Below are 57,671 nucleotides of genomic sequence, written 5' to 3'. Positions count from 1 at the left end.
TCCTAGAAACGCCGAAGGGAAGGCCATAATCATCATAATGGCCAATAATCTCCAATTCATATCGACCTTTTTGAGGTATTGATGAGCTGCAAAAGCAGTTCCACTGAAAGAAGGTACTTTTAACGACCCTATTACTGTCGCAACCGGAAGATTTGGCAATAAAATTAATCCCATAGGAGTTTGAATCAATCCGCCACCGCCAACAATCGCATCGATAAATCCGGCAGCAAAAGCGGCAATACAAAGCAAAATAATTATGTAAGACTCCATTTAAAATTTTTATAAAAACTAATAGTTCGTAAAAATACAGTTCGCTTTTATTTTTTACAATTAAAATGACACCGATTTATAAACTAAAAGTATATTTTTGCCTTTATAAATTTCAACAAAAATATGGATTCAATTAAAATTATAGAATTATTAAGTTACACTTTGCCGGCAATTATTACAGGTCTTGTGGCTTATTATTTTTTTGATCTTCATACTAAAAACGAGGAAGGAAGACGTAGGTATTTATTAAATAAAGAAGCGCAGAAAAATGCTTTACCGTTGCGTTTGCAAGCATACGAGCGATTGACTTTATACATGGAACGAATTAATCCTACTAAATTATTAATTCGAATTGCTCCTCTTTCACAAGATAAAAATGATTACGAAAACCTTGTAATTGCACAAATAGAACAGGAATTTGAACACAATTTGACCCAACAAATATACATGTCTGATGAATGCTGGACTATTATAGTTACCGCAAAAAATGCAACAATCCAGATGCTTCGAAAAGCAAACATGAGTGATCGTGTGGATAGCGCTGACAAACTTCGTGAAGTCATTTTGAGTGATTTATTGGAAAAACAATCTCCAAGTAATGCGGCGTTAGCCTACATTAAAAATGAAGTTGGACAATTATGGTAAGCATTATATGCTTGCTATTCTTTTAATAATCGGTTGAGTTGAAATTGCTCTTTTTCGTCCAAATCCATTAAAATTCTTTCGAAAGATACTCTCATCTCCTTATTTTTTAATAAGTTTCTGATATTATCTCGTCCAAATTTAGAAAATTGCCACATGTGATGTGTGGTTGCATTAACTAAATTTTTCAAAACAATGTCATTGATTAACTGATAAGCGATGAGATTTTCTAAAGCATTTTGGCGTGTAGTTGCTTCATATTTGGAAGATGAATATCCGATTAATTCTTTAATTAAAACCTCTTTATTTTTCGAATAATCGGGAGTTGTTAAAGCCAGTGATAACCATAATGTCCTTAAGTTATAATCATTGAAACCAATCCAATCTTTAGATTTATCCAAATTTTTATAACGTTGTTCCGGGAAATTATTCCATAAATTATACAATGCTATTTCCTGAGTTTGATACGATTTGTCATTCAATAAACTTTCATATTGCGCTCTGAAATCCTCTGGAATTTCATTAAAATTATTGGCAACTTCTTGACGAACTTGTAAATTATTTGTTTCCAAAGCAAGAATTAATAACTGTTTTTTATCTTCGAATTTTTCTTTTTTTAATTGATTTACAATCGCTTTTTTAATAGTAAAATAAACATTGGATTGTAAGACTTTTACAAAAAAATATTTTTTCTCCGATAATGGTTTACTTCTAAATTTTTCAACTTCAAACAGCGTTTGCATAGATTTATTTTTTAACAATAAAGCATTAGCTTGTTGCGTATTAAACGCACTTGATTCAAGCCATACTTTACTAAAATTATTTAAATCATAATGAGATACTTTTTTAATTTCATCAAAGAAATTTTGAGTATTTACGGTTTGATAAGCATACTTTTTAAGATAGGACTTTACTGCTTTTTTAAAGGCTTTGTCCCCAATTTCTTCGTGTAAAACATGCAATGCCCAAGCTCCTTTTTGGTAAAAAGTCAACGAACTTGCTTTGGCATTCAAAACTGGAATCGAATCCGTTCGGGAAGCGTATTTTAATTGCTGCGCAGATTCATATAATTTGGAATAAAAATAATCTTCACCATAGATTTCCTTTTCAGCCAGCAGCGCATAATAAGTCGCAAAACCTTCTTGTAACCAATGATGTTTGCTGTTTTCGGCGGTGACTAAATTTCCAAACCATTGATGCGCCAATTCATGTGCGTTCACATTAGTGTAGCTTCGATCTTCAAAACCTGTCGAATCAACCATATAGCGACTCGAGAACAAGGTCGACGAGGTATTTTCCATTCCTGCATATAAAAAATCACGAACTGGCGTTTGTTTGTATATTTCCCAAGGATAGTTCACTCCTATTTCTGTTTCCAGAAAATCAAACATTACCTGTGAATAGCGATAGGTTGGTTCAAATCTAGCGGCATCTTTAGCTTCATAATACATTTCCAACGGCACTCCAGAATGCGAGATTTCTATTTTCTTTTCGAATTTTCCAATGGCAAGCATTAGTAAATAAGAACTCATTGGTTTTTCCATGCGGAATTGCCAATATACTTTATTTTTATTCTCGCTATTTACGATTTTACTACTCAAAGATCCATTAGAAATCACCTGATAATCCGCATCAAAAGCAATTCCTAAATTGAAAGTTACTTTTTCATTTACATCATCAAAACTAGGAAACCAATGACTGGTATTTTTCCCCTGCCCTTGTGTCCAAATTTGATCTTCTACAAAATACATCGTTTGTTTTGGCTTTGCCACATAGTCAAAAACCAATTCATTTTTTCCTTTTTTGAACGGAAAAATGATCTGTAATTGCCTGCCAGTATTGAGATATTCAATACTTTTATCATTCATTTTCATGTTAGAAAAACTCATGCTTTGCGCATCTATTTTAATAGTATCTGTTGGATTTAAAATGGTAAACCAATAAATTACGTTTCCCGAAACAGTTTTTTCTTTGGCATCGATTGCGATCTGAGCAAAAACTGATTTGAAATCAACATATTTAGTTTGCTGTGCAAAAATGAAAGTAGAAAATAAAATTAATAGGTATTTCATGTATGAATATTTTAAACGAAAAATTCAAAGTTACAATCATTTGCGCAACTAATCGGCGGAAATTTGTAAGTTTACTTTGAAATAAAATCCAATAAATTCCCATTGAAAACGAAAGCCCTATTTAATTGGAGCAGCGGAAAAGATTCTGCTCTAGCGTTATACAAAATATTACAAAATCCCGAATTTGAAATTACCTGTTTGCTTACGAGTGTGAACCAACAATTCCAGCGCATTTCCATGCACGGAGTTCGGGTAGAATTGTTAGAACAACAAGCCAACAGTATTGGATTGCCACTTGAAATCATGCAAATTCCCGAAATGCCCACGATGGAAGTCTATGAAAAGGTCATGACAGCAACATTGGCAAAACTAAAAAACCAAGGTGTTACACATTCTATTTTTGGAGATATATTTCTGGAAGATTTACGTAAATACCGGGAGGAAAAATTAGGCGAGATAGGTTTCGAAGGTGTTTTCCCGCTTTGGAAAATCCCAACGTTGGATTTGATTCAAGAATTTATAAGTTTAGGATTTAAAACGATTGTGGTTTGTGTAAACGAGCGGTTTCTCGACAAAAGCTTTGTGGGTCGCGTCATCGATCAGGATTTCATTAACGATTTACCAGAAAATGTGGATGTTTGTGGCGAAAATGGAGAGTTCCACACCTTCACTTTTGATGGGCCAATTTTCTCTAAACCGATTGATTTTGAAATAGGAGAAATCGTTTATAGAAAATACGAAAAACCTAAAGAAAAAGAATCCTCAAATACCGCTTGCGACACAAGTGCTTCCGGTGCTTTTGATTTTGGATTCTGGTACTGTGATTTAGTTGCTAAATAATTTTAAATAAAAAACTCCGAAATCAGAAAAGACAACGGAGTTTTATTTTTTATTGAATCTGAAAGAATAAGCTAATCTAAACTTGGTAAAGTAAAACCATCAAAAACACTTTTTTCTTTCATAAGTGCTTCAATTTCATTTGATTTTCTAGGTGCTTCCCCAGATAAATTTACTGGACCATTAGAAGTAATCAAAATATCATCTTCGATTCGCACGGCAATTCCCCACCATTTTTTATCACAATCACTTCCTTTAGGGATGTAAATTCCAGGTTCTACGGTGAGCACCATATTTTCTTCAAAATTATTATATAATCCTGGATCATGAACGTCTAACCCGATATGATGTGAAGTCCCATGCGGAAAATATTTTCGTGATTCATCTGCTGTTTTAATAATTCCTAATTTCATTAAACCATCACTGATTACCTTTCGGGCAGCCGCATCTGGAGCACTAAAGCTATTTCTTATTTTTGCTGTAGCAATTCCCGCTTCTTGAGCATCATAAACCATATCATAAATTAGTTTTTGCTCTGTTGAAAATTTCCCGTTGGCAGGAATAGTTCGAGTTACATCAGCAGTATAACCATGATATTCAGCACCTAAATCCATTAGAACCAAGTCATTTTCAACTTTCATTTTGCTGTTCTCAATATAATGCAATGCGCAGCCATTATTACCGGCTCCTACGATTGACGGATAGCCTTCAAACTCACTTCCGTACTTTTTATACACAAACTCATGTACACCTTGAATTTCAGTTTCAGACATTCCGGGATGCATCGCTTTCATAATTTCGCGTTGCCCCATTGCCGAAATTCGAACCGCTTTGGTAAGCAAAACCATTTCTTCTTTGGATTTTTTCTCACGCAAACTCGCCATGTATGTTGTAATCGATTTGGTATCTGTAATCGCTTTTTTTGGAGTGATACTTTTTTTAAGATTAATTTCATTTTGCAAATTAGAATCTACTTGTTTTCCTGTTTTAACATCATAACCTATTTGAGTTTTAAAAGCTTCAATTAATTTGTATAGATCCGCTTTTTCTCGTTTTGAATTTCTGTTATCCCCTTCAAATTCTTTAAAGAGCACATTGTTAAAACTCCTAAAGTCAATTCCAGAATTCAGAAATGCTGCACCATTTAAAGCATTGTCAAACCCTAACTCTTTTTTAGCGCCTTCAGTTCCCAAACGCACTCCTGTCCATTGCTCCGCTTTTGGATTTTTTTCCTGAACATACAGCATTTCATTATAAGTTTTTCCGTCTTTCGTTTGATTATTCGAAAAAACAACTAATACACAATTGGGTTCTTTATACCCCGTTAAATAATAAAAATCAGGATCTTGGTGATAGATAAAATCCACATCATTGGCGCGGTTTCGAATGGGGTTTCCAAAAAATACCGCAACACTATTCTGAGGCATTTTAGCACGCAAAGCTTCTCTTCGCTCTTTATGGAATTGAGCTGACAAGTAATCATTTGGGTTTCCGTTTTGCGCTATAGCGGCACAAACAAAAAGCACAGTAAGGATAAAAGAATATTTGAAATTCATTTATATATTGGTTAGGTTAAAGACTAAAGACAAAGACACTCATTAAGAATTAAGAGTAAATATAAATAATTTTGTATTTAATGTCAAACTTTTTCGTTGGAGCATTGTTTGTGTTTTGGAATCGCTAAATAAATATATTGTAAATACTTCGAATCTACTTTTTGTATTCTAAACCGGGACCATCGCAATTTTTCCAAGTACTTGACAAGGTATTGGTCGCAGTTGAATAAAGTTCCTCTTTAAGATTTCCGTAACAGCTTCCTATAATTTCGCTATCATTGGGATATGTTAATTCAAAATAAATTCCGTCCGAATGATTAGTAGTGGTGTAAATTCCAGAAATGGTTGTTTTAACCCCATTTATTGCTCTGGATTTAGTAAATGTTCCGTTAGTATTCAACAAATAAAATTCTTGCCATTCCATTGCTGTGCCTGTTGTTTCTGAATTAGGTTTAGAACCAGACATTTTAACCAAAGTCCACTTTCCAAAATAACCACTGTTATCTATTACTACAATCTCTTTTGAACAGGAACTAAAAACAGTCAGGAAAGCAATGAGAGCTATTAGGTTTTTCATGTGTCAGATTTTACAGATATTATTTAGATACTACTTGCTGCAAAAGGTTACGTAAAATGCTATTTTTTTAATATAAATATAAAAAAATAAGATCCTGAAAACTCTTTTTTTTTGCTAAAAAAAGCGATAATTCGCCAATTTTAAATGAATTACAACAATTATAATTAGCGAATTTGCGGTTGAAACATACTGAAAACATCTATCTCACTACCTTTCTTCGTACATTTTCAGCAACTGCGTTACTGTATTCCAATTGCGGATTGTTGCGGTTACATTTAGTTTTTTCTCGATGTATTTTTGATCAAATCGGGTTTTTCCAGCTCCAACAGCATATTTAATAAAAATTCTGCTGCCGTCAATACTCGCTTCATCCGGTTTGAATTGACTAATTCTTAAATCATTCATACTGGTACTTTGCAACGTGGTCGAAATAAACGCTACATAAAACTTCTTAGTATCGATATCTTTTTCCTTCAAAAAAGGATTGTTCTTGAAGCAGGCTTCTAAATCCGCAGAACTAATAACCACAACAGGCACTTCATGACCAAAAGCCTTGAAAATTTCCTGCTTGATTTTGAAACCAACAGCCGCAGCATTTTCTTCTTCGGTATCCACAAAAACATTCCCGGATTGAATATACGTTTGCACATTTTGAAAACCAATGGCTTCTAAGGTCGTTTTTAGCGCTTCCATTTTTATCATACTATGACCGGAAACGTTGATGCCACGAAGTAATGCGAGATGAGTTGTCATTTTTAAGGTATTTTATTTTGCGAAGGTATTGTGTTTGACGGAGATATAGATTAACTGCCTAATCAATTTACAAAATCATATAAAATTATATTTTATACATCAAGTTCTGTCGGTATATAGTTTTCCTTGCAATATTTTTCAACATCACTATCATTTTCAAAATAGTCATCACAAAAATCATCTAATTCTTTTTCTGTGGATTTATAATATCTCTCTTCTGCTGTCATTAATTTTTCAGTCTGTTCTATGTACTTTTCAAATTCTTTATTGATTTTACAAAGTTTATCGATTGTCTTAAAATCTAAATCCCGATATTTTGCAGTATATAATATTTTGCTTTGATATGGATTTGCATTAAGTTCGATAATACCAATACCAAATGATTGATTAAGTCTTGACATTTCTTCAGTTAAACTATCACTAAACTCGAATGCAACTAAATATCCATAATTAGCCCAACTTGAATTTGAAACTGCTTGAAAAAATGCTTTTTTTAATTCACTATCGTTATTTATCTCTTTTTTAATTTCATAAGAACTTAATTTAAAAGTATCAATTCGATTTATTGATTTCAAAAAATTTTGACTTACTTTGGTTTGCAAATTAAGAAACTTTATTCCAACCATATCAGGATGTGTCCAAATTTGGTTACTATCTTTCCCATTAGATTGTTCATGAAAAATAGTTTTTGAATATATGTCCGTATTTTTTAAATAACTGCTTAAGAGTTTATGTAAATTTCTTTCTTCGTATGAATTAGATTTGACAATTCCTTTCATCTTCTTCTTTTCGGTGTCAATGTTTTCAATTAGAAGGTCGAGGCCAATATTTTCTTCATTTTTAGTTAAATAGTAAAAATACGAACCGGAGTCCTTTATTCTTTTTACTCTTGTGTCACCCAGTCGTATAAAATCTCCTAATAAAGCTGAAACAGTTGCAGTTGATGTTTTTGCTATTTTAAAGTCATATAATTTTTTTGATATGATATGATTAGTAACTTCATTGTAGTTTGTTAATTTACCGATTTCATCTAAACTTTTTAAAATTGCTTCTTTTATAGTCATTTTTTATTTTTTTTGGAATAATACGAATTCCCTTGGATTTAATATTTTACCTGATTAAAAAAATATTATTTAATTTTAAATAAACTTAAATATTTAATTATTCAAATATACATATTTTCCTACTCCATTTCCAAGCCTTCCCATTTCCAAATTTCCAAACAAAAAACTATCTTCGCTCCATCAAATTAAAAATCCGTTTCAATCTGCGTTTTTGCTTTGTCAAATCCGTTTTATCCGTGTCTAAAAAATTTAAATGCAAAACCTCCTACTCACTCCAATAGAATACTTAAAAGGCGTTGGTCCCAATCGGGGCGAATTGCTACGTAAGGAATTGGGAATTTATAAGTACGTGGATTTGGTTAATTTTTTCCCGAACAGATACATTGACAGGACGCGGTATTACAAGATTAACGAACTGCAAAACAACATTGCCGAAGTTCAGATTATCGGTAAAATTATCACCATCAAAACCGTTGAATTTGGTAGAAATCAAAAACGATTGGTAGCGACTTTTGTGGATGATACGGGACAAATGGAACTCGTTTGGTTTCAAGGTCACAAATGGATTCGGGAGAGTTTAAAGCTGAATGAAATGTGTGTGATTTTCGGAAAATGCACATCTTTTGGAAATGCCTTCAATATGGCGCATCCCGAAATTGAGTTAATGAGCGAGCACGAACAAAGTTTGCGTTCTGCGATGCAACCCGTTTATCCTTCGACTGAAACTTTGACGAATCGCGGGATTTCGAATCGATTGATTAATAAGCTGATGCAACAATTGTTTTTGGAAACACAAGCATTATTTACGGAAACTTTGCCTGATTATCTGATTGCAGAACTAAAACTGATTCCTAAAAAAGCTGCTTTATTCAATATTCATTTTCCTAAAAGCGCTGAAGTTTTGGCGAAAGCCAAATTCCGACTAATATTCGAAGAATTGTTCTTTATCCAGTTGCAATTAATCACGAAAAATCTCATCAGGAAACATAAAATAAAAGGACATCCATTTGATAAAGTGGGCGAATATTTCAATGATTTCTATCTGAATCATTTGCCTTTTCAACTGACAAATGCTCAAAAAAGAGTTATCAAAGAGATTCGTACCGATATGGGTAGCAACGCCCAGATGAATCGATTGCTGCAAGGCGACGTAGGTTCCGGAAAAACAATTGTGGCTTTCATGAGCATGCTTTTGGCATTAGACAATGGCTTTCAGGCTTGCTTGATGGCGCCCACGGAAATCTTAGCAAACCAACATTTTATTGGTTTATCCGAATTGGCAGAAAGTTTAAATATAAATATTAAAATCCTAACTGGCTCCAGTAAAACGGCAGCTAGAAAAATAATTCATGAAGAACTGGAAAACGGAACGTTACATATCCTTATCGGAACTCATGCTTTATTAGAAGATAAAGTTAAATTCAAGAATTTAGGATTGGCCGTGATTGATGAACAACACCGTTTTGGAGTAGAACAACGCTCTAAATTGTGGAAAAAAAATACGATTCCGCCTCATGTTTTGGTGATGACGGCCACTCCTATTCCGCGAACTTTGGCGATGAGTTTGTATGGTGATTTGGATATTTCTGTGATCGATGAATTACCGCCAGGACGAAAACCCATTCAAACCGTACATCGATTTGACAGCAACCGATTGAAAGTTTGGAAATTCCTGCGGGATGAAATCGCTTTGGGACGACAAATTTATATTGTGTATCCATTGATTCAAGAATCGGAGAAAATGGATTTCAAGGATTTAATGGATGGTTACGAAAGTATTTCCAGAGATTTTCCGTTGCCGCAGTATTCCATTTCTATCTTGCACGGAAAGATGAAACCAGTAGATAAAGATGCCGAAATGAAACGCTTTTCGGAAGGAAAAACCAATATTATGGTCGCCACAACCGTGATTGAAGTCGGTGTGAATGTTCCTAACGCCAGTGTAATGATCATTGAAAGTGCGGAGCGTTTTGGATTGTCGCAACTGCATCAGCTTCGAGGTCGCGTGGGACGTGGTGCCGAACAAAGTTATTGCATCCTGATGACGAGCCATAAATTGAGTTCCGACAGTAAAACCCGAATGGAAACGATGGTGCAAACGAACGATGGTTTCGAAATTGCTGAAGTAGATTTAAAACTTCGTGGTCCGGGCGACTTAATGGGAACGCAACAAAGTGGCATACTCAACCTTCAAATTGCCGATTTAGTAAGAGACAGAGATACTTTGGCATTAGCCAGAAATTACGCATTGAAATTACTGAAGGAAGACGCGGGCATGCAAAAACCGGAACATGCTACCCTTAGAACTGTTTTTATAGAAATGACAAAGAAGAAGAATATTTGGAACTACATTAGTTAAGCTGCATAACCTATTTTTTTTAAACCATATAAGAAATTTAAGTTCAATTAAACATTTAATGGAAACTTATGTAACCTTTTATTAATAATGTGTTTCAAAACTTTCATTAATTCCTATCCTTGCAATTAATTCTCAAAAAAAAAAAATCAATTACCGGTTAAACCATTTCCTTTTTTAGCAGTCTTATTAGAACTGTATTGTGGATATTTTTTTTGATTTATAAATACTATATTTTTTTAATATTAATATTTGTATGTACAAACGTTAAATAAAAATCAACAAATCCACTTATTCCACTTGTATATCCTAAATTTGTTTTTAACTAAAATTAATGAAATTTAATCCTACTTTATATCCTATCATATGAAAATAAAATACCTTGTTTATACCTTAATATTGGCCGGAATAATTGGCTTTATTGCTTATCGAATTACAGCAAATAGTGCCAAAAATGCAGATTCTAAAGAAAAAGATGGGAAAGGCAAGCCCATGAGTGTAAATGGAATTATTGTACAACCTCAAACTTTTGATAACAATCTATCACTTTCAGGATCTATTGAAGCAAATGAACAAGTAGAAATTAGAAGTGAAGTTTCTGGTATCGTTGAAAGGATTTATTTTCAAGAAGGAAGTAATGTCAGTAAAGGTCAAGTGCTTTTTAAAGTAAACGATTTAGAGTTAAAAGCACAATTAAGACAGATGGCCACCAAAGAAGGTTTAGCTTCAGAAAATGAAAGAAGAGCTAAACTTTTACTCCAAAAAGAGGCTATCAGCCGAGAAGAATATGATATAGCAAGAGCTGATTTGAAGTCGGCGCAAGCACAAAGCCAGTTGATTAAAGCGCAAATTGCAAAAACATCCGTAAGGGCACCATTTTCAGGAAAAATAGGATTGCGCTCTATTTCACCGGGAACTTATATTACTCCAGCTATTTTAGTTACCAAATTGGTCAATGTAGACAAACTGAAAATCACTTTTTCAATTCCTGAAAAATATGCTAATCAAGTAAGAACCAACACTAATTTAACTTTTACAGTTGCCGGAACTACTGAAAAGTATCAGGCTAAAGTATATGCTATTGAACCTGGAGTTGAAGTGGCAACCAGAACATTACAAGTTCGGGCAATCGCGGAAAACAGAGGCGGTAAATTATTACCGGGGACGTTTGCTAATGTTGAATTGCCTTTGGATATAATTAAGGATGCAATTGTAGTTCCTACAGAAGCGATTATTCCTGTACAAAACGGAAAAAAAGTCTTTATTTCCTCCAATGGTCAAGCCAAAGAAGTTATGGTAGAAACTGCCACCAGAACAGATGCTTCAATTTTAATTCTGTCTGGTTTAAAAGCCGGCGACACCGTTTTAACCAGTGGAGTCATGACTTTAAAAGAAGAAACACCTGTCAAAGTGAAAATTAAATAATTTTAAAAGTTATAGGTTAGAATTTACACTGGAAACTTAATTCATAACTTATTACTCATAATTCAACAAAAATGAGTTTATCTACTTTAAGCATAAAAAGACCCGTATTTACTATTGTTATTAATTTAGCAATCGTATTATTCGGTATTATTGGCTATACCTATTTGGGCGTAAGAGAATTTCCTTCGATAGATCCAGCTCAAATCTCGATTCGTACCAATTATACCGGAGCAAATGCAGATATTATCGAATCCCAAATTACGGAGCCTCTTGAAAAAGCGATCAATTCAATTGACGGAATTCGAAATGTAACTTCGTCAAGCGCACAAGGAAGCAGCAATATTACAATCGAATTTAATCTCGATAAAAATCTGGAAGAAGCTGCAAACGACGTTCGTGATAAAGTTTCTCAAGCCGTTCGTAGTTTACCGCAAGATATTGATGCACCACCAGTAGTTTCTAAGGCTGATGCCAATGGCGATGCTATTATTTCGATGACGGTACAAAGTGATTCCAGAGATGCATTGGCCTTAAGTGACTATGCCGAAAACGTAATTGCACAACGATTAGAAACAATTCCTGGCGTAAGCGGTGTGCAAATTTGGGGACAAAAAAGATATGCAATGCGTTTGTGGATTGATCCGGTGAAATTAGCGTCTTATGGATGCACTGTTTCAGAAGTTCGTGAAGCGCTGATCAAACAAAATGTGGAATTACCTTCTGGTAAATTGACTGGTGCCAATACGGAACTCACAGTTAAAACAGTTGGAAATCTTTCTACATCCGAAGAATTTAACAATATAATTATTCGTTCCGAAGGAGAAAAAATAGTCCGTTTAAGCGATATTGGAACAGCAAGTATTGGTGCTGAAAATTTAGAAACTAAAATGACACAGTCGGGAACGCCATTAGTTGGTGTTGCCATTGTTCCTTTACCAGGTGCTAACTATTTAGATATTTCGGCGGCATTTTATAAAGAATTTGAAAAATTAAAAAAAGATTTACCGAAAGATATCAAGTTAAACATTGCCATAGATAATACCATATTTGTAAAAAAATCAGTTATTGAAGTAGCCGAAACATTGGGGATTTCAATCATTTTGGTTATTCTGATTATCTATTTATTCTTTAGAGATTGGGCTATTGCTTTTAGACCTTTAATCGACATTCCCGTTTCCTTAATTGCTACTTTCTTTATTATGTGGCTTTTTGGGTTTTCGATAAATGTGTTGACTTTATTGGCAATTGTTCTCGCCACAGGACTTGTAGTTGATGACGGAATTGTAGTCACCGAGAATATTTTCAAAAAAGTAGAAGAAGGAATGTCACCAATTGAAGCCGCAATTAAGGGCTCGAATGAAATCTTTTTTGCCGTAATCTCCATTTCGATAACCTTGGCAGCGGTATTTCTTCCTGTAATTTTTCTAGAAGGATTTGTCGGTCGACTGTTCAGGGAATTTGGCGTGGTCATTGGTGCGGCAGTATTAATATCTGCTTTTGTTTCCCTGACTTTAACCCCTATGCTAAACGCTTACTTGATGAAAGGCGGAGAGCAAAAAAAATCTAAATTCTATATTAAAACAGAACCTTATTTTCAAAGACTAAACAGTGGTTATGCTAGTGCTTTGACACGTTTTATGAAAAGAAAATGGTTGAGCTTTCCTATTTTGATTGCTTGTTTTGGTTTGATTTATTTATTTTTTAATTTAATTCAAAAAGAAACGGCACCATACGATGACCGAAGTGGATTTGTAATGCGTATGACAACACCCGAAGGTTCCTCCTATGAATACACCGACCGTTTCATGCAAGAAATATCTAAATTAGTAGATGATTCTATTCCTGGAAAAAAAGTCAGCTTGGTAATCACTTCTCCCGGTTTTGGATCTTCCTCCGTAAATAGTGGTTTTATTCGTGTATCCTTGGTTGAACCAAATGAAAGAAAAGATTCTCAAAAAGAAATTGCTGATAAATTAACCAAGTGGACCAAGAAATATCCAGATGCTAAAACATCGGTAATCGAACAGCCTACAATTGCAGTAAACAGACGTGGTGGTTTACCCATTCAATACATTATTCAAGCACCTAATTTCGAAAAATTGCGTGAAAAAATTCCTGTGTTTATGGATGAAGTGGGAAAAAACCAAACTTTTGCCGTTAGTGATGTTAATTTAAAATTCAACAAGCCGGAAATCAATGTAACTATCGATCGTGAAAAAGCCGAAAGTTTAGGAATATCTGTAATTGATATCGCCCAAACTTTGCAGCTATCATTGAGCGGTCAACGATTTGGTTATTTTATGAGAAATGGAAAACAATACCAAGTTATTGGACAATTTGATCAAAAAGACCGTTCCAAACCGTTGGATTTGACCTCAATGTTTGTCAAAAATAATAAAGGCGAATTAATCCAAATGGATAATGTTGTTACAATTGAGGAAAAAAGTAATCCTCCGCAATTATACCATAATAACCGATATATGTCGGCAACAGTTTCTGCGGGTCTTGCTCCAGGCAAAAGTATCAGCGATGGAATTGACGCGATGAATGAAATAAAAGCAAAAGTTTTAGATGATACTTTTACCACCGATTTGGGAGGAGAATCCAGAGATTTTGTGGAGAGTAGTTCAAATACATCTTTCGCATTTGGATTAGCTTTGATATTAATCTTCTTGATTTTGGCCGCACAATTTGAAAGCTTTATCGATCCTTTTATTATTATTTTAACGGTGCCAATGGCTGTTGCGGGAGCTTTATTCTCTTTATGGCTGTTTGACCAGACTTGGAATATATTTAGCCAAATTGGAACCATAATGTTAATTGGTTTGGTAACCAAAAATGGAATTCTGATAGTCGAATTTGCCAATCAGCTCCGAGAACAGGGAAAATCGAAATTGGATGCAATTTTAGAAGCTTCGGAAGCACGATTGCGACCAATTTTAATGACCAGTTTGGCCATTTCACTAGGGGCTTTACCTATTGCAATGTCACTTGGCGCCGCTTCAACTAGTAGAATTGGAATGGGAGTTGTCATCGTGGGTGGAACTATTTTCTCATTGGTTTTAACCTTATTTGTAATTCCGGCTATGTATTTAATGTGGTCTAAAGCCAGAAAGCATTATCCTGAATTTGATCATATTGAAGAATATGAAAAGGAAGTAAAATAATTTAAATGGAACACAGATGACGCAGATTGAACAAATTTACATGATTTTTTTATATAAAATTAGTTTAAAGTAATTTCGACAAAATCAATTTGGGTCCAAAAAATATAATTATGATAAATACCAAAATACTGTTTCGAAGTTTGATTCTATTACTCTTTTTTGTTGCAAAAACAAATGCACAAGAAGTTCTAACCTTAGAAGATGCGGTAAAAATCGCATTAGAAAACAATTATGAAATCAAAATTGCTTCCAATAATTTACTGATCAATAAAACAAATGTAACCACCGGAAATGCGGGAATGTTACCTAAGGCAACTGCCACTATTGTTGATAATAATGCAATTCAAAATCTGTCACAAACACGAACCGACGGAACTGTTAATACGCTTAATAATGCGAAAAGTAATAGTTTAAATTACGGTGTCGGTTTAGATTGGACGATTTTTGATGGTTTCAAAATGTTTGCCAAACTGGAACAATTAAAAGAGTTACAAAAATTAAGTGAAGCCCAGTTAAAACTTACTATAATTACAAAAATAAGTGATGTTCATGCTGCCTATTTTGATTTGGTGCAACAACAGCAACAATTGGTAGCGCTAGATTCGACAATTGTAATTTCAAATCAAAGACTGACTTTGGCACAGAATCGGTTTAGTATTGGAAAAGCATCAAAATTGGAAGTTTTGAATGCACAAGTTGATTTAAACACCGACAGAGTTACCGTTTTAAGACAAAAAGAATTGTATGCAAATACTAAAATTTTATTGAATCAAATACTTGCCAGAGATGCGAAAACTAATTTTATTGTGGTTGATGCAATTATTGTTGATTCTCAATTATTGCTTCCTGAACTGACGGCTTTAGCAGAAAAACAAAATCCGCAATTGGAATCTCAAATCATCAATAAAAGAGTCTCAGAATTGCAATTGAAACAAATAAAAGCGACACGATATCCAACAGTTAAAGTTAATAGCGGTTATAATTTTGCTGAAAGCCAATCCAGTCTTGGTTTTACCACACAATCATCTGCCAGAGGGCTCAATTATGGTTTTAGTGCTTCAATGAATTTATTTGACGGATTTACACAAAACCGAAATGAAAAAATCGCTAAAATTCAAATCGAGAATTCTCAAATGGCAGTGAATCAGCAAAATCAGACATTAAATTCGGAATTAGCCACATCCTATCAAACCTATTTAACGAATCTAGAATTAATTGCTTTAGAAGAAAAAAATGCAGCTATTGCTAAACAAAATCTAAATATCACTTTAGACAAATTTAGAATTGGAACCATAACAACTTTAGAATTTAGGACCGCACAATTAAATTACGTAAATGCAAAAGTGCGTTATAGCAATGCCCAATTCCAAGCTAAATTATCTGAAATTGCGCTAAAAGAATTAGCGGGAAGTCTTAGTTTTTAATTTAATTTTGTATAAAATTTTAGCCCAAAATGATTTCATACAATACTAAGGACTGGTTTACTTTTATCTTTCGTTTTCACAAAGCGGATACTTTTCGAACTTTGTTTCCAATTATGCTTGCCATAGGCGCTTATGCTGGAATTATCGGTTACTTAGAAGTTGAATATTGGCAACTTTCTGATGACAGTTATGTAAAAAACATCACCATCATGCACGGAATGTTGGGTTTTGTGATTTCGTTATTACTCGTTTTCAGAACTAATACTGCCTATGACCGTTGGTGGGAAGGAAGAAAAATGTGGGGAAGCTTAGTTAATAATAGTCGTAATTTAGCCATCAAACTTTCCGTAATTTTAGCAGATGAAAAAGATCGGGCTTTTTTCAGGAAAATAATTCCCACTTATGCTTCCATTTTAAACAAACATTTAAAAGACGAGGAAACTGGAAAGCAATTATTTGATGATGTAGATTTAGAAATTGATCATCACAAACACAGGCCCAATCAGGTTGCGAAAATATTATTTCAAAAAATAAATGATTTATATGTTTCCAAAAAGATTACTGGAGACCAATTAATTATTTTAAATGCCGAAGTATTATCATTCACTGAAATTTGTGGTGCTTGCGAGAGAATCAAAAACACTCCTATTCCCTACTCTTACAGTGCTTTTCTTAAAAAGTTCATCTTTTTTTACGTAATGACTTTACCGTTTGGATATTCTTTTAGTCTAGGTTATTATGTAGCACCAGTTGTGGTTTTTATTTTTTATGTTTTGGCCAGTTTAGAGTTAATTGCAGAGGAAATTGAAGATCCTTTTGGAAATGATGAAAATGATTTGCCTACTCATAAAATTGCCGAAAATATTAAAAAACACATAGAAGAGTTAATTTAAAATTTGTTAAACTGTGTTCCGGTTCTAATTATTTTCATTAAATTTAGACTTTGCCTTCTTTAAGTTTGAAACTATGAATAACAAGCGTGCTTTTATAAATCCACCTCATTTATCGAACGAGAAATCGTTAAAAACATTAGTAGAAAACAGAACTGTTTATTCTCTAAATCATTGTGAACTGAATCTTTTTGAAACTTATGAATCTTCGGCCTTAGTTCCATTAAAATTTAATGATTTGGTAGTGACAAGTATGTTAAGAGGTAAAAAAGTAATGCATCTTTTTGACGATCCTTCGTTTGAATACTTACCAGGTGAAACCGTTGTTATTCCATCTAATGTTGAAATGAAGATCGATTTTCCCGAAGCCACAAAAAGCAATCCTACGCAGTGTCTGGCTTTGGCGATCGACCAAACTAAAATTACCGATACGCTACAATTTTTAAACGAACGGTATCCAAAGGAAGGGAATTCACAATTTTGGCATTTGAATTATCAGAATTATTTTTTTTACAATAATGTAGAATTGGCAACAACAATAAATAAACTGATTAAAGAATGCATGAGCACTTCGATTACCAAAGATGCTTTGGCCGATTTGACTTTACAGGAATTATTAATTCGAATTATTCAAACGCAAACTGCAAAAGCGATTGATGATGGTTTATTTACGGATCCAAAAAATCCCATCACACAAGTCGTAGAATTCATCCGATTGAATTTGAAGGAAAATATCAGCATGAAACATTTGAGCGAAAAAGCATGTATGAGTACCACTTCTTTCTATAGACTTTTCAAAAGAGAATTAGGGATGAGTCCGATAGAATTTGTAATCAGCGAAAAGATAAGATGCGCCAAACAATTGCTCAAAAATCCAACAATACAAATCAATGAAGTTTGCTACTTATCCGGATTTGAAGATTCCAATTATTTCATCCGTTTGTTTAAAAAACACGAAGGAATTACACCAAAGCAGTATCAATTGTTATATATAGTAAACTAGATTTATTCAATATATTTTAAAGGCTCAAGCGATTGTTCTTCTTCGGGAGTAAAAATCCGGTATTCAATTCGGAATGTTTTTTTCAGTGGTGTTTCCAAAGAAAAACCTCCTACTCCAAAGGCATCAATTACATCCAAAGTAAAATGAGCATGTTTCCAATATTCGAATAGATCCTTATCTACCCAGAATTCAGTATCTTCAATACTTCCAATGCATACATCTCCAAATCGCTGGTAAAATCCGCCTTTTTCAAAACATTGGGGCTGTGTTCCTTCACAACATCCTCCGGCCTGATAAAACATCAAATCACCATGTTTTTCCTGTAATATTTTGATTAATTCTATTGCTTTTTCTGTGGCATCGAGTCTTTTTGTCATTTTTTTAAATTTAAAATAAAACCTGACAAATCATACAATCTGTCAGGTTTACCATTAACCAATAATCTATAACTACTAAAAGAAACCCAATTTCTTTTTATCATAAGAAATCAGCATATTTTTTATCTGACGATAATGTCCCAGCATCATTTTATGGTTTTCACGACCAATCCCTGATTGTTTGTACCCTCCAAAAGGAGCTCCTGCAGGATAAGAATGGTATTGATTAATCCACACACGACCAGATTGAATGGCTCTTGGAACCTGATAAATTTCGTGTGCATCACGCGTCCAAACTCCTGCTCCCAAACCGTACATCGAATCATTTGCAATAGCAATAGCTTCTTCCGTTGTTTTAAAAGTGGTAACAGCTAAAACAGGTCCGAAGATTTCTTCCTGAAAAATACGCATTTTATTATTCCCTTTGAAAAGCGTTGGTTTGATATAATAACCACCCGCAAAATCCCCTTCCATATGGTTTTCTTCACCGCCAGTTAATACTTCGGCACCTTCTTCTTTTCCTAATTTAATATAACTAAGGATTTTTTCTTTTTGCACCAATGAAGTCTGTGCTCCCATCATCGTGGTTCTGTCCAATGGATTACCCATTTTGATTGCCGCAGTTCTTTCGATTACTCGAGCAATAAATTTTTCGTAGATGTCTTCATGGACTAATAATCGAGAAGGACACGTACAAATTTCTCCTTGATTTAAGGCAAACATTACGGCGCCTTCAATCGCTTTGTCAAAGAAATCATCATCAGCATCACCAACGGATTTCATGAAAATATTTGGAGATTTTCCCCCTAATTCTAGTGTTACGGGAATAATATTTTCTGTGGCATATTGCATCACTAAACGACCGGTTGGCGTAGAACCTGTAAAGGCAGCTTTTGACACTTTTTTGTTGGTAACCAAAGCTCTTCCCAGCTCCGCACCAAAACCATTGACAATATTTACAACTCCCGGAGGAAGAATATCGCCTATTAATTCCATCAATACCAAAATAGAGATTGGCGTGCTTTCCGCTGGTTTTAGGACAACTGTATTTCCTGCTGCTAATGCTGGTGCTAATTTCCAAATCGCCATTAAAATTGGAAAATTCCAAGGAATAATTTGGGCAATTACACCCAATGGTTCACTTAAAGCAATAGAAACAGTTTGCGAATCCAGCTCAGCAATCGAACTTTCCTCAGCGCGAATTACTCCTGCAAAATATCTAAAATGGTCAATTGCCAAAGGCATATCGGCTGCTAAAGTCTCTCGAATCGCCTTTCCGTTATCAATAGTTTCAACGGTAGCAAGATATTCTAGATTATCTTCCATTACCTGAGCAATTTTATTCAATAAATTACTTCGTTCTGTAACAGATGTTTTTCCCCATGTTTGAAAAGCTTCATGCGCTTTATCAACAGCTAAATCAATATCCACTTTAGTTGAATGTGCCGCCCTTGTGAATACTTTTCCATCGATTGGAGAAACAACATCAAAATATTGTCCGCCGATTGGTGCAACGAAATTCCCTCCTATATAATTGTCATATTTTGCCTTAAATTCAGGTCTTTTAACTACGTTATTCATATCGTTATAATTTTTTATTTTCTCAAATTTAGGATCATTCAAGTCATTCGAATAGCACAATTCATTCAAGTGATAGCATTAAATTTTCATATGTGTTTTTTTAACGTTATTTTATTATTTAATTCTTATATATTTATATTTAAAACTAGTAAATTCTTATTTTTAATAACAGTAAAATGTGATAAATCAGTTATAAAAAACCAAAAAAATTGTTTCTTACTCCAACCTGCAATCCTTATATTTGCATTCTCATTAAAATTGACAGATGAAAATATCTTACAACTGGTTAAAACAATTCATTAAAATTGACTGGAAATCCGAAGAAACAGCAGCGCTACTAACAGATTTAGGTCTTGAAGTAGAAATTGTTGAAAAATACCAATCGGTAAAAGGCGGACTAGAAGGCATTGTTGTAGGACATGTGCTTACCTGTATTCAACATCCCGATGCGGACAGACTAAAAATAACAACAGTTGATTTAGGTGATGGGATTCCAGTTCAAATTGTTTGTGGCGCCAGTAATGTGGCCGCAGGACAAAAAGTACCGGTAGCTACCATTGGTACAACATTATATGATAAAGATGGTGTTGCTTTTTCGATTAAAAAAGGAAAAATACGAGGACAGGAAAGTCACGGAATGATTTGCGCCGAAGATGAATTAGGTCTCGGTGAAAGTCATGATGGAATTATGGTTCTTGACGATACTCTAAAAGCGGGAACTCCTGCCGCGACAGTTTTTAAAATTGAAAATGATGAAGTATTCGAAATTGGGTTGACACCTAATCGTGCCGATGCAATGAGTCATTTAGGGACTGCCCGTGATTTAAGAGCCGGAATGTTACAAAGTGGCGTGAGTGTTGAATTGATCACTCCTTCAGTAAGTAATTTTAGAGTTGATAAAAGAACATTGAAAATTGACATTGATGTAAAAGAGTCTAAACTGGCTCCTAGATATTGTGGTGTCACTATTTCTGGAATTACTATAAAACCGTCACCAGAATGGTTACAAAACCGATTAAAAGCTATTGGATTAAATCCAAAAAATAATATTATTGATGTAACTAATTATGTTTTACACGAATTAGGTCAGCCGTTACACGCTTTTGACGCTTCAAAAATAAACGGAAAAATAATTGTACAAACACTTCCTGCAGGCACTAAATTTACTACACTCGATGATGTTGAAAGAACATTGCACGAAGAAGATTTGATGATTTGCGATGAAAAAGGACCTTTGTGCATTGCAGGAGTTTTTGGAGGAAAAAAATCAGGAGTATCAGAAAACACTAATTCAATTTTCTTAGAAAGTGCCTATTTTAATCCTGTGAGTATTCGTAAAACAGCAAAAAGACATCAATTGAATACTGATGCTTCATTTCGTTTTGAAAGAGGTATTGACCCAACAATTACAGCTTACGCATTGAAACGTGCTGCTTTATTAATTAAAGAAGTGGCAGGCGGAGAAATTACTTCGGATATGGTTGATATGTATCCAAAGAAAATTGAGGATTTTTCAGTTTTTGTAAACTTCAGTAATGTTAATAAAATTATCGGTCAGGAAATATCAAAAGACACTATTAAGAAAATTTTAGTTTCTTTGGACATTAAAGTAAATAGTGTTTCTGATGCCGGATTGGGATTAACTATTCCTGCTTACCGTGTCGATGTTCAAAGAGAAATCGATGTTATTGAAGAAATCCTAAGAGTGTACGGTTATAACAATATTAATTTTTCTAAAAAATTAAATGCTACTGTTTCTAACTCACCAAGAAACGAAGATTATAAAATACAAAATAGTGTTGCCACACAATTGAACTCGCAAGGTTTTAATGAAATGATGGCCAATTCATTGACTACGGCATCGTATGTTGAGCTTTCTGAAGTTTTAAATTCAGCGCACAATGTCACCATGCTTAATCCTTTGAGTAATGATTTGGCAACAATGCGTCAATCCTTATTATTTTCAGGCTTAGAAGCGATTTCATACAATATCAATCGTAAAAATTCCGATTTAAAATTATTTGAATTTGGAAAAACATATCATAATTTGCCTTCAGGTTATGAAGAACGTAAACATTTAACCTTATTTCTTTCTGGAAACAGAAACCAAGAGAGTTGGACAAATGCGCAAAAACCTTCTGATTTCTTTTTATTCAAGGGTTACGTAAACGCTATTCTTTCAAGATTAGGTATTCAAAAAACACAAAATCTACCAGTTACCTCTGATGTATTTTCAGAAGGAATTGCTATTGGTTTTGGTGATGAAATTCTTGTGGAATTAGGTGTGGTAAAAAAATCAATATTGAAAAGTTTTGGAATAAAGCAAGAAGTATTTTTTGCTGATTTCAATTGGGCCTTAGTCCTAAAAATGATTTCAACAAAAATAAAATATACTGAGATTCCTAAATATCCAGAAGTACGTAGAGATTTAGCTTTGTTAATTGATCAAAATGTAACTTATGACAGTATTTATTCAATTGCACGACAAACGGAGAAAACCCTATTGAAAGACATTAATTTATTTGATGTATACGAAGGACAGAATCTTCCGGAAGGTAAAAAATCATATGCGTTAAGCTTTATTATCCAAGACAATTCAAAAACCTTGACGGATGTGCAAATTGATAAAATAATGAACAAATTACAAAAGAATTTTGAAACTGAACTTGGCGCAAGTTTAAGATAGATTTTATTTTTATAAATGTAAAAAATCCTAATTCTGAATTGAGAATTAGGATTTTTTTTGCGGCAAAAAGCCTGACCAATTGGCCAGGCTTTCTCAATAAACAATTCTCAACCTTAAATCAAATAGTTTATTTTTTTGGCAATAAAACTGCATTTACAACATGGATTACACCATTTGATTGATTAACATTTGCAATTGTAACTTTTGCTGATTTTCCATTTTCATCAGTAATATATAATTTTTTACCTTTCATCCATGCAGTAAGTGTTCCACCGCTAACTGTTTTCAACATTGCTTTTCCATTCCCCATTTTGATTGCTTTTGCAATTGCAGTTAAATTCATTTTTCCAGCAACAACGTGATACGTTAAAATAGTTTGCAACATTTTCATGTTTTCTGGTTTCAATAAGGTCTCAACAGTTCCTTTTGGTAATTTATCAAAAGCAACATTTGTTGGAGCAAAAACCGTGAATGGACCTTTGCCTTGTAAAGTTTCAACTAATCCGGCTGCTTTTACAGCTGCTACTAATGTGGTGTGGTCTTTTGAGTTTACCGCATTTTCAATAATGTTTTTTGTTGGATACATAGCAGCACCACCAACCATAACACTTTTTTGAGCGAAAGAAGTTGCTCCAAATACTAATGCAAATAATGCAATCGATAAAATTTTTCTAGTTTTCATAAAATCTATTATTAAAGTTATATAAAGGCATTTACGCAGTTAGATTGCTTTTGGTTTTAAAAAAACGAAAGTATTTTATAAATACTTATTTATCAAATAGATAAAACCTAAAAAATTTACGCTTCAAGAAAATATTTTATTTTTATAAATCTATTATTTAGTTACTCAATATATACTTATTTTTAATGCATTAAATTATAAGTCAAAATGGAGAAAAATTCTCAAGCTATTATTCAGGATAAAAAGAGTTCAAATCATATCATTCAAAGCCTTTTAGTAAACGTTATTATTGTAGTTGCTAAGGGATTCGCTGCTTTTATGACTGGATCGGGTGCGATGCTAGCAGAAACTATACATTCTTCTGCAGATTGTGCCAATCAGGTTTTATTGCTTTTAGGCATGAAACAATCCAGTCGACCAGCCGATGAACAACATCCTTTTGGTTACGGAATGTCTGTTTATTTTTGGTCTTTTATGGTGGCTATGCTCCTATTTTCTATTGGAGGAATGTTCTCCATCTACGAAGGAATTCATAAGTATAACACGCCTGAACCCGTTCACGAAATCGCATGGGGAATTGGTATTCTTCTTTTCGCCATAGGATTAGAAGGGTACGCCACCTACTCCAATATAGTGGAACTTAATAGAAGAAAAGGGAATGGCGGTTTCTTTAGTTATTTGCGCACTACAAAAGACAGTGATTTAATTGTGATTTTCGGTGAGAATTCCGCAGCGGTAATTGGTCTTTTTTTAGCTCTTACGGCATTATTAGCTTCCTATTATACTGGTGATAGCCGTTATGATGCCATTGGTTCGCTGGCAATTGGTATTGTTTTAATTTTAGTCGCAATTTTTCTTGCGGTCGAAGTAAAATCACTTTTAATCGGTGAAAGTGCAGATTCAATTATCCTGGAAACGATTGAAGCTATAATCGAAAAAGAACTGCACATTACTCAACTTCTAAATTGCAGGACTATTCAACAAGGTCCAGGGGAAGTTTTAGTCTGTATAAAAATAAAATGTAGTCCTGATCTTAACACGCAATCAATTAGTCGCTTGATAAACCATTTTGAAAATGAACTCAGATCCTTAAGACCTGAAGTAAAATGGCTTTATGTAGAACCGGATTCAGAAGAATGGAAATAATAACAGAAGAAATTTAACTATAGAAAAAGTCCACATTGCTGTGGACTTTACTATTTAAAAACCTCTAAAATTACTACGTTGATTATCTATAAACTTTTAATTACAAATTCACTACGTCTATTTAGTTCATGCTGTTCTTCCATACAAGATTCACTAGGTTCACATTTTATAATTTGAACAGATTCTCCGTAACCTTTAGCGATGATTCTGTTTGTGGTGTTTCAGCCCCTTAAATAATCGGACACAATTATAAATAGAAATCTATAATTTTGTACGATGGAAAAGAGAAAATTTACCAAAGAAGAGAAGCTAAAGATCATAAAGGAAGCTTCAGAACAAGGTGTTAAACCTACATTAGAGAAATATTCGGTATTTCCTGCGAGTTATTACTCATGGAAGAAGAAGATGGATACTATGGGCGAAGAGGGCTTCGCACATGGAATGACCCCCGCGCAGCTTAAACGAATCAGAGAACTGGAAAAAGAAAACAAGCTACTCAAAGAAATTGTTATTCAAAAAGAGCTTGAAGGCAAGTTAAAAGACGAATTGCTAAAAAAGAAATTCGCCTTGGAGAAAAAAAGGAACTCGTGAGAGGCTACATTTTTCAGGGCTTGAAGAAAGAAGTAGCATTTCAAATTTCAGCAATAACCAAGCACCAGTATTATTATCAAAACAAGCGGACTAATCAAGGAAGAAGTCCTTCTACGACGACTTTTTACACTGACAAGTACGGGCAAAAATTTGAAGTTTCAAATGATGTGATTATTGAAGAAATAAAGCAAGCTCATCAAGATCTCGACACAGATTATGGTCATCGGAAAATGGAAACTAGATTACAACTGATGGGTTACGATATTAATCATAAGAAAGTATATCGATTGATGAAAGGCGCACAATTATTGAAGGAACAACATCAAAAGCCTAGTAAAACCAGGGTAAAATACCGTAAGGTTTTTCCAAGTCAGCCCTTTGAAGTTTTGGAAATGGACATTAAATTTGTGTGGGTCGAGGAGTATAAAATGCATAGCTATGTGCTAACAACTATTGACACTTTTACCAGACTTGTTTTGCATTGGACGGTTGCCTATTCCATCAAAAAAGAAGATGTTAAAAGGGCATGGGAACATATTATAATAAATCATTTACAACCAAATAATTGCCTAGAAAAAGGGATTCATATTGAGGTTCGCAATGATAATGACAGTCGATTTTCGGCAAAAATGATTCAAAATTTCTTCAAAGATAACTACCTGAATCAAGTCTTTACACATCCATATACCCCACAGGAAAATGGACATATTGAGAGTTTTCATGCTATTTTAGCAAAAAAACTAAGACCTTTTCATTTTTGGACAATCGATGAATTGGAAGGTGTTTTGACCATTTTTTATGAGAAATACAATAATGAACGTCTACATTCCTCAGTTTGTAATTTACCTCCAAATATCTTTTTAGAATGCTGGAATAAAGGGCTAATCGAACAAAAAAGAGATGAAATAAAACGAAAAATAACATTCAAACTCAAAATCCCATACCAACAAATATCGGGCAATACGAGTCTGAAGTGCAGTTCCTTGCAAAATTTAGAGATTCCGCCTTTTTTTGTGGGTGAACTAAATTTTAGTGAAATCGAAATGACCAGGCCTGAAACATTTCTACAAACATCGGTGTAAAACTCGCCTTCGTTTGTTCCTTGCAAGACAAAGATATTGACTAATTGCGTATGTTTGTAAAACTTAAAATGTTAAAGTCCGATTATTAGGGGGCTAAACCAGTGGCAATTCCTTCATTAATAAAATACTCTTTTGTTGACTCCGCTCTATTAGAAGAAAGATTCATATTATAATTGCTATTGCCTCTATTATCAGTATGCGAACCAATTTCTACAACCATATTAGGGTACTTTTTCATTAACTCTATAACTCGATTTAAGATTGGTTTGGATTCTTTACGGATATACCATAAATCATAATCAAAATAGATAGGATCTGTCTTAATTAGCAATCGGTCTCTAACTTTTACAATATCTTTTTCTTTTGCGATAATATGTTCTATTTTTTCTTTTTCCTTAATTGATGCATTCTCTGTTTCTTTTTTAGCTACAATTTGCTTGTCTTTCTCCAACTGTTGAAGGGCAATTTGCTCTTCGTTTTTGATTGTTTCCAAGGTTTTCAAAGACATGGAAGCATCACTAGTTTTATTTCTTTCTTTTTTAAGTTTAAATGATTTTAAATCCTTTGTATAATTTTCTTTGGATGCAAAAACCGAATAACTGGTTTCACAAGCAACGCTAAAACTGAATTTTCCATCTTGTGAAGTCATAGTGTTTTGGATTTCCACCTTTTTGTCATTTTGCAAACTAACTAATGCATTCTCTAATGGCAATTTTGAATCCACATCTGTAATGATTCCAGTGATAAATTGCAAGCAATCTTCGATTAGTAAAGGCTTTATTTCTTTAAGTGCGTATATGTCATCGCCGCCTTTTCCACCCAATCTGTTAGATGATAAATAACCTTCTTTTGAATCCGAATCAATAGTAAAAGAAAAATCGTCATAACCAGAATTTACAGGCAATCCAATATTCATAGGTTTGGAGAACATATTGTCTTGTATTTCGGAGACAAAAACATCCAACGACCCATAACCTGCATGTCCATTAGAAGAAAAATACAATTTGTTGTCTTTCGATATAAAAGGAAATTGCTCCTTTTTATTTGTATTAATTTTGTTCCCTAAATTTTTTGGAGTTCCAAAAGCTCCTCCATTTATAGCTACGCAAAAAATATCAAATGAACCCAAAGTACCAGGCATATCTGATGCAAAATACAATGTTTTTTCATCAACACTCAGCGCGGGATGTTCTGTAGAATAGTCATCACTATTGAATGGTAGTGAAATTATATTTGTCCACTTTTTATCTATGAATTCTGCTTTAAAAATTTGAAGGTTCGAAATCTTATCTGTGTTTTTACCTCTTTTTCCTTTTTTAAAATTATTTCTGGTGAAATAAATTGTTTTTCCGTCTTTTGTAAAAATAGCACTTGCCTCATGCATTGCTGTGTTCAACTCTTTTGAAAAATCATTTACAATTGAATCGGCTGAATCGACATTTTTTAAAGGAATTGAAACTAAATCCAGATAGCCTTCATTATTCCACTTGTATGTTTTGTCAAACATTGCTGATTTTTTTTTGACTCCTGAAAAAATCACATTTTCACCTTCTTTGACTGCACCAAACTCTGAATTTACAGAATTTATTGCCAGATTTTTTATTTCGAATCTATTTCCTATTGCTGATACATTTTCAAGTTCAGCATTTTCTTTTTCAAAATCAAGCAAGGCTTGTTTGTTATTTGAACCAGAGAGATAAACTCGGATAAGCGCATTTGATTCTTCGTAATTCCCTGTTGCTTTCAATGTTTGAGAGTATTTGAAGTAGTATTCCTCTTCAAGATCTTTATTGAATCTGGTAATCAAAAAACGATACTCTTTGTGTGCATTCACATAATCATTGGTGTAATAATAACAATCCGCCAAGTTTTTCACCACATCAATAGAGCGATTTTCTTGAATGATATTCTCATACAAAGGGATTGCTTCGCTGTAAAAAGTCCGTTCAAAAAAGCGTTTGGCTCTTTGTAAGTCCTGAGTTTGGGCATTTATAAGCTGTATTGAAAATACAATTAAAATTAGAAATACTCTTTTCATGTTTATTTTTTTAGAAGAACCTCGGTGATTTATCATATCCTTTGCTTAATAAATCTAAATTGAATAATATAAAAATTTCATGAGTCCCTGAATTAAACTGTCCCAGATTAGAAATCGTGTAATCATAGGCATAACCCACTCTAATTATCGGGGTTACCTTTACATTCATTAAAGCGCTTACCGCATCTCCAAACCTGTAAGCTGCACCAAACTCAAATTTTTCATTATACAACAGGTTGGTAGAAATATCTAAAGTTACCGGTGCTCCTTTCACGAATTTTGACATAAAGGCCGGTTTTAATTTGAATGAATCTGACAGCGTAAAGACATAGCCTCCGCTAAAAAAAGCATGGATATTTTCTGAACCAAATGCATAAATTCCAGAACGCTCTTCAATTTTTTTTGAAGAAAGTAAATTTGGAGCAGATAAACCTATATAATATCTATCGGTAAAATAAAATGCTCCTACTCCAATATTTGGAAGTGTTTTATTGACGTCTTCGGAAAAAGCAAGATCTGTTGAAGCATCACCACTTTCAAATACAAACCCATTGAAATTAGTTTTAAATGTTGTAAAGCCAGCTTTTAATCCTAAGGAAAGACGATGTGAATTATTCAATTGAAGTACGTATGCAAAATCTGCAGAAAAATTATCTTCTTTTTTTGCACCATCTCCAATATGATCAGAAACCAATGAAAAACCCATTTCTATTTTTTTGTCGATTGGCATATGTGCAAAAAGAGTCAGTGTTTTTGGAGCACCAACCGTTCCAACCCACTGTGTTCTATACATTGTACCTATATCTAACATTGATTGCATACCTGTAGCATAGGCAGGATTTACCACGTTCATATTATACATATATTGAGTATATTGCGGGTCTTGTTGTGCTGAGGAATTAGTTATAAAAAATAAAAAACTTACAAATAGTATGGTTTTTTTCATTTGAAATTTAAGTTTAAAGTAATAAAGAATATTTATCGGTTCAGATAAAGTCGACCTTGCTCAGGTGATTTGTTGTCTTTATTATAATTGATTATATAAAAATAAATTCCGTTTGGTGCAAATCCATCAATTGCAATTTTTGAATCGGAATTTTTCCCATCCCAATTTGGCTTATTTTTATTGCCTGTGTACATTAAATTTCCGTATCTATTATAAATTTCCAACGAATAGTCAGGAAATAGAAATTCAATATTTGGAATCTTGAAAGTTTCATTGACAGTATCGCCGTTTGGAGAAAACCCGTCAGGAATAAATAATTTATTTGGCAGAATACAATTGGTGAGCGATACTGTAACTGCCAACACGTTCGAATAACAGTTTGTGGTATTGGAAAAATCGAATCCGTAATAAGTATATCCTTCTTTAAGCAATTCTGTTGATGGTAATTTCGCGCCATTTGCAGCAGCGTCAAACCAAGTTATGGTTCCGTTAGTAAGAGTATTAGCAGTCAAACTTTGCAAAGTAGGTTTGTCTAAACCGCAAAAGTTTTGTCCGTCTTGGATTAGTATTGGAGGTTGTACTTCATTTAGTGTAACATTAACCACTGCTCGCCCAGATTCACATCCAGTAGTTGCATTCACCTCTTTCACGTAATAATTTTTAGAAGCCAAAAGAGTGCTGTTACCTAAAATAGTTGTACTTGTTAATGAATCAAACCATTGGAACTTACTTCCGTTTGGCAATAAATTTGCAACTGTTTTATTTTCATTTTTACAAAAATTTAAATTGCTTACTATTGGTACATTTGGATTTGGATTGATCGTAAAACTCTTGGTACCATTACTAATCATAGCTCCACAGCCGTTGGCATTGTCAATTAAGTCATTGATAACAAAAGATGTTATTCCGGCATTGGCAAGAAAAACAGCAGGAATAGTGAAATTTGCATTACCCTTATCTACAGCTATCGTTACTGTTTGGTTTGTCCCCGAATTGGATCCTGTAAGATTATAATTAAGGGTAACATTCGTCAAAGTACCTAATCCTGCAAGTACTACCGAAATGGGCTGGTTTTGACAAACATCTTTTATATCTAGCGTAAGGTTTGGAACTTCGGGTAACGGTTTTATTACAAATGCTTTAGATAAATTTGACGTATTAGTACAACCAGTAGTTAAATTTGTAATATTTGTATTTAAAATTTTGCAATCCCCAACTTTAGGAATTAAGTTAGCCGGAATAATAAAACTCCCAAATCCATTGGTAACGGCACAAACCGTTCGCTGGGCAACGGCTGAATTGCTTCCTGATAAATCATAAACAACACTATAATTCCCATCCGTTAAATTTGTATCTCCAGAAATTTTAACTGTCGCACCAAAGCCTTTACATACAGGATCGATGGCTAGCGTTGCATTGTTGATTCTTGGTAATGGATAAACATGAAGAACATCTGAAATAGTTCCAATTATATTGTTACAGGCACCAAAACTTCCCGTCTTTACTACCTTTTTTATACTGACAGTGTAATTGTCAACTTGCGGAAAATAAATTCGGTTTATATCAAAAACTAAAACGCCATTACTAAAATCTGCCACTGAAGTATTCGTAACCGTTGATGAAATTCCTGCAATTTCATACGTGACGTAATAACTGCCATTAGGTATTTTTTTAGTTCCCTGATTTAAAACAGCTTTATAGGTAGCCGTACCAATTTCGTTTTCACAAATATCCGAGTTTATTACAAAATTAGCTCCAGTGAAATCGAGTAGCTCTTCTATAATGATACTTACAACAGATGTTTTAATATCACAAATAGGGTTTGTTGGCAAAACCGAATAACTAAAATTATAAACTCCAGCCCCAAAAGTATTATAGATATGCTGAACATCCACAATTGAATCAAAACGACTTGATAGTTCGTTAGTACTGGATTCTGCCCAAGTACCATTAGGATCTTCTCCAGTCAATTTGTCTTTCAAATTTAAATTACTGTATAACGCCAAATTATCAGTATTACATAATAATAAATTGGCAGCAATTCCAGGATTTGGAGCAGGATAAATAGTAACATAAGTGTTTGAAGATTGCGCAGGGCAAGTTCCTATTGCCGGCACGGTATAAGTGAAAGAATAACTTCCTACTCCAGCAATTTCAGCATTAAGTAGATTTCCCGTTAACGCGTTTGTATTATTGTTGTCAATCCATTTTCCCCCAGATTGTGGGTTGAGATAATTTCCATCAAATGCATGAAACAAATTAAAATTGAGATTATCACTGCAAACAGAAACATTTGGGCTTGTAATTCCAGAATATGCTCCTATCGTGACACTTATGGTAGCAGAGTCTTTACAACCACTAACATTATCAATGGTATAGGTATAAGTATAAACACCACTAGAACGAATAACTTGTGCGTTCAATATTCCTGTAAAAAGATTTAATCCGCCTGATTTAAGATTATCTTTCCAAATTCCGCCATTCGTATGGGCTCCTAAAAGGTTAAAAAGATTGATTGACTTGCTACTTGGATTTGGAATATCACAAACTGTAATGCTGTTATCTTTTCCTGCGCATTGTGCATTGGTTTTTGTTACCGAAAAAAAGAAAACTAGGATATATAGAAAAAGTAGAAAGAGCTGTTTTGATGGTAAAAGTATTTTTAAATTCATAAAAATTTCTTAATTTAATTCAAAAATAAGCTAATTATTAGATTAATATTCTTTTTTAGAAATAAAACCTAATAATCGCAGCAATCTAATTATTGATGAGAATTAGAAATTAGAAATAGAAAAAACGGCTTCATTCTGGCTGTCTGACAACTAAAAAAAGATTTGTGAATAAAATCTGAACAATAAGATCGGATACAAATTGACTTCATACAACATTTATTTTTGCCGAATGGAAATAAAATATCGAAAATAGATAATTAAACATAAAAAAAGCCTCACATTACTGTGAGGCTTTTTACTATTTAAGAAATATTGAGAATTATTTTTTCTCTGATTTTTCCATTTTAGCTTTCAATGCTGCTAATACATCATTGTTATCACCTAAAGTTGCAGCAGCTGGTGCATTTGCAGATGAAGATGCAGATGAAGTATTTTCAGTTGCAGTTTTCACATTTTTCTCTTCTTCTTCACGGAAGATAGCAGTGTGAGATGCAACTACTCTTTTAAATTCTTTGTTGAATTCGATTACTTTGAAATCAGCTGATTCTCCTTTTTTCAATTTCTTACCATCTTCTTTTTCAAGGTGACGAGTAGGAATGAAAGCAACGATATCATCTCCGAATTCTACAGTAGCTCCTTTGTCAACGATTTCAGAAATTTCACCGTTGTGGATAGTTCCTACAGCGAAAGAATCTTCATACTGATCCCAAGGATTAGCAGTAGTTTGTTTGTGACCTAAAGATAATTTACGTCCTTCAACATCTAATTCTAATACTACTACATCAAGTTTCTCACCAACGTTTACAAATTCAGATGGGTGTTTGATTTTCTTAGTCCAAGATAAGTCAGAGATGTAAATTAATCCATCAATTCCTTCTTCTAATTCTACGAAAATACCAAAGTTTGTAAAGTTTCTAACGATACCTGTATGTTTAGAACCTACTGGGTATTTAGAAGTGATATCAGTCCAAGGATCTTGAGACAATTGTTTGATACCTAATGACATTTTGCGGTCATCTCTGTCTAAAGTTAAGATAACTGCTTCAACAACATCTCCTACTTTTACGAAATCTTGAGCAGAACGTAAATGAGTAGACCAAGACATTTCAGAAACGTGGATCAAACCTTCAACACCTTCAGCAACTTCGATAAATGCACCATAATCAGCGATTACAACTACTTTACCTTTTACTTTGTCTCCAATTGCTAATTTAGCATCTAGAGCATCCCAAGGGTGAGCGTTCAATTGTTTCAATCCTAATTGAATTCTTGTTTTCTCATCATCGAAATCAAGGATTACAACATTTAATTTTTGATCTAATTCAAGAACTTCAGATGGGTGGTTGATTCTTGACCAAGAAAGGTCAGTAATGTGAATCAATCCATCAACTCCACCTAGGTCAATAAAGACACCATAAGAAGTAATGTTTTTAACAACACCTTCTAATACTTGTCCTTTTTGTAATTGACCGATGATTTCTTTTTTCTGGATTTCGATATCCGCTTCAATAAGCGCTTTATGAGAAACAACAACATTTTTGAATTCGTGGTTAATTTTTACCACTTTGAATTCCATCATTTTGTTTACATATACATCGTAGTCTCTAATTGGTTTAACATCAATTTGAGATCCTGGTAAAAACGCTTCAATTCCGAAAACGTCAACGATCATACCACCTTTAGTTCTGCATTTTACAAAACCATTAACGATTTCTCCTGTTTCGTTCGCCGAAATAACTCTATCCCATGATTTGATAGTACGTGCTTTTCTGTGAGATAATACTAATTGACCTGTTTTATCCTCACGGATGTCAATTAATACTTCAACAGTATCACCTACTTTTAATGCTGGGTTGTAACGGAATTCATTCAATGAAATAACACCTTCCGATTTTGCGTTGATATCAACGATAACGTCTCTATCTGTAATTCTAACAACTGTACCATCAACCACTTCTTCTTGATCAGTAGCGATAAATGTTTTTGAAACTAGTTCTTCGAATTCTAATAAGTTTTTCTCATCAACAGCATCAATACCTTCTTCGAAATTGTGCCAGTTAAAATTTGCTAAAAACTCTTCTTGTGATTTTACTTGTTCAGACATGCTGATTAAAAATTTGTATTCTGTATTCTCTCGAGTTTCTTAATGTGCTAGAAAACAACAGAAGTTGTTTGTATAATTAGTTGAACCCTAAAGGAAACTCTTATTCACCAAAAGGACTGCAAAAGTAACACTTTTATCTTAAATAGCAAAATATTTATATTGTGATAATCAGTTGATTATTAGGAGCAGAACATTTTGCGATTTTCAAGAACTCTGCTCCCGCTTTCCGCTGTATCTTTTATATAGCTTCCAGCCTTCAAAAGGCTGGAAGCTATATAAAAGGATGCCGCTTCACTCGGGGCTAATTTACTTTAATCCGTATTTATAAACATAAAAAAAACCGATAACTATTTTTCAGTTATCGGTTTCTATTTATTATCTGCCGCTTTTTAGTGACTCACTTTAGAAACATCTTCTGGATAATGCTTGTGCTTGAACAAAACAGCAAAAGCAACCGCGATAATTAAAGCATATCCGGCAAACGAAAGCCAAATGTTATGCCAATCCCTAACCCCATCATGTGTGAAAAATTTATCGATTACAATTCCACTAACTATTCCGCCAAAGAAAGCACCAAAACCATTAGACATCATCATAAATAATCCTTGAGCACTAGAACGAATTCTAGAGTCGGTAGTGGTTTCAATAAATAATGAACCTGAAATATTGAAAAAATCAAATGCCATTCCATAAACAACACAAGACATAACAATCATCCATAGCCCATCAGCTGGATTTCCATAAGCAAACAATCCAAAACGTAAAACCCATGCCAACATTGAAATCAGCATTACTTGTTTTATTCCAAATCTTTTTAAGAAAAATGGAATGGCCAAAATGAACAAGGTTTCCGAAATTTGAGAAATAGACATGATAATTGTAGAATATTTTACCACAAAAGAATCTGCATATTGAGGAACATTTGCAAATTCAGATAAATAAGTATCACCGTACATATTTGTCAGTTGCAACGCACCGCCCAAAAACATAGAAAAAATGAAAAACAATGCCATTTTATAGGTTCCAAACAACTTAAATGCATCCAACCCTAATTTTTTAGCGAAAGTAGAATCCTCGGCAATTAATTTTTGTGGTGGACATTTTGGCAACGCAAAAGAATAAATCCCTAAAACGAAAGACGCAAAGGCTGAAATATAAAACATATTAGCAGATGCTTTATTTCCTGATAAATTAGTAATCCACATCGCAACAATAAACCCAATTGTTCCCCAAACTCGAATAGGAGGAAAAACTTTAACCACATCAAAATTGTTGTTTTTCAATATGTTATAAGCAACTGAATTTGACAAAGAAATTGTAGGCATATAACACAGCATTGCTGCAAATATTACCCAATAAAAAGTAGTAGGATTATCCACCTGCGGAATATAGCAGATCGCTAAACCACCTAAAATATGTAGTATTCCATATAATTTCTCGGCATTGATCCATCTGTCAGCTATAATCCCCGTAATTGCAGGCATTATTATCGAAGAAATCCCAAGAGTTGAAAAAACGGCTCCAAATTCGGCTCCGCTCCATTGTTTTGTACCAAACCAATAATTTCCAACAGTAATCAACCACGCTCCCCAAACAAAGAATTGAAGAAAACTCATTACCGTCAATTTATTTTTAATCCCCATAAGATGAATTGTATTTTATATTTTTAAAAAATAACAAAGCGTAAATCTAATATTAAAAAAGAGATTTGCAAATATTTATAGCGTTTTAGTAATTTCATTTACTAAATCTAAAACAACTTGAAACTGTTCTTCACGACTGAGATGTGAATTATCAATTTCAATCGCATCATCCGCTTTTACCAAAGGTGAATCAACTCTATGAGTATCAATGTAATCGCGTTCTTCCACATTTTTCAAAACCGCTTCATAGCTTACATCATCTCCTTTTTGTTGCAACTCATCAAAACGCCTTTGTGCTCTTGTACTTGCACTTGCCGTCATAAATATTTTCAGTTCAGCATCAGGAAAAACTACAGTCCCAATATCTCTGCCATCCATAACAATCGCTTTATCTTTTCCCATTTCCTTTTGTTGCTCCACTAATTTGGTTCGAACCTCAGAAACTTCGGCTACTTTGCTTACAAAATTTGAAACTTCGATTTTTCGAATGGCTATTTCTACATTAACATCGTTTAAATACATTTCGGCAAAACCCAAATCAGGATTAAATTTGAAGTGTAATTTTATAAATGGCAAGCTGTTTATTAATGATTCTTTGTCAAAAAAATCAGGATTTATGTATCCGTTTTGCATCGCAAAAAAGGTTACTGCACGATACATCGCTCCAGTATCTACATATACATATCCTAATTTTTTGGCGAGTTGTTTTGCTAAAGTGCTTTTTCCAGTTGAAGAGAATCCATCTATTGCGATAGTAATTTTTTTATCCAAAATGATATTATTGTAAGTTAATAGTTAATCCAAACAAACTCGTATTTCCAGCCGATGTATATCTAGAATACGAATAATTAAATTTTAATTTATTCATTTTAAGTCCAAAACCAACTGAAATCCCAGAGAAATTCCGTTGATCTACAATCCTTAATTCTTCTGCTCTACGAAAATTATACCCCAATCGGAAATTGAATGCTTTTTTAGGAAAAAGTTCAACACCCACAATCACATGACGCAAACCATTATTTAGTACTGAAACTTTTTCCTCACTTGAACTTCCATCGATTGATCCTTGAGCTCTTTCCGGATTAGAAAAGGAAATATTCCATTGTTGCAAATTCTCTAAAGTAAGATGCCAGCGAATTGGAACATTAGATAATTCCTGTGAAACGCCAGCTATAATTTCTAATGGTAATTTTTCATTTGTACCCGAATAAGTGGTGAATTGGGTTCCAATATTTCGAATTACCAAACCCCAATTCACATCATTTCTTTCATCGATGAAAAGTGCGCCTAAATCAATCGCGCCTCCAAGAGAATTGTAACTCTCTAAAGTCGAAGAAATCAATTTTGCATTAGCGCCAAGATGAATGGTAGTATTTGGAATGTTGTAGGCATAACCAACGGAAAGGGCAATTTCACTTCCAGTAAATTCTGATGTAGGTTGACCATTTTCATCATAACCTTCAAAATTTCCATAATTAACATAATTTACGCCTGCTTGAAAAGTTTGCAAATGGCGATCATAAGTGTAAGCATAAGAAGCTGTCCCATAAGTAACTTCTTTATAATAGCTCCCATAATTTAAAGCCAGATGATTGTCCATCTCTACATTTAATGTTGCAGGATTAAAATTAACCTGATTCACATCGTCATCATATATGGTAATAACTTTTCCTCCTAAAGCTGCTTGTCTTGGCGAGGTAACCAAATTTAAAAACTGATAAATATGCTTCCCTCCTATTTGACTGTGGGACACAGAACAAACCGAAAAAAAAGAGAATAATAAAAGTTTTTTGAGCATGCTTTAAATGGCTGTTGATGTAAAGTAAAACGCAAATGCGAAGATAAAATTATAATCATATATATCCCATTTTTCCTTTCGAAGTTTCGACGCAAATTCGAAATAAAACAAAAATTCCAAGATTAAAACTTAAAGAATTAAGCAATAATCTTGGAATTTAATTTGAATAAAAAAAATATCTTATAAAACTTTTGCGTTTTTAACTTTTTGATCAGTCAAAGCAAATTTCAAAACGTCACTCATTTCCCTAACATAATGAAAAGTAAGTCCTTCAAGATATTCCGGTTTTATTTCATCAATATCACTTTTATTATCCTGACATAAAATAATTTCTTTTATGTTCGCTCTTTTTGCTGCCAAAATCTTTTCCTTCAGTCCTCCAACAGGCAATACTTTTCCTCTTAGGGTAATTTCTCCTGTCATCGCTAGATTTTTCTTCACTCTCTTTTGTGTTAAAAGAGAAACCAAAGAAGTCAACATGGCAATTCCAGCACTAGGACCATCTTTTGGGGTAGCTCCTTCGGGAACATGCAAGTGAATATTATATTTTGATAGCAATTCTGAATCCAGACCTAAAAGAGCAGTATTAGCTTTGATATATTCCAAAGCAATTGTTGCCGACTCTTTCATCACAGTTCCCAAATTCCCAGTTATGGTCATTCCTCCTTTTCCTGGAGAAAGTAAAGATTCTATGAAAAGAATATCACCACCAACAGACGTCCAAGCCAAACCTGTAACTACGCCAGCAACATCATTATTTTCATATTTATCACGTTCTAATCTAGGAACACCAAGGGTTTTAATAATATCTTGATCCGTAACCTTTTTATTGTACTCCTCTTCCATTGCAACTGATTTGGCCGCATTACGAATCACTTGTGCAATTTTAGCTTCCAGACCACGAACTCCAGATTCGCGCGTATATCCTTCCACAATTTTTTCCAATTGTTTTTTTCCAATAGTCAAATCTTTCGAAGTCAAGCCGTGTTCTTTCAATTGTCTTGGAAATAAATGCTGACGCGAAATTTCTACTTTTTCTTCAATAGTATATCCTGACATTTGTATAATTTCCATTCTGTCTTTCAAAGCAGGCTGGACTGTAGCCATATTATTTGAAGTGGCAATAAACATGACTTTTGACAAATCATATCCCATTTCCAAGAAATTATCATAAAACGAATTATTTTGTTCCGGGTCTAAAACTTCCAGTAAAGCAGAAGATGGATCACCGTGACTGCCGTTTGACAATTTATCAATTTCATCCAAAACAAAAACTGGATTTGATGTCCCGGCTTTTTTCAAACTTTGAATTATTCGGCCAGGCATTGCACCGATATAGGTTTTTCTGTGTCCTCGTATTTCCGCTTCATCACGCAAACCACCGAGCGAAATTCGAACATATTTTCTGCCTAATGCTTCAGCAATTGATCGTCCGATAGAAGTTTTTCCAACTCCCGGAGGTCCTGTCAAACAAATAATTGGGGATTTCATATCATTTCGCAATTTTAAAACTGCCAAATGTTCTATCATTCTTTTCTTAACGTCTTCTAATCCAAAATGGTCCCTGTCAAGAATTTTTTGTGCTCGTTTTAAATCGAAGTTATCTTTTGAATACTCATTCCACGGCAAATCTAAAAACAATTCTAAATAGTTTCTTTGAATTCCAAAATCAGGTGCTTGAGGATTCATTTTACGCATTTTAGCTAACTCTTTCTCGAAATGCTTTTGCGTTTTTTCGTCCCATTTTTTTGATTTGGCTTTCAAACTCATTTCATCCATTTCCTCTTCCTGAGAAACGCCACCCAATTCTTCTTGAATGGTTTTCATTTGTTGGTGAAGGAAATATTCGCGTTGTTGTTGATCTAAATCAAAACGAACTTTAGATTGAATATCGTTTTTTAATTCGAGTTTTTGTAACTCAATATTCATATAACGCAATGTCTCTAATGCTCTTAATTTCAATTCATTAATTGCCAGTAAGTCTTGTTTTTCCTTGACAGATAAATTCATGTTTGAAGTAACAAAATTGATCAAAAACGATTGGCTTTCAATATTTTTGATTGCAAATGTTGCTTCCGTTGGAATATTTGGACTTTCTTTAATTATTTGAATAGCAAGTTCCTTAACCGAATCAAGAATTGCAACAAACTCCGTGTCGTGTTTAGCAGGTCTTTTTTCTGCAATTTCTTTAATATTTGCAACTATATAAGGGGCTTCCGAAACAACGTTGTCAATTTCAAATCGTTTTTTTCCTTGAAGAATAACCGTTACGTTTCCATCGGGCATTTTTAAAACACGAAGAATTCTTGCTACAGTTCCTACTTTATGGATATCTTCTGTCGTGGGATCTTCGTCTTCCTCATTTTTTTGAGCAACAACACCAATGACTTTACCAGCAGCATTTGCATCATTAATTAATTTTATGGATTTGTCTCTTCCAGCCGTAATTGGTATTACCACTCCAGGAAACAAAACCATATTTCGAAGAGGCAAAATCGCTAATGATTCGGGCAATGCTTCATTGTTCATCTCCTCCTCATCTTCAGGAGTTAATAATGGTATTAAATCTGCTTCGGTATCAAATTCTTGAAGTGACAGATTGTCAATTGTAAGTATTTTATGATTTGACATATATTTATTTAAGTCTTTTTGTCATTAAAAATTTTAATTTGTCAAGCAAATATAAGCTATCATACTATTATTTTAAATAAAATCGCTGTATGACACTAATAATTTGTACAACCCTAAAAGAGACAATCATTGTGCCAAAATACAGGCTAAAGTGCATAGATTTACGTAAATTTAATTAACTCAATTCATAAAATAACGCTGAAGTATACAATTAAAACGAAAGGTAATTCTATGGAAGTTTATTTTAGTTCGTTATAAAATAAATCCTTGATTATTTTTTTATTTCTATAGTTCTCTTTAATTTAAAACTTCTTGCTTTGGAACTCTTCTAAGTAAAAAGACACCAGTAATAAAAAAGACACCAAGAAATACAATTGCTAATCTTGGGCTTCCCGTTATTTGATCAATAATACCATAAACAAGCATTCCAATGACAATTCCAATTTTTTCTGAAACATCAAAAAAACTAAAGAACGAAGCTGTATCCTCAGTTTCTGGTAATAATTTAGAGTAAGTAGAACGAGATAAAGATTGAATTCCTCCCATTACAAGTCCAACTAAGCCAGCCATAATGTAAAATTGCAACGGTGACGTAATAAAATATGCTGCAGCACAAAGTAAGACCCAAAAACAATTTATAACAATCAAAGTAGGAATGTTTCCAAATTTTTCAGAAGCCTTAGAAGTTAACCAAGCACCAACAATTGCGACCAATTGAATTAACAAAATACAAATTATTAAACCCGTCGTACTGTCGCTTTTAGATTCCCAAGCTATTTCTTGCGCCCCAAAATAAGTGGCGATAAGCATTACGGTTTGAACAGCCATACTGTAAACAAAAAAACTAAGCAAATACTTTTTCAAAGCTAAATTCTCACTCAATAAACCCCAAACTTTTTTTAGTTCTTTGAAGCCATTAAAAATAACCGCATGCGTTACTTTTCGTTCGGCATTTTTATTCCCTTTTGGTAAGTAATAGTACGTATATTGACTGAAAACAATCCACCATATACCAACCATTATAAAGGAATACCGCATGGCCTTCATCGCAGCTTCTCCCTTAGTTCCAGAAATACCAAAAATATCTGGCATCATAATCATTGCCAAATTAACAATCAATAAAATAACGCTTCCTGCATAACCCAACGAATATCCTTTGGCGCTTGTATCGTCTTGTTGCTCAACAAAAGCAATATCAGGCAAATATGAATTATAAAACACTAAACTTCCCCAAAATCCAATCAGACCTAGAAAATAAAACAATAAGCCGATATAAATATTTTCTAAACTAAACCAATATAATCCCACACAAGATAATGCGCCTAAATAACAGAAAAACTTCATGAACGTTTTTTTATTACCGACATAATCTGAAATTCCAGACAGCAATGGAGAGATAAATGCCACCATCAAAAAAGCAAATGCAGTAACAAAACTTATTAAAGCTGAATTTTTAAAACTAAAACCAAAAACTAAAATGTAATGATTTCTGTCTGAAAACAAAGCTTCATAAAAAATTGGAAAAACAGCGGATGAAATCACCAATGGATAAACTGAATTTGCCCAATCATAAAAAGCCCAAGCGTTTAATAATTTTTTACTGCCTTTTGGTAGGTTTGCCATATTATAATTTTTTTGCTACGAATTTATTTGTTTTTTGCATAGAATTTCAAAAAATAGCACTAAATCGTACATTAATATTTCGTTAAGGAGATATCTGCTCTCCTCTTTTAATTAAATGCAAAAAAAAAGCTATTCTCGAAAGAATAGCTTGAATAGATATGAAAATTAATTTATTTGCAAATGTTTAAAAAAAAATTTACAATGAATTTAAAAAAATAAAATTATCTACGAATAATTCCAACTTTCGCAGCTGTTGCTCGAGCTTCCGGAATTAATGCTTTTAAATTTGCGATCCTAGTGGCATCTGCAGGGTGAGTACTAAGAAATTCTGGTGGCGATTGACCCTTTGACTGCGCTGCCATTCTTTGCCAAAAAACAATAGCATCATCTGGATTATAACCCGCAATTGCCATCAGAGTAAGTCCAATTTTATCAGCTTCACTTTCATGACTTCTGCTAAAAGGAAGCATTACTCCCACTTGAGAACCTAATCCATAATATTGTTGCCACATTTGTTGTTTTTCAGCGCTTTGACTACCGCTTGCAACTGCTACTCCTACTGCGCCTAATTGTTGTAATTGACCCGCACTCATACGTTGCGCTCCATGATTTGCTAATGCATGTGAAACTTCATGTCCTAAAACGGTAGCTAAACCAGAATCATCTTTCGTGATAGGTAAAATTCCCGAGTAAACCACAATCTTTCCACCAGGCATACACCAAGCATTCACTTCTTTATTATCAACCAATTTATATTCCCAACGATAATCGTTTAGATATTGTGTTTGTCCTAAATAAGTTAAATATTTTTCTGATGCCATTTTAATTCTTGTTCCTACTGTTTCAACTCTTCTTGCATCAGCAGTTCCTTCTATGACTTTATTTGCCTTTAAAAAAGTTCCATATTGTTGAAATGATGATGGAAACAATTCACTATTTGAAACAAAGTTCAAACTCTTTTTTCCTGTAATTGGATTAGTGGCACAAGAATAAACTAACCCTAATGCACAAATTCCTAATAATATATGTTTTTTCATAATTTTAAGTTTTATTATTACACAAAAATACAAATAGTTATCAATTATTCTCTTACATAATTACTTTCAAAAGTATCAACTTTTTTGGTTATTCCCCAATTATATGTAACTCGGTAAATTCCTTATCTACGATTAAATAATTATCCTCTTCAAAAGATTTTTGATCAAATGAAATTTTGACATTATCTACTTCGATAGTATTTATAGTAAAAGGCAATCCTATTAAATTTATTTTATACTTAGAATATGGAGTATCATATTTCCCTTCTTTATGCAACTGAATGATCAACTCTTTCTCTTTCCCCGTTGTTTGAAATGATAAAAAACTATATCTCCCTTTTTTATAATCATATCCATCTTGAGCATCCTCATAAACTACTGATTTTTCTTTACCTTCTTTGTAATAAATTTCCAAAGTTAATTCGTCAAATTCTAGCTCACCTACATATTGTTGCACAGGATATTTAGGAATAACAGAGCCAGCTTTCACAAAAAGTGGTATTTGATCAAATTTAGTATCCACCCAAATTTCTTTTCCGCCTTTGATTTCCTCGTTTGTCCAATAATTATACCACTGTCCTCTAGGTATATACATCCTTCTACCTAAAGAGTTTGGTTCAAGAATAGGGCAAACTAGAATTTGATTACCAAACACAAATTCGTCATTTCTATAATGTGTTTGAATATCTTCCTGATCATAATATACCAATGGTTTTAGCATCGGTATTCCTTCTTCAATATATTGCCAAAACATGGTATATAAATAGGGCAATAATTGGTACCGAAGGTTGACAAATTTTCTAGTAATATCAATCACTTCTTCGTCAAAAGCCCAAGGCTCTTGATCGCCATGATCACCAGAAGAGTGAGTTCTACAAAAGGGATGAAAAACACCTAACTGAATCCAACGAGCGTACAATTCGCCAGACGGTTGCTCCGCAAATCCACCAATATCTGAACCAGTGAAACCCATTCCTGAAATAGACATTCGCTGTACTTGAATATTAGCTATCCACAAATGTTCCCAGGTTGCTACGTTATCACCTGTCCAAGAAGAGGTGTATCGTTGCGCACCAGAATAAGCTGATCTTGTTATGATAAAAGGTCTTTTGGGATAAGCAAATCTTTTAACACCGTGATAAGTTGCTCTGGCCATTTGTGTTCCATAAATATTATGGGCTTTTCTATGACTGCAAGGATTTCCATCATAATCGTGACGCACATCCATTGGGAATGTTTTATTGGGAACTTCCATAACGGCAGGTTCGTTCATGTCATTCCATACTCCTTTTACACCAATGTCTGAAATTAATTCTTTAAATAATCCTGCCCACCATTCTCTAACTGCTGGGTTTGTATAATCGGGAAAGTTACATTCTCCAGGCCATACTTTTCCTTTCATATAAGGACCATCCGCTCTTTTGCAGAAATAATCTTTTTCTAAAGCTTCTTTATATACAGAATATTCTTTGTCAATTTTTATACCCGGGTCAATGATTACAACAGTTTTGAAACCATCTTCGGCGAGTTCAGCCACCATTCTTTTTGGATCAGGAAAATATTCTTTGTTCCAAGTGAAACAGCGAAAACCTTCCATATAATCAATATCCAAATAAATGGCATCACAAGGAATTTTCAATTCACGAAATTTGGCCGTAACTTCTTTTACATTACTTTCGGGATAGTAACTCCATTTACATTGGTGATATCCTAGCGCCCATAAAGGTGGTAATTCCGGTTTACCAGTCAAATCAGTATAAGTAGTAACCACATCTTGCATTTGAGGACCATAAATGAAATAGTAATTCATCTCTCCACCTTCAGCCCAAAAACTAGTTACATTTCTTCTTTCGTGACAAAAATCAAAATAGGTGCGAAAAGTATTATCAAAGAAAATTCCGTACGATTGTTTATTTTGTAATCCAATATAAAAAGGAACAACTTTATACAATGGTTCTTGGTCTTTTTGAAAAGCATATTGATCAGTAGCAAAATTCTCCAATCTTTTTCCTTTCAAATTCAACTGTGTAGCTTTATCACCAAGTCCATAAAAGCATTCTCCATCCTTCGAAGCTTTACTCATTTTGACGATATTACCCCCATATTCGTAGCTTTCCTCCCAATGAAAACCTAATTCATCTTCTAAAATTATATTTTCATTCAAATCAAAAATAGATAATCTCATATCTGCTTTTTGAATTCTACATTGTACTTTGCTTGTTTTTATCTGGTAATAGTCCGCAACTTCCGAAACTTCAAGAAAATTATATCCATGCGAATGACTTTTATCAATTGCATAGGAAAAATCATTGCTGAAATATCCTTTGGTCGTAAATCTAAACCGTATTAAACTATCTCTTAATACAGTTACTTTTAGTATAACACTATTATCAGTATGAAAACTTATTGAATCTACTTCATGCTCAAAAGAGACTATTTTTGTAGGATATAAATCTCCTTTATATTCTAATTCTGTGTTTGTAATCATTTTCTGTGGAATTATTTATATTCAAAATTGGGTAGTCAAAAATACAAAATTACTTCATAAGCCTATGTATATCTGATGTTTATTAACGAAAACGTTGTAGTTGTTTAACAACGAGATTTAGAGATGAAGTGCTATTCTTATGTTTTTTAAAAACCAAATTTAAATATTATAGAAGGTTCGAATTCGGGCTTCATTTTTTCCATTTTGTTTACGGCAATTGGCTGTAATATTCATTTAGAAATACAAATTTTCCTTCTGACATTATATTTTTTACATTAAAATTTACAAGAATTCCTTTTGGCGCTTTCGCGATTTTCATTTGACTAATTAGTTTAGTTTTGAAATAAGGAATAATCTCCTGAACGGCTTTTAATTCTAGCATAATACAATCTTCCACAAACAAATCGCATCTAAAATCAGTCGTTAAATTTAAATCTTTATAATTAAAATCAAACGAAGCTTCAGAAGTGAAATTAATATTCCTCAATCTTAATTCGTGAGCCAAACATTTATGATAAATACTTTCTATCAAACCAGGACCAATATTTTTGTGAACTTCAATTATTGAAGCAAAAATTTCATAACTTAAATCATCTACAAATTCTTTTGTAACCATATGATTATCAATTTTCTATTAGTTTTTCAACAATGAAATTTAAAGATCTATTTTTTTAACAAAGAGTTAAAGAGATTAAGAGCAAATGTTATTAAAAATCTTTGAATTAGTATAGAATTTATGGACTGAATACATTGTTTGTTTACAAAAAAAGCACATCTTGTCGTGAATACCTCTTAATCTCTAATTCTCTTTGTTAAAAAATAGTCTGTCTTGTTTGAAACAAATTATCCAATTTTAAAAACAGTAACACTCAAAGGCGGTAAAAGCAACTCACTTGAATAATCTCTTCCATCATAAGGCATCGCTTCAATTGCTGTTTTTTTAGGATTAGATACTCCACTTCCGCCATAAATTTTAGCGTCACTATTAAAAATCTCTGTTAGTTTTCCTTTTCTCGGCAGACCAATACGATAATTTGGACGAACAATTTGTGTAAAATTGCAAACTACAATAACATCTTCTTTTTGGTTATTCCCTTTTCGAATGAATGACATAACCGCATTTTGATGATCGGAATAATTAATCCATTCAAAACCTTCAGGATTAAATTGTTTTTCATACAATGCAGGTTGTGTTTTGTATAAATGGTTCAAATCAGTAATCAATTTTTTTACACCTTCATGATACGGATATTCAAATAAATGCCAATCCAGACTTCCTTCAAAATTCCACTCTCTGCTTTGCCCAAATTCACAACCCATAAACAAAAGCTTTGTTCCTGGATGCATAAACATATAACCGTATAATAATCTGAGGTTTGCAAATTTCTGCCATTCGTCACCAGGCATTCTTCCGGCAATAGATTTCTTTCCATACACCACTTCATCATGGGAAAGCGGTAGCATGAAATTTTCAGAAAACGTGTAGGTCATCGAGAAAGTCAAATCATTTTGATGGTATTTTCTGTAAACCGTGTCTTTTTGAAAATATTCCAAAGTATCGTGCATCCAGCCCATCATCCATTTCATGCCAAATCCTAAACCACCAACAGATGTTGGTCTGGAAACCATAGGGAAAGAGGTACTTTCTTCAGCAATAGTCTGAACGCCTTCAAAATTAGAATAAACGGCTTCATTGAATTCCTTCAAAAAACTTATCGTATCCAAATTTTCTCTGCCTCCGTAAATATTAGGTTCCCATTCTCCTTCATTTCTGGAATAATCTAAATACAACATAGAGGCAACGGCATCAACCCGAAGCGCATCAGCATGATAATGTTGCAACCAAAAAAGTGCATTACTGATCAAGAAAGAACGAACTTCATTTCGTCCATAATTAAAAACTAAACTTTTCCAATCTGGATGATATCCTTTTCTGCGATCCGGATGTTCAAATAGATTTGATCCATCAAAAAAACCTAAACCATGCGCATCATCAGGAAAATGAGAAGGAACCCAATCCAGAATCACTCCAATTCCTGCTTCATGCAATTTATCAACCAAAAACATAAATTCTTGTGGGTTTCCAAAACGAGATGTTGGTGCAAAATACCCGACTAATTGATATCCCCAAGACGGATCATAAGGATATTCCATAATTGGCATGAACTCCACGTGAGTAAATCCAGTTTCTTTTATATAATTTACTAAATCCACTGCAAATTCGAGATAAGTCAAAAACCGATTGTCTTCAGCATGACGCTTCCATGAACCTAAATGCACTTCATAAACAGAATAAGGCTTGTCTAAACCATTATGATTTTGACGCGTTTCCATCCATTTTTTATCTTTCCATTTATAATCTAAATCCCAAACTACTGAAGCAGTGTGTGGTGGTTTTTCACAATAAAAAGCAAAAGGATCCGCTTTCTCTGTGATAATTCCGCCGTTATTAGATTGTATCATGTACTTATAGGTTGTACCTTTTTCGATATTTGGAATAAAACCTTCCCAAATCCCTGAAGAATCCCAACGAACTTGCAACGGATGTTCCCCTTGTGTCCAAAAATTAAAGTCCCCGACTACAGAAACCGAGTGAGCCGTGGGCGCCCAAACTGCAAAATATACACCTTTAACACCATCAATTTCAATAAGGTGTGCACCTAGTTTTTCGTACAATCGGAAATGCTTTCCAGCCTTAAATAAATCAATATCAAAATCGGTGAAAAGAGAATGTGAGATAACTTTACTCATATAATAATCTTCTAGTTCTATTTTATGAAAAACAGAACATTAGTTTTAAGAAAAAACAGTTTATTACTCTACCCATTGGGTGCAATTAGTTTTTGGTGTTAATTTTTCGTCAGTTCGAGTGATTTTCTCCCCGAAGCCTCGGGAAGAATATTGTATCGAGAACAAGAAAAATTTTTATTAAAAACGGTTCTCGATACATTTTTTGTTTCATTTCATTACACAAAAACACTCGAACTGACGTTTTTAATACTTACACCCTCGGGGTTATTACTCTACTTTATAATATAATTATCAGGTATCACTGCGCCTTTTTTAATGACAACAATTCCATCTTTAATAGCATATAATTCATTTGAAAAATCTTCTAAATGAGAACCACCATTGATGTAAACATCATCTCCAATTCTACAATTCTTATCTACAATCGCATTATTGATAAAGCATCTTTCACCAATTCCCACTAATTGATTGCCGTTTTTAATGTCTTCATTCATGTCATCAATACTTTGATAGAAGTCATTTCCCATAACATAACAATTCTGAATTATGGTTCCATCACCAATTCTGGATCGAATACCAATTACAGAATGACCAATCTCTTTGGCATTCAAAATACAACCTTCAGAAATTAATGATTTATCAACCATAGTATTTTGAAATTTTGATGGAGGCAGTAATCTTGGTCTGGTAAAAATCTTATTATCGTTATCAAATAAATTAAACTTAGGTAAGTCTTCGGTTAATCCAATATTAGCTTCAAAAAACGAATCAATATTCCCAATGTCTGTCCAATATCCTTCATATTGATAGCTCAAAATCTTTTTATGCCCAACAGCCTGCGGAATAATTTCTTTACCAAAATCTTTCGTGTCTTTATTAGACATAATATCAATCAACAATTTTCTGTTGAATATATAAATGCCCATGGAAGCCAAATAATTTTTCCCTTCGCTCTTCATTTGATCACTTACGTCAGATTCCCAATCTGGTAATAATTCCTTAGCTGGTTTTTCAATAAAGGATTCTATACAATTTTCCGAATTTGTTTTTAAAATTCCAAATTCCGGAGCATCTTTTGCATTAACTGGCAAGGTTGCAATAGTAATATCAGCTTCCCTTTTAATATGTTCTTCAACCATATCATTAAAATCCATTTGATACAATTGATCTCCTGAAAGAATTAATGCATAATCAAAATCATGATTCAAAAAATGTGGCATACATTGCCTTACAGCATCCGCGGTACCTTGAAACCAAGTAGGATTATCAGGCGTTTGTTCGGCAGCTAGAATATCAACAAAAGCATGACTAAAAATACTAAAGTTATAGGTGTTTTTTATGTGAGCGTTTAAGGAAGCCGAATTAAATTGCGTCAATACAAACATTCTGTATATATCTGAATTCATGCAATTTGAAATTGGAATATCAACCAATCTATATTTCCCTCCTATTGGCACAGCCGGTTTTGACCTGCTTTCCGTTAATGGATATAATCTAGACCCTTGTCCTCCACCTAAAATAATTGCAATAACATTTTTCTTTTTAGCTTTCATTTTTTACTCATTATTAAATTATATGTGTCTATGTATTCTTGGCAAACACTTCCCCAAGAGTGATCTGTGTTCATGCCTATTTCTCTAATTTTATTAAAACTTTTTTTGTCCTGAAATAAATCAACGGCTCTTTGTATTGAATAACAAATGTCGCCAACGCTAGCCTGATCATGGCATATTCCGTTTCCTCCATCTCCAAAATCAATTACAGTATCTTTCAATCCGCCTGTCCTTCTAACAATAGGAATTGTTCCGTAACGTAGCGAATACATTTGGTTTAATCCACAGGGTTCAACTCTGGAAGGCATTAGTAAAAAATCAGAACCGGCATAAATCAAATGTGCTAACTCTTCATTATAACCAATAAAAGTATTGTAGTTCCCTTTATAATCTGATAATAAATTATTCAATTGTTTTTCTATAACTGGGTTTCCTGAACCTAAAATCAAAATGTTGATTTCCCCAAAATTCTCAGACAAAGCAAGTGCTGAAGCATGAGGCAATAGGTCTCCTCCTTTTTCTTCTAATAATCGTCCAATGAAACTAAAAAGTGGTTTACTTGGGTCTAAATTGAAAAGGTTGCACAATTTTTCTTTATTTTCCTGTTTCCCTTTTTCGAAATTTTTAATCGAATAATTTTTTTCCAACATGGCATCATTTGAAGGATCCCAAACTTCTACATCGATTCCGTTTAATATTCCTTTTGACTTATAGCGCACCAGATTAAATAAAGATTCTAATCCATTTGCCGAATAATTTATTTCATTCAAATAGTTAGGAGAAACTGTCGTCACGGCCCAAGCACATTTAATGGCTACTGCCAATGAATTGATACAATTATCCCACTCTAAAACTTTGACATGCGATAAATCAAATTTTGGTAAATAAAACAATTTATCGAATCCAAACTGCCCTTGATACAACCCATTGTGAATCGTAATCATGGACGGTGTATCCTGTAATTTTTCATATTTATCACAATACAACATCATAAATGGAATTAATCCAGTATGATGATCATGACAATTAATTACATCTGGAATCTGATTTCTTCCTATTATCCAATCTAAAGTGGCAATTTGGAAAGACAAGAAACGTTCAATATCATCTTCATAACCATAAACTTCTTTTCTATCAAATAAATCTGGCATTTCAACCAAATACAGTTCAAATTCCAATTTATCCGTTTTCTCTTTAAGAATATTGAAGGGAAAATTGAAATTTCCTAATTTTACATGGCCCCAATGCACGCATTCAAATTCATTTTCTTTCCTGAATTTAGTGTCGTAACAAGGCATCACGACTCTCACTTTGTGTCCGGCAATGCTTTGATACTTTGGCAATGCCCCAACTACATCCGCTAAGCCACCTACTTTTGCTACAGGATAACATTCTGCACTAATATGAAATATTTCCATTTCTGATTTTTTTTTCAATAATTATAGCTGAGACAATACTACATTTTATTACAGCGTATTTGCTTTATTTACTTTTAAGTAATTGCTAATAATTCATTAAATTTTTAGAAAAAATACTACTTTTATGTTTTTCTAAATTTAGTGAAAAATTTATAAACTTATAACGCTGTTGAAAATTTATTGTAATGACAAAAAAAACTTCTATTCATACACAATCATTGAAAATTCCTAGATTTATATTACTAACCAGTAAATTTTTCTCTTTTATTTCTCCAAAACTAGTTACTCTATTCGCCGCAAAATTATTTACCACGCCTATAAAACATAAAATTCCTAAAAGAGAATTAGAAATGGACCGTAAAAGCATTCAAAAATTGATTCTTATTCCTACAATTAAAAAAGAGGTAATCGTTTATAATTATGGTAAAAGTGAAAAGAAAATTTTATTAGTTCACGGCTGGTCAGGCCGAGGTACTCAATTATTCAAAATAGCAGATGAATTACTTAAAGCCGGTTATTCCACTATTAGTTTTGACGCACCGGCACACGGTAAATCTCCCGGAAAAACTACCATTATGGTTGATTTTATTGCCACTATTTTAGAAATAGACAAACAATTTGGCCCTTTCGAAGCAGCTGTTGGTCATTCATTAGGCGGAATGTCAATTTTGAATGCTATAAAAAAAGGACTTAAAGTAAATCATGCTGTAGTTATTGGAAGCGGAGATATCGTACAAGATATTATGGATGATTTTGTGGCGAAATTAGAACTAAAACCAAATATTAGCACTCTTTTAAGGTTGCATTTCGAAAAAAAATATAAGGAAGATATGAATAGTTATTCGGCTTATTTGGCAGCTGCAGAAACTGCCGTCCCCGTTTTGGTAATTCATGATAAAAATGATCCTGACGTTGCTGTAAAAGCTGGAATCCACATTCACAAACACTTAAAAAATGGAGAGCTAATGTTAACCGAAGGATTAGGACATCGCAAGATTCTGGGTAACCAAAAAGTAATTGAAAAGACAGTGCAATTCATTCAGAATAAATAACTGGTTTACAACAATATAAATCAAAAATTTTATAATTTTATCAGCTAGAGATAAAAAATAAATAATAATAATTTTTACTAAAATTAATAACGATGAAATATCCCATAGAAAAATCAGAAGATCAGTGGAAAGAAGAATTAGGTGCGGAGCGTTACCGTATTCTTCGCCAAAAAGGAACCGAATACCCGCACACTGGCAAGTACAACCTTACTTTCGAAAAAGGCACCTATTGTTGTGGCGCCTGCGGAGAACCTTTATTTGAAAGCAATTCTAAGTTTGACGCGCATTGCGGTTGGCCATCATTCGATGAATCAATTCCCGGAAAAGTAGAATACATCTCGGACGTCACTCATGGAATGAAACGCACCGAAATTTTATGCGCAAATTGCGGTAGCCATTTGGGTCATGTATTTGATGATGGACCTACTAAAACAGGACAACGCTATTGTGTAAATTCCTTATCCGTAGATTTTAAAGAAAAATAAAAGATGTCTTTATCAGAAAAGTCAAATGATTGGGCGCAAAAATTGGAACCTATTCTGAAAAAATACAAAGGACGAAAACATCCACTGGATTACCACAATTTATACCAATTTGTGGTAATGATTGTTTTATCTGCCCAAGATTCGGATGCAAAAATTAATTTAATTGCACCTAATTTATTTAAAGCTTTTCCAAATATGGAGAGTTTAGCTGTTTCGAATGTGGAAGCAGTGATTCCTTATATCTCTAAAATTAGAAACTTTGGTACGAAAGCCAGTTGGATATTAGAAATTGCAAAAACCGTCCAAAAAGACAAGAATATTCCCCTCACAATGGACGATTTGACAGCGCTAAAAGGAATTGGAAGAAAATCGGCCAATGTCATTATGCGAGAAGCAAAAGTTCCTGCAGAAGGAATCATAACCGATTTACATGTGATCCGCGTCGCTCCAAGAATTGGATTAATCCCTGAAACCAAAGACGGTATCAAAGCCGAAAAACAACTCATGGAAATATTTCGTAAAGAAATTTGGGGTGAAATTGGTATGGCAATCTCTTTTTTGGGCAGAGAAATTTGCAGACCACAACCCAAATGTACGGAATGTCCAATTAACGCCATTTGTGTCTTTTATAAAAAAATACAAGGGTAAAAAGTGAGCCACTCATTTACCCTTATAAATATTTTCAACCGCAATATTTTATAAAAAAGAAGCTTTAAGCACTGGTTTTAAACGTTTTTTGGATGCTTGTTCATAAGCATAACCCAACCCAATTAATTCTCCTTCCATATAAGGAGTTCCAAAAAAAGACAAACCAACGGGTAAATCATAAGCCTGCCCGCAAGGAACTGTAATATGAGGATAACCACTCGCGGCGGCCGGTGTTGTTAATGAATATCCCCAACGGTCACCATAAATAGTATCAATACTGCATGCTGGTCCCATTGTAATTCCACAAATGGCATCTAATTGATGTTCTTTGAAAACAGCGTTCAAAACCTTTTTACTGCCTTCAAAACTTTTGGCCAAAGCATCTAAATATTTTGGGTCATTCAACCCTTGTTTAGCATTTGAACTTTCTAAAGTTTCCTGTCTAAAATAGGGCATTGCTTTATCTTCATTAGTATTGTTGTAATCAATTACTTCTTTCAAAGTCTTTACTTTTGCATTGGATTTAGCCAAATAATTATTCAATCCATCTTTAAATTCATACTGCAAAACTTCAAATTCGGCTTGACCAAAAGCATTAATTTTATCCAAATAGTCAATTTCGATAATGACAGCACCTTGTTTTTTGAGAAGCTTGATGGCACCGTCTAAAACTTCATTAATGATTTTATTATTCCCTTGAGGTTTTTTCTCAATTCCAATGCGTTTGCCTTTCAAAGCATTAACATCTAAAAAAGTCGTATAATCCTTTTGAGCCTTTCCCTTGCTTTCAAGCGTTACAGCATCTTCTGGGTCAACAGCTGCCAATGCACTTAATAAAATAGCAGCATCACTTACAGTCCTTGCCATAGGACCCGCTGTATCTTGCGTTTTTGAAATAGGAATAATTCCGGATCTGCTTACTAAACCTACAGTAGGTTTAATCCCTACGACACCATTAACTGAAGCTGGACACACAATAGAGCCATCAGTCTCTGTTCCAACGGCTGCAGCGCAGAGATTTGCGGACACTGCCACTCCTGAACCAGCACTCGAACCGCAGGGACTATGATCTAAAATATAAGGATTTTTTGTTTGACCGCCTCTGCTGCTCCATCCGGAAGAGGATTGGGTAGAACGAAAATTTGCCCATTCGCTTAAATTGGTTTTACCAATGATTACGGCACCAGCCTCTCTGAGCTTTTTAACTATAAAAGCATCTTTTGAAGCAATATTACCAACCATTGCTAATGAACCGGCAGTAGTTTGCATTTTATCAGCAGTATCGATATTGTCTTTTATCAGAATTGGAATTCCATGTAAAATCCCTCTAATTCTACCTGCTTTCATGTCAGAATCCAATGCTTTTGCAATAGACAACCCATCTGGATTTAATTCTATAATCGAATTTAGTTTTGGACCTTTTTTATCAATGGCCTCTATTCGATCTAAATACATTTGTACTAATTGCTCTGAACTGTACTTTCCCGAAGCTAACTTTTCTCTTAAATTACTGATAGTTTCTTCTTCTAATTCAAATGCTTCAACGGAATCATCTGTAGCCTCTTGTTTTTCATTTTTCTTTGTATCAACACAACTCGAAATCAAAAGTGTACTCAAGCCTGCAGATGCTAACGTTGCAGTGGTCAAAAAGGTTCTCCTTTTCATAGGTTAAGTGGTTTATTTTGGTAAAATAGATTCCTCTAAAGTACTTTATATAAACCAATTGTTCAACTATGTTAATAAATTATTATTTAAGAGCTTGATTTGGCCAACAAGGTGGGTTGTAAAGAAAAATGAGTTCAGATTTAAATATAAATTATACCGTATAGATTCAAATAATCTTTTAAGACCAGATTTGAATGCTACAATTTCAAAACCATTTCACAATTCTTTCAATCCCATCATCAGCTTTTTTTAAATTGGATAGTGCTAATTTCAGATCAATTCCATGAGTTACGATATTGTCCTTATTACGCAACCAATCTTCCATTTTTCGCTTTCCCTTAGATTTGTTAATGGAGGTACGAGTTACAGCAACGTTTTCCACACAGTTAGCAACTAAGGCTATTTGTTCATCAGTTAGGATTGATTTATACCTTGTGTGAATTTCTTCCGATGATCGAATGTGTTCATAATCGTATGCATCGCCGCCTATAAGTTCTTTTCCTGTGTAAGCGTCATAAAAATGTGCTTGGCTCAATCCTTTGGATTCTCCATTTAATAAAGCCTTAACATGCATAGCTGCTTTAACTCGGGTAAAAACTCGATCTATTTCTACTCTGCTATACGGTCGGTTTGGGTCTAACATATTTTTAAAATTCAATAGGTCTAACATAAAAAATTTGAAATAGCTTGTGTCAATTTTTTAAAATTTTACACGAGTGAAATTTGATGTTTCTAAATTTATAAGCCAAACATATAGCTATTCGAAAGAGATTCTTTACGGAAAACCGTAAATGAGCTGTTTTTTTTAAAAAATATTTATAATTTTGTTAAATATTCTTGAATTATTAAAAGAATGAAAACGAAAAAGCCCTTACCTAGTGATAAGAGCTTTTAAAAATTAGAATTTTGACTATTAAAAAAACAATTGGATGGTAACCGTAGTTCCGTCATTTTCCGTAAACTGAATATGGATCGGGTCAACATTAGAAGGCTGCAATAAAATGATTCGCTCTCGAGCTAATGCAATTCCTCTTAAAACATGAAATTTAGATTGTTTATGAGCATTTAATCCTTTTCCATTATCAATTATTTTGCATTCTAAAACTTTCTCGTTAACCATTTCAAAAGAAATTTTCAGTTTTGGCGATGGATGTGATTCATCAAAAGCGTGAACAAAAACATTTTCTACAAAAGGCTGAATTAGCATGGGAGGAATTTCTAATACTGTATCATCAATTGAAGGATCTAAATAAATTTCACTTACAACACGATCCTTAAATCGCATGTTTTCAATATATATATAACTTTCTAAATACTCTACTTCATCTTCAATTGTGATGGTCTGTTTTGGTGAATTTTTCAAAGTTTTTCGCATCAATCCGGCAAATTCACTAATATATAATGTTGAATTGTGCTCATCATTAGCACCAACATAATCTTGAATAGAATTTAAAGCATTATAAATAAAATGAGGATTCATCTGGTTAGACAAGGCTTCAAACTTAGCTTCAGTTATTTGTTTTTCTTTACTAGCTTTATCTCTGGCAATATTCTTTTTTCGGTTAATGATATATAATACAATACCCGAAATAAATAAAATTATTAGACATATAAACCACCAAGTAAACCAAAATGGCGGCTCCACACAAATATCCAACAGTTTAAAAATATTGGATTTTCCAGCGTTAGAATCAAAAACTTCTATTTCTACTGCATAATCCCCAAAAGGCAAATAAGGTAAAAATAAGTTTGCTTTATCACTGTAAGGACTCCATCGATTTGTAGACTTCAAGCGATAACGGAATTTTAATTTCTCCGGAAAAGGATGTCCCTTTGGAATAAAATCAATAGAAAAAGAATTCTGTTGATAATCACGGACTAATTTACTTGAAGCATACTTGAACCATTTGTAATTTGATTGATCGACGAGAATGTTATTTACCGCTATCTTCGTTATATCTAAACCCGAAACGGTAATTTGCTCCTTTAAAAGTTTATCTAAATCAACAGTATAAAAACCATTTTTCGTCCCTAACGACAACTGATTGTCAAAAATTTGAGAGGTTGTAAAATTACAATCTTTTAAGCCTTGCTCTTGGTCGATCAATCGAAATTTACCATTTAGGTAAATGTTAATTCCTTTTTCAGTTCCTATAAGAATACAATCTTTGTAAGCTTCTAGGAAAAGAATGGTTTTACCAACGAGTTTATTTTTAGAAATCGTTTTTAAAACTTTAAAAGTATTAGTGTCCTCGATAATAAATACATTTCCAAATTCAGCAGCTAAAATAAGTTGGCCTTTATCATTTACAGTGATATGCTTAAACTTATTTTCTTTCCAAATACCATCAGCTAAATACGATTGAAATTGATTGTTATGATATACATACAAACCATTAAAAACCGACAAAAGATACGTTTTGTCCTTATTATTTAATATTTGTACAATATATTGTGGCGTATTTTTTTCAAATTTTGAATAATGTGTACTTTTAAGTTTATAAATATCATCATATACTCGAACACCTGCATAAGTAATGGTTTCAATAAATTTATCGTTCGAAGAAAATCCAAATTTTAGACTATGTTTAGGTACGTAATTGATGATTTTTCCTAAATAATTAATTTCAAATATTCCAATATTGCTGCCAATCCAGAATGAATTTTTATGTTTAACCATCTCATAAAATACAATTCCGTCCGCTTTAATATTAAAATTCAGTTCAAAATCTCTCGATTCAACTCCTTGTCTGTTTACAATATTACTTCCTTTGTTTAAATAGGCTTGTTCAACCTTTTTAAAATCCGAAAGTGAAATCTTTTTTATTATTTCCTTGTTAGATTCTAAAATAGTTACTCCTTTGTTGTGTAAAATAAATTTGCGTTTATCAAAATTTTCAAAATCAATAATTGAATTTCCATCAAATGGAGAATAATC

Annotated in this window: 42 protein-coding genes (2 of these 42 cut by a window edge); 15 read left to right on the top strand and 27 right to left on the bottom strand. The window is 33.4% G+C overall.

Going from position 1 to position 57,671, the window contains the following annotated elements:
• Positions 1-270, bottom strand: partial view of a sulfite exporter TauE/SafE family protein gene (locus H4V97_RS01820; protein ID WP_196851364.1) — the 5' end (the start) only. It extends 507 nt beyond the left edge of the window; only the first 270 of its 777 coding nucleotides appear in the window; the start codon lies at positions 268-270; the stop codon falls past the left edge of the window.
• 123 nt (positions 271-393) lie between these two features.
• Here H4V97_RS01820 and H4V97_RS01815 point away from each other — a divergent pair, with 123 nt between their 5' ends.
• Positions 394-915: a hypothetical protein gene (locus tag H4V97_RS01815; RefSeq protein ID WP_196851363.1), complete on the top strand. Its 522-nt coding sequence runs from the start codon at positions 394-396 to the stop codon at positions 913-915.
• Between the two features lie 14 nt (positions 916-929).
• On the opposite strand, the gene H4V97_RS01810 is transcribed toward H4V97_RS01815, so the two are convergent.
• A complete protein-coding gene (locus tag H4V97_RS01810) occupies positions 930-2,984 on the bottom strand; it encodes a M1 family metallopeptidase (protein ID WP_196851362.1) in 2,055 nt (684 codons plus the stop codon).
• 102 nt (positions 2,985-3,086) lie between these two features.
• On the opposite strand from H4V97_RS01810, the gene H4V97_RS01805 reads away from it, so the two are divergent.
• Positions 3,087-3,824, top strand: coding sequence for a diphthine--ammonia ligase (locus H4V97_RS01805; protein ID WP_196851361.1), 738 nt, complete (start codon positions 3,087-3,089; stop codon positions 3,822-3,824).
• A gap of 71 nt (positions 3,825-3,895) precedes the next feature.
• Here the strand turns inward: H4V97_RS01805 and H4V97_RS01800 are convergent, their stop codons facing one another.
• The 4 genes from H4V97_RS01800 to H4V97_RS01785 all read right to left on the bottom strand — a co-directional run bounded on the left by H4V97_RS01800 (position 3,896) and on the right by H4V97_RS01785 (position 7,771).
• The gene (locus H4V97_RS01800; RefSeq protein WP_209548760.1) at positions 3,896-5,377 is read right to left on the bottom strand and encodes an aminopeptidase P N-terminal domain-containing protein; all 1,482 of its coding nucleotides are present in this window, start codon (positions 5,375-5,377) and stop codon (positions 3,896-3,898) included.
• A gap of 154 nt (positions 5,378-5,531) precedes the next feature.
• Positions 5,532-5,954, bottom strand: a complete 423-nt coding sequence (locus H4V97_RS01795) for a hypothetical protein (protein WP_196851359.1) — start codon at positions 5,952-5,954, stop codon at positions 5,532-5,534.
• 207 nt (positions 5,955-6,161) lie between these two features.
• Positions 6,162-6,707, bottom strand: coding sequence for a DUF1697 domain-containing protein (locus H4V97_RS01790; RefSeq protein ID WP_209548759.1), 546 nt, complete (start codon positions 6,705-6,707; stop codon positions 6,162-6,164).
• Between the two features lie 92 nt (positions 6,708-6,799).
• Positions 6,800-7,771, bottom strand: a complete 972-nt coding sequence (locus tag H4V97_RS01785) for a hypothetical protein (protein WP_196851357.1) — start codon at positions 7,769-7,771, stop codon at positions 6,800-6,802.
• A 253-nt stretch (positions 7,772-8,024) separates the two neighbouring features.
• Here H4V97_RS01785 and recG point away from each other — a divergent pair, with 253 nt between their 5' ends.
• From recG to H4V97_RS01755, 6 genes are all read left to right on the top strand, one after another.
• The gene (gene recG, locus H4V97_RS01780) at positions 8,025-10,130 is read left to right on the top strand and encodes an ATP-dependent DNA helicase RecG (RefSeq protein WP_209548758.1); all 2,106 of its coding nucleotides are present in this window, start codon (positions 8,025-8,027) and stop codon (positions 10,128-10,130) included.
• A gap of 363 nt (positions 10,131-10,493) precedes the next feature.
• On the top strand, positions 10,494-11,552 hold the full coding sequence (locus H4V97_RS01775) for an efflux RND transporter periplasmic adaptor subunit (RefSeq protein WP_196851355.1): 1,059 nt from the start codon (positions 10,494-10,496) through the stop codon (positions 11,550-11,552).
• Positions 11,553-11,623: 71 nt separating this feature from the next.
• On the top strand, positions 11,624-14,719 hold the full coding sequence (locus H4V97_RS01770; RefSeq protein WP_209548757.1) for an efflux RND transporter permease subunit: 3,096 nt from the start codon (positions 11,624-11,626) through the stop codon (positions 14,717-14,719).
• 110 nt (positions 14,720-14,829) lie between these two features.
• Positions 14,830-16,143 (top strand): TolC family protein, encoded by a 1,314-nt coding sequence (locus tag H4V97_RS01765; RefSeq protein ID WP_245345174.1) that lies wholly within the window; start codon positions 14,830-14,832, stop codon positions 16,141-16,143.
• 29 nt (positions 16,144-16,172) lie between these two features.
• A complete protein-coding gene (locus tag H4V97_RS01760) occupies positions 16,173-17,036 on the top strand; it encodes a bestrophin family protein (protein WP_209548756.1) in 864 nt (287 codons plus the stop codon).
• A 73-nt stretch (positions 17,037-17,109) separates the two neighbouring features.
• Positions 17,110-18,036, top strand: a complete 927-nt coding sequence (locus H4V97_RS01755) for an AraC family transcriptional regulator (protein ID WP_196851352.1) — start codon at positions 17,110-17,112, stop codon at positions 18,034-18,036.
• A gap of 2 nt (positions 18,037-18,038) precedes the next feature.
• Here the strand turns inward: H4V97_RS01755 and H4V97_RS01750 are convergent, their stop codons facing one another.
• Entirely contained in the window at positions 18,039-18,413 is a 375-nt protein-coding gene (locus H4V97_RS01750; protein WP_196851351.1) for a DUF779 domain-containing protein, read from the bottom strand.
• A gap of 75 nt (positions 18,414-18,488) precedes the next feature.
• The gene (locus H4V97_RS01745) at positions 18,489-19,994 is read right to left on the bottom strand and encodes an aldehyde dehydrogenase family protein (protein ID WP_209548755.1); all 1,506 of its coding nucleotides are present in this window, start codon (positions 19,992-19,994) and stop codon (positions 18,489-18,491) included.
• Positions 19,995-20,259: 265 nt separating this feature from the next.
• On the opposite strand from H4V97_RS01745, the gene pheT reads away from it, so the two are divergent.
• Positions 20,260-22,680 carry a phenylalanine--tRNA ligase subunit beta gene (gene pheT, locus H4V97_RS01740; protein WP_209548754.1) on the top strand — a complete coding sequence of 807 codons (2,421 nt, stop codon included), beginning with the start codon at positions 20,260-20,262 and terminating at the stop codon, positions 22,678-22,680.
• A 127-nt stretch (positions 22,681-22,807) separates the two neighbouring features.
• On the opposite strand, the gene H4V97_RS01735 is transcribed toward pheT, so the two are convergent.
• Positions 22,808-23,362, bottom strand: a complete 555-nt coding sequence (locus H4V97_RS01735; RefSeq protein ID WP_209548753.1) for a fasciclin domain-containing protein — start codon at positions 23,360-23,362, stop codon at positions 22,808-22,810.
• A gap of 207 nt (positions 23,363-23,569) precedes the next feature.
• Between H4V97_RS01735 and H4V97_RS01730 the strand changes: the two genes are divergently transcribed.
• The 3 genes from H4V97_RS01730 to H4V97_RS01720 all read left to right on the top strand — a co-directional run bounded on the left by H4V97_RS01730 (position 23,570) and on the right by H4V97_RS01720 (position 26,181).
• The gene (locus H4V97_RS01730; protein WP_209548752.1) at positions 23,570-24,508 is read left to right on the top strand and encodes a cation diffusion facilitator family transporter; all 939 of its coding nucleotides are present in this window, start codon (positions 23,570-23,572) and stop codon (positions 24,506-24,508) included.
• Positions 24,509-24,784: 276 nt separating this feature from the next.
• The gene (locus H4V97_RS01725) at positions 24,785-25,099 is read left to right on the top strand and encodes a transposase (RefSeq protein WP_196851622.1); all 315 of its coding nucleotides are present in this window, start codon (positions 24,785-24,787) and stop codon (positions 25,097-25,099) included.
• Complete coding sequence (locus H4V97_RS01720; protein ID WP_196851621.1) at positions 25,096-26,181, top strand: DDE-type integrase/transposase/recombinase; 1,086 nt, start codon at positions 25,096-25,098, stop codon at positions 26,179-26,181. Before H4V97_RS01725 ends, H4V97_RS01720 begins: the two co-directional genes overlap by 4 nt.
• 85 nt (positions 26,182-26,266) lie before the next feature.
• Here the strand turns inward: H4V97_RS01720 and H4V97_RS01715 are convergent, their stop codons facing one another.
• From H4V97_RS01715 to H4V97_RS01645, 15 genes are all read right to left on the bottom strand, one after another.
• Positions 26,267-28,219, bottom strand: a complete 1,953-nt coding sequence (locus H4V97_RS01715; RefSeq protein ID WP_209548751.1) for an OmpA family protein — start codon at positions 28,217-28,219, stop codon at positions 26,267-26,269.
• Positions 28,220-28,229: 10 nt separating this feature from the next.
• Positions 28,230-29,165: a type IX secretion system membrane protein PorP/SprF gene (locus H4V97_RS01710; RefSeq protein ID WP_209548750.1), complete on the bottom strand. Its 936-nt coding sequence runs from the start codon at positions 29,163-29,165 to the stop codon at positions 28,230-28,232.
• A gap of 32 nt (positions 29,166-29,197) precedes the next feature.
• Entirely contained in the window at positions 29,198-31,837 is a 2,640-nt protein-coding gene (locus H4V97_RS01705; RefSeq protein WP_209548749.1) for a gliding motility-associated C-terminal domain-containing protein, read from the bottom strand.
• 319 nt (positions 31,838-32,156) lie between these two features.
• A complete protein-coding gene (gene rpsA / locus H4V97_RS01700; RefSeq protein ID WP_196851343.1) occupies positions 32,157-33,941 on the bottom strand; it encodes a 30S ribosomal protein S1 in 1,785 nt (594 codons plus the stop codon).
• A 389-nt stretch (positions 33,942-34,330) separates the two neighbouring features.
• Positions 34,331-35,584, bottom strand: a complete 1,254-nt coding sequence (locus H4V97_RS01695) for a nucleoside permease (protein WP_209548748.1) — start codon at positions 35,582-35,584, stop codon at positions 34,331-34,333.
• 75 nt (positions 35,585-35,659) lie between these two features.
• Entirely contained in the window at positions 35,660-36,355 is a 696-nt protein-coding gene (gene cmk, locus H4V97_RS01690; RefSeq protein ID WP_209548747.1) for a (d)CMP kinase, read from the bottom strand.
• 7 nt (positions 36,356-36,362) lie between these two features.
• Positions 36,363-37,382 carry a type IX secretion system protein PorQ gene (gene porQ / locus H4V97_RS01685; RefSeq protein ID WP_209548746.1) on the bottom strand — a complete coding sequence of 340 codons (1,020 nt, stop codon included), beginning with the start codon at positions 37,380-37,382 and terminating at the stop codon, positions 36,363-36,365.
• Between the two features lie 180 nt (positions 37,383-37,562).
• Positions 37,563-40,013 (bottom strand): endopeptidase La, encoded by a 2,451-nt coding sequence (gene lon / locus H4V97_RS01680; RefSeq protein ID WP_209548745.1) that lies wholly within the window; start codon positions 40,011-40,013, stop codon positions 37,563-37,565.
• Between the two features lie 297 nt (positions 40,014-40,310).
• Complete coding sequence (locus H4V97_RS01675; RefSeq protein ID WP_209548744.1) at positions 40,311-41,636, bottom strand: MFS transporter; 1,326 nt, start codon at positions 41,634-41,636, stop codon at positions 40,311-40,313.
• Between the two features lie 221 nt (positions 41,637-41,857).
• Entirely contained in the window at positions 41,858-42,673 is an 816-nt protein-coding gene (locus H4V97_RS01670; protein WP_196851337.1) for a M48 family metallopeptidase, read from the bottom strand.
• Positions 42,674-42,761: 88 nt separating this feature from the next.
• Positions 42,762-45,161: a glycoside hydrolase family 31 protein gene (locus H4V97_RS01665; RefSeq protein ID WP_209548743.1), complete on the bottom strand. Its 2,400-nt coding sequence runs from the start codon at positions 45,159-45,161 to the stop codon at positions 42,762-42,764.
• Positions 45,162-45,369: 208 nt separating this feature from the next.
• A complete protein-coding gene (locus tag H4V97_RS01660; RefSeq protein ID WP_209548742.1) occupies positions 45,370-45,777 on the bottom strand; it encodes a GxxExxY protein in 408 nt (135 codons plus the stop codon).
• A gap of 227 nt (positions 45,778-46,004) precedes the next feature.
• Positions 46,005-47,912 carry a 1,4-alpha-glucan branching protein GlgB gene (gene glgB / locus H4V97_RS01655; protein WP_209548741.1) on the bottom strand — a complete coding sequence of 636 codons (1,908 nt, stop codon included), beginning with the start codon at positions 47,910-47,912 and terminating at the stop codon, positions 46,005-46,007.
• Positions 47,913-48,184: 272 nt separating this feature from the next.
• Positions 48,185-49,465, bottom strand: a complete 1,281-nt coding sequence (locus H4V97_RS01650) for a glucose-1-phosphate adenylyltransferase (protein ID WP_196851333.1) — start codon at positions 49,463-49,465, stop codon at positions 48,185-48,187.
• Positions 49,462-50,883 carry a glycogen synthase gene (locus H4V97_RS01645; protein ID WP_196851332.1) on the bottom strand — a complete coding sequence of 474 codons (1,422 nt, stop codon included), beginning with the start codon at positions 50,881-50,883 and terminating at the stop codon, positions 49,462-49,464. The genes H4V97_RS01650 and H4V97_RS01645 overlap by 4 nt, the downstream gene beginning before the upstream one ends.
• Before the next feature lie 185 nt (positions 50,884-51,068).
• On the opposite strand from H4V97_RS01645, the gene H4V97_RS01640 reads away from it, so the two are divergent.
• From H4V97_RS01640 to H4V97_RS01630, 3 genes are all read left to right on the top strand, one after another.
• Complete coding sequence (locus H4V97_RS01640; protein WP_209548740.1) at positions 51,069-51,935, top strand: alpha/beta fold hydrolase; 867 nt, start codon at positions 51,069-51,071, stop codon at positions 51,933-51,935.
• A gap of 92 nt (positions 51,936-52,027) precedes the next feature.
• Entirely contained in the window at positions 52,028-52,420 is a 393-nt protein-coding gene (gene msrB, locus H4V97_RS01635) for a peptide-methionine (R)-S-oxide reductase MsrB (RefSeq protein ID WP_196851330.1), read from the top strand.
• Positions 52,421-52,423: 3 nt separating this feature from the next.
• Positions 52,424-53,068 carry an endonuclease III domain-containing protein gene (locus H4V97_RS01630; RefSeq protein WP_209548739.1) on the top strand — a complete coding sequence of 215 codons (645 nt, stop codon included), beginning with the start codon at positions 52,424-52,426 and terminating at the stop codon, positions 53,066-53,068.
• 48 nt (positions 53,069-53,116) lie between these two features.
• Here H4V97_RS01630 and H4V97_RS01625 read toward each other — a convergent pair whose 3' ends face one another.
• The 3 genes from H4V97_RS01625 to H4V97_RS01615 form a co-directional block, all read right to left on the bottom strand.
• Complete coding sequence (locus H4V97_RS01625) at positions 53,117-54,733, bottom strand: amidase (protein ID WP_209548738.1); 1,617 nt, start codon at positions 54,731-54,733, stop codon at positions 53,117-53,119.
• A 205-nt stretch (positions 54,734-54,938) separates the two neighbouring features.
• Positions 54,939-55,376 carry a hypothetical protein gene (locus H4V97_RS01620; protein ID WP_196851327.1) on the bottom strand — a complete coding sequence of 146 codons (438 nt, stop codon included), beginning with the start codon at positions 55,374-55,376 and terminating at the stop codon, positions 54,939-54,941.
• A 270-nt stretch (positions 55,377-55,646) separates the two neighbouring features.
• Positions 55,647-57,671, bottom strand: the 3' portion of a protein-coding gene (locus H4V97_RS01615) for a histidine kinase (RefSeq protein WP_209548737.1). 972 nt of this gene lie beyond the right edge of the window; the window shows 2,025 of its 2,997 coding nt (coding positions 973-2,997); the start codon falls outside the window, past its right edge; its stop codon occupies positions 55,647-55,649.

Origin of the sequence: Flavobacterium sp. CG_23.5, assembly GCF_017875765.1 — a bacterium.
Classification (GTDB): Bacteria; Bacteroidota; Bacteroidia; order Flavobacteriales; family Flavobacteriaceae; genus Flavobacterium.
This window is presented reverse-complemented; position numbering and strand designations above follow the sequence as displayed.

Coding starts and splice junctions, on each gene's coding strand:
- H4V97_RS01815 (WP_196851363.1), top strand. CDS start 394: ATGGATTCAATTAAAATTATAGAATTATTAAGTTACACTTTGCCGGCA.
- H4V97_RS01810 (WP_196851362.1), bottom strand. CDS start 2,984: ATGAAATACCTATTAATTTTATTTTCTACTTTCATTTTTGCACAGCAA.
- H4V97_RS01800 (WP_209548760.1), bottom strand. CDS start 5,377: ATGAATTTCAAATATTCTTTTATCCTTACTGTGCTTTTTGTTTGTGCC.
- H4V97_RS01795 (WP_196851359.1), bottom strand. CDS start 5,954: ATGAAAAACCTAATAGCTCTCATTGCTTTCCTGACTGTTTTTAGTTCC.
- H4V97_RS01790 (WP_209548759.1), bottom strand. CDS start 6,707: ATGACAACTCATCTCGCATTACTTCGTGGCATCAACGTTTCCGGTCAT.
- H4V97_RS01785 (WP_196851357.1), bottom strand. CDS start 7,771: ATGACTATAAAAGAAGCAATTTTAAAAAGTTTAGATGAAATCGGTAAA.
- recG (WP_209548758.1), top strand. CDS start 8,025: ATGCAAAACCTCCTACTCACTCCAATAGAATACTTAAAAGGCGTTGGT.
- H4V97_RS01775 (WP_196851355.1), top strand. CDS start 10,494: ATGAAAATAAAATACCTTGTTTATACCTTAATATTGGCCGGAATAATT.
- H4V97_RS01770 (WP_209548757.1), top strand. CDS start 11,624: ATGAGTTTATCTACTTTAAGCATAAAAAGACCCGTATTTACTATTGTT.
- H4V97_RS01765 (WP_245345174.1), top strand. CDS start 14,830: ATGATAAATACCAAAATACTGTTTCGAAGTTTGATTCTATTACTCTTT.
- H4V97_RS01760 (WP_209548756.1), top strand. CDS start 16,173: ATGATTTCATACAATACTAAGGACTGGTTTACTTTTATCTTTCGTTTT.
- H4V97_RS01755 (WP_196851352.1), top strand. CDS start 17,110: ATGAATAACAAGCGTGCTTTTATAAATCCACCTCATTTATCGAACGAG.
- H4V97_RS01750 (WP_196851351.1), bottom strand. CDS start 18,413: ATGACAAAAAGACTCGATGCCACAGAAAAAGCAATAGAATTAATCAAA.
- H4V97_RS01745 (WP_209548755.1), bottom strand. CDS start 19,994: ATGAATAACGTAGTTAAAAGACCTGAATTTAAGGCAAAATATGACAAT.
- pheT (WP_209548754.1), top strand. CDS start 20,260: ATGAAAATATCTTACAACTGGTTAAAACAATTCATTAAAATTGACTGG.
- H4V97_RS01735 (WP_209548753.1), bottom strand. CDS start 23,362: ATGAAAACTAGAAAAATTTTATCGATTGCATTATTTGCATTAGTATTT.
- H4V97_RS01730 (WP_209548752.1), top strand. CDS start 23,570: ATGGAGAAAAATTCTCAAGCTATTATTCAGGATAAAAAGAGTTCAAAT.
- H4V97_RS01725 (WP_196851622.1), top strand. CDS start 24,785: ATGGAAAAGAGAAAATTTACCAAAGAAGAGAAGCTAAAGATCATAAAG.
- H4V97_RS01715 (WP_209548751.1), bottom strand. CDS start 28,219: ATGAAAAGAGTATTTCTAATTTTAATTGTATTTTCAATACAGCTTATA.
- H4V97_RS01710 (WP_209548750.1), bottom strand. CDS start 29,165: ATGAAAAAAACCATACTATTTGTAAGTTTTTTATTTTTTATAACTAAT.
- H4V97_RS01705 (WP_209548749.1), bottom strand. CDS start 31,837: ATGAATTTAAAAATACTTTTACCATCAAAACAGCTCTTTCTACTTTTT.
- rpsA (WP_196851343.1), bottom strand. CDS start 33,941: ATGTCTGAACAAGTAAAATCACAAGAAGAGTTTTTAGCAAATTTTAAC.
- H4V97_RS01695 (WP_209548748.1), bottom strand. CDS start 35,584: ATGGGGATTAAAAATAAATTGACGGTAATGAGTTTTCTTCAATTCTTT.
- porQ (WP_209548746.1), bottom strand. CDS start 37,382: ATGCTCAAAAAACTTTTATTATTCTCTTTTTTTTCGGTTTGTTCTGTG.
- lon (WP_209548745.1), bottom strand. CDS start 40,013: ATGTCAAATCATAAAATACTTACAATTGACAATCTGTCACTTCAAGAA.
- H4V97_RS01675 (WP_209548744.1), bottom strand. CDS start 41,636: ATGGCAAACCTACCAAAAGGCAGTAAAAAATTATTAAACGCTTGGGCT.
- H4V97_RS01670 (WP_196851337.1), bottom strand. CDS start 42,673: ATGAAAAAACATATATTATTAGGAATTTGTGCATTAGGGTTAGTTTAT.
- H4V97_RS01665 (WP_209548743.1), bottom strand. CDS start 45,161: ATGATTACAAACACAGAATTAGAATATAAAGGAGATTTATATCCTACA.
- H4V97_RS01660 (WP_209548742.1), bottom strand. CDS start 45,777: ATGGTTACAAAAGAATTTGTAGATGATTTAAGTTATGAAATTTTTGCT.
- glgB (WP_209548741.1), bottom strand. CDS start 47,912: ATGAGTAAAGTTATCTCACATTCTCTTTTCACCGATTTTGATATTGAT.
- H4V97_RS01650 (WP_196851333.1), bottom strand. CDS start 49,465: ATGAAAGCTAAAAAGAAAAATGTTATTGCAATTATTTTAGGTGGAGGA.
- H4V97_RS01645 (WP_196851332.1), bottom strand. CDS start 50,883: ATGGAAATATTTCATATTAGTGCAGAATGTTATCCTGTAGCAAAAGTA.
- H4V97_RS01640 (WP_209548740.1), top strand. CDS start 51,069: ATGACAAAAAAAACTTCTATTCATACACAATCATTGAAAATTCCTAGA.
- msrB (WP_196851330.1), top strand. CDS start 52,028: ATGAAATATCCCATAGAAAAATCAGAAGATCAGTGGAAAGAAGAATTA.
- H4V97_RS01630 (WP_209548739.1), top strand. CDS start 52,424: ATGTCTTTATCAGAAAAGTCAAATGATTGGGCGCAAAAATTGGAACCT.
- H4V97_RS01625 (WP_209548738.1), bottom strand. CDS start 54,733: ATGAAAAGGAGAACCTTTTTGACCACTGCAACGTTAGCATCTGCAGGC.
- H4V97_RS01620 (WP_196851327.1), bottom strand. CDS start 55,376: ATGTTAGACCCAAACCGACCGTATAGCAGAGTAGAAATAGATCGAGTT.